The 47,473-nt window shown below is 54.0% G+C and carries 43 protein-coding genes and 1 other RNA gene (1 of these 44 only partly in view); 23 read left to right on the top strand and 21 right to left on the bottom strand.

Features of this window, described 5'->3' with window-relative positions; all coding sequences use genetic code 11:
• Window positions 1–124 precede the first annotated feature (124 nt).
• Complete coding sequence (locus HALTITAN_RS04530) at window positions 125–1,150, top strand: aspartate carbamoyltransferase (RefSeq protein WP_027958465.1); 1,026 nt, start codon at window positions 125–127, stop codon at window positions 1,148–1,150.
• 38 nt (window positions 1,151–1,188) lie between these two features.
• Here the strand turns inward: HALTITAN_RS04530 and ruvX are convergent, their stop codons facing one another.
• The 4 genes from ruvX to HALTITAN_RS04510 all read right to left on the bottom strand — a co-directional run bounded on the left by ruvX (window position 1,189) and on the right by HALTITAN_RS04510 (window position 4,000).
• The gene (gene ruvX / locus HALTITAN_RS04525; RefSeq protein ID WP_022520995.1) at window positions 1,189–1,644 is read right to left on the bottom strand and encodes a Holliday junction resolvase RuvX; all 456 of its coding nucleotides are present in this window, start codon (window positions 1,642–1,644) and stop codon (window positions 1,189–1,191) included.
• The gene (locus tag HALTITAN_RS04520; RefSeq protein ID WP_027958466.1) at window positions 1,644–2,201 is read right to left on the bottom strand and encodes a YqgE/AlgH family protein; all 558 of its coding nucleotides are present in this window, start codon (window positions 2,199–2,201) and stop codon (window positions 1,644–1,646) included. Before HALTITAN_RS04520 ends, ruvX begins: the two co-directional genes overlap by 1 nt.
• Before the next feature lie 72 nt (window positions 2,202–2,273).
• The gene (gene gshB, locus HALTITAN_RS04515; RefSeq protein ID WP_039857879.1) at window positions 2,274–3,230 is read right to left on the bottom strand and encodes a glutathione synthase; all 957 of its coding nucleotides are present in this window, start codon (window positions 3,228–3,230) and stop codon (window positions 2,274–2,276) included.
• A 77-nt stretch (window positions 3,231–3,307) separates the two neighbouring features.
• On the bottom strand, window positions 3,308–4,000 hold the full coding sequence (locus HALTITAN_RS04510; RefSeq protein ID WP_027958468.1) for a CvfB family protein: 693 nt from the start codon (window positions 3,998–4,000) through the stop codon (window positions 3,308–3,310).
• 172 nt (window positions 4,001–4,172) lie between these two features.
• On the opposite strand from HALTITAN_RS04510, the gene HALTITAN_RS04505 reads away from it, so the two are divergent.
• Both HALTITAN_RS04505 and HALTITAN_RS04500 read left to right on the top strand, forming a co-directional pair.
• Window positions 4,173–5,801 carry a sodium:solute symporter family protein gene (locus HALTITAN_RS04505; protein ID WP_009286380.1) on the top strand — a complete coding sequence of 543 codons (1,629 nt, stop codon included), beginning with the start codon at window positions 4,173–4,175 and terminating at the stop codon, window positions 5,799–5,801.
• The gene (locus tag HALTITAN_RS04500; RefSeq protein ID WP_039857878.1) at window positions 5,794–6,342 is read left to right on the top strand and encodes a hypothetical protein; all 549 of its coding nucleotides are present in this window, start codon (window positions 5,794–5,796) and stop codon (window positions 6,340–6,342) included. The genes HALTITAN_RS04505 and HALTITAN_RS04500 overlap by 8 nt, the downstream gene beginning before the upstream one ends.
• Before the next feature lie 25 nt (window positions 6,343–6,367).
• On the opposite strand, the gene HALTITAN_RS04495 is transcribed toward HALTITAN_RS04500, so the two are convergent.
• Genes HALTITAN_RS04495 through HALTITAN_RS04485 form a run of 3 tightly spaced genes read right to left on the bottom strand, consistent with a single transcriptional unit; the run spans window position 6,368 to window position 8,112 of the window.
• Complete coding sequence (locus tag HALTITAN_RS04495) at window positions 6,368–7,132, bottom strand: 16S rRNA (uracil(1498)-N(3))-methyltransferase (RefSeq protein ID WP_051051833.1); 765 nt, start codon at window positions 7,130–7,132, stop codon at window positions 6,368–6,370.
• A 15-nt stretch (window positions 7,133–7,147) separates the two neighbouring features.
• The gene (secB, locus tag HALTITAN_RS04490; protein ID WP_027958471.1) at window positions 7,148–7,648 is read right to left on the bottom strand and encodes a protein-export chaperone SecB; all 501 of its coding nucleotides are present in this window, start codon (window positions 7,646–7,648) and stop codon (window positions 7,148–7,150) included.
• Between the two features lie 41 nt (window positions 7,649–7,689).
• Window positions 7,690–8,112, bottom strand: a complete 423-nt coding sequence (locus HALTITAN_RS04485; RefSeq protein ID WP_027958472.1) for a rhodanese-like domain-containing protein — start codon at window positions 8,110–8,112, stop codon at window positions 7,690–7,692.
• A 204-nt stretch (window positions 8,113–8,316) separates the two neighbouring features.
• On the opposite strand from HALTITAN_RS04485, the gene gpmI reads away from it, so the two are divergent.
• From gpmI to HALTITAN_RS04470, 3 genes are all read left to right on the top strand, one after another.
• A complete protein-coding gene (gene gpmI, locus HALTITAN_RS04480; RefSeq protein WP_039857877.1) occupies window positions 8,317–9,894 on the top strand; it encodes a 2,3-bisphosphoglycerate-independent phosphoglycerate mutase in 1,578 nt (525 codons plus the stop codon).
• A gap of 23 nt (window positions 9,895–9,917) precedes the next feature.
• Entirely contained in the window at window positions 9,918–11,036 is a 1,119-nt protein-coding gene (locus HALTITAN_RS04475; RefSeq protein WP_236614921.1) for a murein hydrolase activator EnvC family protein, read from the top strand.
• A gap of 106 nt (window positions 11,037–11,142) precedes the next feature.
• A complete protein-coding gene (locus HALTITAN_RS04470; protein ID WP_009286378.1) occupies window positions 11,143–12,459 on the top strand; it encodes a S41 family peptidase in 1,317 nt (438 codons plus the stop codon).
• A gap of 28 nt (window positions 12,460–12,487) precedes the next feature.
• On the opposite strand, the gene HALTITAN_RS04465 is transcribed toward HALTITAN_RS04470, so the two are convergent.
• The 4 genes from HALTITAN_RS04465 to HALTITAN_RS04450 form a co-directional block, all read right to left on the bottom strand.
• Window positions 12,488–13,768 (bottom strand): UbiH/UbiF/VisC/COQ6 family ubiquinone biosynthesis hydroxylase, encoded by a 1,281-nt coding sequence (locus HALTITAN_RS04465; RefSeq protein ID WP_009286377.1) that lies wholly within the window; start codon window positions 13,766–13,768, stop codon window positions 12,488–12,490.
• A gap of 41 nt (window positions 13,769–13,809) precedes the next feature.
• Window positions 13,810–15,039: a 2-octaprenyl-6-methoxyphenyl hydroxylase gene (ubiH, locus tag HALTITAN_RS04460; protein ID WP_039857874.1), complete on the bottom strand. Its 1,230-nt coding sequence runs from the start codon at window positions 15,037–15,039 to the stop codon at window positions 13,810–13,812.
• A 94-nt stretch (window positions 15,040–15,133) separates the two neighbouring features.
• The gene (gene pepP, locus HALTITAN_RS04455) at window positions 15,134–16,474 is read right to left on the bottom strand and encodes a Xaa-Pro aminopeptidase (RefSeq protein WP_039858095.1); all 1,341 of its coding nucleotides are present in this window, start codon (window positions 16,472–16,474) and stop codon (window positions 15,134–15,136) included.
• A 40-nt stretch (window positions 16,475–16,514) separates the two neighbouring features.
• A complete protein-coding gene (locus HALTITAN_RS04450; RefSeq protein ID WP_039857873.1) occupies window positions 16,515–17,093 on the bottom strand; it encodes a UPF0149 family protein in 579 nt (192 codons plus the stop codon).
• 181 nt (window positions 17,094–17,274) lie between these two features.
• Here HALTITAN_RS04450 and HALTITAN_RS04445 point away from each other — a divergent pair, with 181 nt between their 5' ends.
• The 3 genes from HALTITAN_RS04445 (at window position 17,275) to HALTITAN_RS04440 (ending at window position 18,553) form a co-directional block, all read left to right on the top strand.
• Entirely contained in the window at window positions 17,275–17,574 is a 300-nt protein-coding gene (locus HALTITAN_RS04445; protein WP_022521011.1) for a cell division protein ZapA, read from the top strand.
• 92 nt (window positions 17,575–17,666) lie between these two features.
• Window positions 17,667–17,849, top strand: a non-coding RNA gene (ssrS, locus tag HALTITAN_RS24675) — 6S RNA.
• A gap of 47 nt (window positions 17,850–17,896) precedes the next feature.
• Window positions 17,897–18,553: a 5-formyltetrahydrofolate cyclo-ligase gene (locus HALTITAN_RS04440; RefSeq protein WP_009286373.1), complete on the top strand. Its 657-nt coding sequence runs from the start codon at window positions 17,897–17,899 to the stop codon at window positions 18,551–18,553.
• Window positions 18,554–18,956: 403 nt separating this feature from the next.
• Here HALTITAN_RS04440 and ilvA read toward each other — a convergent pair whose 3' ends face one another.
• A complete protein-coding gene (gene ilvA, locus HALTITAN_RS04435; protein ID WP_009286372.1) occupies window positions 18,957–20,471 on the bottom strand; it encodes a threonine ammonia-lyase, biosynthetic in 1,515 nt (504 codons plus the stop codon).
• Between the two features lie 175 nt (window positions 20,472–20,646).
• Here ilvA and rpiA point away from each other — a divergent pair, with 175 nt between their 5' ends.
• A complete protein-coding gene (gene rpiA, locus HALTITAN_RS04430) occupies window positions 20,647–21,321 on the top strand; it encodes a ribose-5-phosphate isomerase RpiA (protein WP_027958479.1) in 675 nt (224 codons plus the stop codon).
• Between the two features lie 23 nt (window positions 21,322–21,344).
• Here rpiA and waaA read toward each other — a convergent pair whose 3' ends face one another.
• From waaA to HALTITAN_RS04415, 3 genes are read right to left on the bottom strand one after another with little or no spacing between them, the layout of a single operon-like run.
• Window positions 21,345–22,637, bottom strand: a complete 1,293-nt coding sequence (waaA, locus tag HALTITAN_RS04425) for a lipid IV(A) 3-deoxy-D-manno-octulosonic acid transferase (RefSeq protein WP_039857871.1) — start codon at window positions 22,635–22,637, stop codon at window positions 21,345–21,347.
• A 10-nt stretch (window positions 22,638–22,647) separates the two neighbouring features.
• Window positions 22,648–24,078 (bottom strand): bifunctional D-glycero-beta-D-manno-heptose-7-phosphate kinase/D-glycero-beta-D-manno-heptose 1-phosphate adenylyltransferase HldE, encoded by a 1,431-nt coding sequence (gene hldE / locus HALTITAN_RS04420; protein ID WP_039857870.1) that lies wholly within the window; start codon window positions 24,076–24,078, stop codon window positions 22,648–22,650.
• Window positions 24,068–25,165, bottom strand: coding sequence for a glycosyltransferase family 9 protein (locus HALTITAN_RS04415; RefSeq protein WP_039857868.1), 1,098 nt, complete (start codon window positions 25,163–25,165; stop codon window positions 24,068–24,070). Before HALTITAN_RS04415 ends, hldE begins: the two co-directional genes overlap by 11 nt.
• Here HALTITAN_RS04415 and HALTITAN_RS04410 point away from each other — a divergent pair.
• From HALTITAN_RS04410 to HALTITAN_RS04375, 8 genes are all read left to right on the top strand, one after another.
• Window positions 25,164–25,883, top strand: coding sequence for a 3-deoxy-D-manno-octulosonic acid kinase (locus HALTITAN_RS04410; RefSeq protein ID WP_039857866.1), 720 nt, complete (start codon window positions 25,164–25,166; stop codon window positions 25,881–25,883). The genes HALTITAN_RS04415 and HALTITAN_RS04410 overlap by 2 nt on opposite strands.
• Before the next feature lie 102 nt (window positions 25,884–25,985).
• Window positions 25,986–27,359: an O-antigen ligase family protein gene (locus HALTITAN_RS04405; RefSeq protein WP_009286370.1), complete on the top strand. Its 1,374-nt coding sequence runs from the start codon at window positions 25,986–25,988 to the stop codon at window positions 27,357–27,359.
• Entirely contained in the window at window positions 27,356–28,300 is a 945-nt protein-coding gene (locus HALTITAN_RS04400) for a glycosyltransferase family 8 protein (RefSeq protein WP_027958485.1), read from the top strand. The genes HALTITAN_RS04405 and HALTITAN_RS04400 overlap by 4 nt, the downstream gene beginning before the upstream one ends.
• Entirely contained in the window at window positions 28,297–29,451 is a 1,155-nt protein-coding gene (locus HALTITAN_RS04395) for a glycosyltransferase (RefSeq protein ID WP_027958486.1), read from the top strand. Before HALTITAN_RS04400 ends, HALTITAN_RS04395 begins: the two co-directional genes overlap by 4 nt.
• Window positions 29,448–30,230 carry a glycosyltransferase family 2 protein gene (locus HALTITAN_RS04390; RefSeq protein ID WP_022521019.1) on the top strand — a complete coding sequence of 261 codons (783 nt, stop codon included), beginning with the start codon at window positions 29,448–29,450 and terminating at the stop codon, window positions 30,228–30,230. The genes HALTITAN_RS04395 and HALTITAN_RS04390 overlap by 4 nt, the downstream gene beginning before the upstream one ends.
• 3 nt (window positions 30,231–30,233) lie before the next feature.
• Window positions 30,234–31,271 carry a glycosyltransferase family 4 protein gene (locus tag HALTITAN_RS04385; RefSeq protein ID WP_035538012.1) on the top strand — a complete coding sequence of 346 codons (1,038 nt, stop codon included), beginning with the start codon at window positions 30,234–30,236 and terminating at the stop codon, window positions 31,269–31,271.
• Window positions 31,272–31,276: 5 nt separating this feature from the next.
• Complete coding sequence (locus HALTITAN_RS04380; RefSeq protein WP_027958487.1) at window positions 31,277–32,248, top strand: glycosyl transferase family 90; 972 nt, start codon at window positions 31,277–31,279, stop codon at window positions 32,246–32,248.
• A 170-nt stretch (window positions 32,249–32,418) separates the two neighbouring features.
• Window positions 32,419–33,999 (top strand): sulfatase-like hydrolase/transferase, encoded by a 1,581-nt coding sequence (locus HALTITAN_RS04375; protein ID WP_101148389.1) that lies wholly within the window; start codon window positions 32,419–32,421, stop codon window positions 33,997–33,999.
• Here the strand turns inward: HALTITAN_RS04375 and waaF are convergent.
• On the bottom strand, window positions 33,989–35,032 hold the full coding sequence (waaF, locus tag HALTITAN_RS04370; RefSeq protein ID WP_009286366.1) for a lipopolysaccharide heptosyltransferase II: 1,044 nt from the start codon (window positions 35,030–35,032) through the stop codon (window positions 33,989–33,991). The genes HALTITAN_RS04375 and waaF overlap by 11 nt on opposite strands.
• Entirely contained in the window at window positions 35,025–35,981 is a 957-nt protein-coding gene (gene rfaD / locus HALTITAN_RS04365) for an ADP-glyceromanno-heptose 6-epimerase (RefSeq protein ID WP_039857862.1), read from the bottom strand. The genes waaF and rfaD overlap by 8 nt, the downstream gene beginning before the upstream one ends.
• Before the next feature lie 109 nt (window positions 35,982–36,090).
• Between rfaD and glyQ the strand changes: the two genes are divergently transcribed.
• The 3 genes from glyQ (at window position 36,091) to gmhB (ending at window position 39,832) form a co-directional block, all read left to right on the top strand.
• Window positions 36,091–37,050, top strand: coding sequence for a glycine--tRNA ligase subunit alpha (gene glyQ / locus HALTITAN_RS04360; RefSeq protein ID WP_039857861.1), 960 nt, complete (start codon window positions 36,091–36,093; stop codon window positions 37,048–37,050).
• Window positions 37,050–39,116 (top strand): glycine--tRNA ligase subunit beta, encoded by a 2,067-nt coding sequence (gene glyS / locus HALTITAN_RS04355; RefSeq protein ID WP_009286363.1) that lies wholly within the window; start codon window positions 37,050–37,052, stop codon window positions 39,114–39,116. The genes glyQ and glyS overlap by 1 nt, the downstream gene beginning before the upstream one ends.
• A gap of 167 nt (window positions 39,117–39,283) precedes the next feature.
• Window positions 39,284–39,832 carry a D-glycero-beta-D-manno-heptose 1,7-bisphosphate 7-phosphatase gene (gmhB, locus tag HALTITAN_RS04350; protein ID WP_039857858.1) on the top strand — a complete coding sequence of 183 codons (549 nt, stop codon included), beginning with the start codon at window positions 39,284–39,286 and terminating at the stop codon, window positions 39,830–39,832.
• Window positions 39,833–40,088: 256 nt separating this feature from the next.
• Here the strand turns inward: gmhB and gyrB are convergent, their stop codons facing one another.
• The 4 genes from gyrB to dnaA form a co-directional block, all read right to left on the bottom strand.
• Window positions 40,089–42,509 carry a DNA topoisomerase (ATP-hydrolyzing) subunit B gene (gene gyrB / locus HALTITAN_RS04345; protein WP_009286362.1) on the bottom strand — a complete coding sequence of 807 codons (2,421 nt, stop codon included), beginning with the start codon at window positions 42,507–42,509 and terminating at the stop codon, window positions 40,089–40,091.
• Between the two features lie 57 nt (window positions 42,510–42,566).
• On the bottom strand, window positions 42,567–43,670 hold the full coding sequence (gene recF / locus HALTITAN_RS04340; RefSeq protein WP_009286361.1) for a DNA replication/repair protein RecF: 1,104 nt from the start codon (window positions 43,668–43,670) through the stop codon (window positions 42,567–42,569).
• Window positions 43,671–43,795: 125 nt separating this feature from the next.
• Window positions 43,796–44,899: a DNA polymerase III subunit beta gene (gene dnaN, locus HALTITAN_RS04335; protein ID WP_022521028.1), complete on the bottom strand. Its 1,104-nt coding sequence runs from the start codon at window positions 44,897–44,899 to the stop codon at window positions 43,796–43,798.
• A gap of 60 nt (window positions 44,900–44,959) precedes the next feature.
• On the bottom strand, window positions 44,960–46,426 hold the full coding sequence (gene dnaA / locus HALTITAN_RS04330; protein ID WP_009286359.1) for a chromosomal replication initiator protein DnaA: 1,467 nt from the start codon (window positions 46,424–46,426) through the stop codon (window positions 44,960–44,962).
• A gap of 533 nt (window positions 46,427–46,959) precedes the next feature.
• On the opposite strand from dnaA, the gene rpmH reads away from it, so the two are divergent.
• Both rpmH and rnpA read left to right on the top strand, forming a co-directional pair.
• Window positions 46,960–47,094, top strand: a complete 135-nt coding sequence (rpmH, locus tag HALTITAN_RS04325) for a 50S ribosomal protein L34 (RefSeq protein ID WP_008959105.1) — start codon at window positions 46,960–46,962, stop codon at window positions 47,092–47,094.
• A gap of 7 nt (window positions 47,095–47,101) precedes the next feature.
• On the top strand, window positions 47,102–47,473 hold the 5' portion of the coding sequence (rnpA, locus tag HALTITAN_RS04320; protein ID WP_027958493.1) for a ribonuclease P protein component. The gene runs 27 nt beyond the window's last position; the window shows 372 of its 399 coding nt (coding positions 1–372); it begins with the start codon at window positions 47,102–47,104; the stop codon falls past the right edge of the window.

Genomic DNA, 47,473 nt, shown 5'->3' with positions numbered 1-47,473 from the left:
CCGGGTTGGCAAGCGGTTTTGTAGAAAAATTACAGATTGTCCGCCATGCGTGAATGAAAGCCCTTCGGCACTACCCTCATTGGCGGTTACACTAGCGCTATCTACCACCTTACTGAGGTCCGCCATGAGCCACCACCTGCTAACTGTCGACTCATTAAACCGCGAAAGCGTTGATCATTTACTGCGTGTGGCTGCACGCATGGAGCCGATTGCTCAGCGGCGCCAAGTGACACGAGTGTTGGAAGGGGCGGTACTCGGCAACCTGTTTTTTGAAGCCAGCACCCGTACGCGGGTAAGCTTCAATGCTGCCTTTTGTCGTTTAGGTGGCAGCGTATGTGACACCACGGGCTTCACTTTCTCCTCTATGGCGAAGGGAGAGTCACTATATGACACCAGCCGTGTAATGAGTGGCTACTGCGACGCCATTGTAATGCGCCACCCCGACCAGGGCTCGGTGGCTGAGTTTGCCGCGGCGACGAATGTACCGGTTATTAATGGTGGCGACGGCCCCGGGGAGCACCCCAGCCAAGCACTACTTGACCTTTATACGATTGATAAAGAGTTTCAGCGCCTAGGTAAATCACTGACCGGTGCGCATATTTTACTCACCGGCGACTTGAAGTACGGCCGTACCGTACATTCACTGATTAAGCTTTTATCCCTCTATGACCCGCTGCGCATTACCCTGGTGTCGCCGCCGGGCCTTGAGATGCCTTCCAAGCTGATTGACTTAGTAGCCTCTCGCGGCCACCGCATTGAGCAGCGCGATTCTCTCGCTAGTGATTTTGCCGATTTAGATGTGGTGTACACCACACGGATACAGAAGGAACGCTTTACCGACGAGATGAATGAGAGCTTTCAGGGGCTCTCTGACGACTTTATGGTTAACCGCGATTTTCTCGATCACCGCTGCAGCCAAAGCACCATTGTGATGCACCCGCTACCCAGGGATAGCCGCCCCGGCGCGAATGATTTAAACGTCGACCTTAACGGCGATCCGCGTCTGGCGATTTTCCGCCAAACCGATAACGGTATCCCCATGCGAATGGCGATTTTCGCGACACTGCTCAATGTCGATGAGCTAATCGAAAAAGAGCTACGCCCCGTGCGCTGGTACGTACCCACCCAAACGGGCACGCTGGATCGTTAAAGCGCAAAAGTTTAAGGGTAGGAATTTCAAGGTAGAACTTATAGAGAAAGGCGCCCGCCAGGCAAGCCTTCCTGGTGGGCGAACCAGCCTTCAAGAATAAGAATAGCCGCAATGCCATCGACACTGTCTTGACGATAATTGCCTTTATGGCCCGCCTCGCGAGCGATTAGCTTAGCTTCTCGCGTGGTGCCACGCTCATCGACCATTTCACACGGTTTACCAAAACGGCCATGCAAACGATTACCGAACTTGCGAGCGCGAGTGCTCATATCTGACTCGCTACCGTCCATATTCAACGGTAATCCCACCACTAACAGATCCGGCTGCCACTCGTTAAGTAGCCGTGACACGACATTCCAATCGGGAATCCCATCCCTTGCCGTCAGCGGAGTGAGCTCGCGCGCACTGCGCAGCAGCTCGTTGCCCACCGCCACACCAATACGCCGAGTGCCGTAGTCAAAGGCCAGGATTAAGCGCTGCCCCGCTTCGGCCATCAGGCGTGCCCCGCGTCTCGGGTCATTAGGTTAAGATCAATACCGAGTAAACCAGCCGCCGCGGTTAAGCGCTCAACGGGCGGGGTATTGAAGAGCACGTTGCTCTCGGCTTCTACCGTTAGCCAGCTGTTCTCCTTCAACTCCTCTTCCAATTGCCCGACTTCCCAGCCCGCGCAGCCTAAGCAGACTAAAAAGTGCTCTGGCCCCTCGCCAGCGGCAAAGGCCTGAAGAATATCCAGCGAGGTGGTCAGCGCAATACCGTCCTCCACCTGGATACTCGAGTCCCACTGCTGGCTATCGCCGACATGCAGAATGAAGCCACGGTCTTTATGCATCGGCCCGCCGTAATAAACCGGCGCATTACGGTGTGGGCTTGTTTCACCGCCTAATTCCAGCTGATCAAACAGCGCCTCAAGCGTGATCTCTAACGGTCGGTTAGTAATTACCCCCATGCAGCCGTTGTTATCGTGATCGCAAAGATAGATCAAACTACCGGCAAAATTAGGATCTTCTAAATGCGGCATAGCCATTAGAAAGTGATGTTTCAAACTTTGCATGCGTCTCCCACTGCCTGCAGGCATCCCAGCAGGCATAGCGTAATAAGTATCATTATAAGAGTGAAGCCGTGCTTAGGCTAAGCGGCGCTCAATGGCATCCAGCAGTAAACCGGCAATATTAGTGCCCCGCTGATCATCAATTTCACGCACACAGGTGGGGCTGGTAACGTTGATTTCAGTAATATAGTCACCGATGACATCGAGGCCGACAAACATTAAGCCCTTATCACGAATCATGGGCTGTACCTGTTGAATTAGCCAGCGATCACGATCGGTGAGTTCGCGACTCACACCCCGCCCACCGGCAGCTAGATTGCCACGAGTCTCGCCCGCCGAGGGTATACGCGCCAACCCAAAGGGAACGGGCTCTCCATCGACCAACAGAATACGCGTATCGCCATTCTTAATTTCCGGCAGGTAGCGTTGGGCCATAATTTGCCGCTGGCCGCGCAAGGTAAGCTGCTCAATGACCGCGCCGATATTACGGCCTTCCGGGCCAATATGAAAAATGCCGGTACCGCCCATGCCATCCAGAGGCTTGAAGATGACATCGCCGTGCTCCGCATGGAAGGCGCGCAGAACATCATCACGGCTAGCCACGAGCGTCGGCGCACAGCACTGTGGGAACTGTTGCGCAAACAGCTTCTCATTACACTGCAACAGCGCTGCCGTGGGGTTAACCACCAGCACACCCTCGCGCTCAGCAAAACCTAATAAATGCACGGCGTTAGTAAAATCGGCATCGACGGGCGGGTCTTTACGCATCAACACCACATCCAGCTCAACCAGCGGTCGCGCTGAGGGCTCGCCTAAATCGTACCAGTGGTTCGGATCACGATGCACCGTTAACGGCCGCATACGTGCGTAGGCTTGCCCTGCATTCAAGAAAAGATCCTCCTGCTCCATATAGTGCAGGGTGTAACCACGCTCCTGGGCGGCCCATAGCATGGCCATGGTGGTGTCTTTCTTGTAAGCGATGTCGCTGATGGGATCCATCACAACGCCGAGATGCAGATTTGATTGGCTCATCGGGGGCACTATCCAAACATGAACAATAGAGGCCCAGTATGCCGCACTGCCCGCCCGGCTCCAACTGCCCTAGCTCACTACTCGCTAAGCGCGCCGGGCACTAAGCGGATAGCTCCAGGTTCTAGGGTAATCAGCTGCTGCTTATAAAGCCGCCCAATGGCCTGTTTATAGGCGCTTTTACTCACCCCTAAACGGGCTTTAACTTCATGAGCAGGGCTTTTATCCCCCAGCGCCAAATAGCCGCCGCTTTCACGCAATACCTGCAGTATCTTATCGCCCACCACATCCAAACGAGCCGCACCTGGCGGTAGCAGCGAGATATTTAGGCGACCATCTTCACGACGCTGCTTTACGTAGCCCTTGACTGATTGACCACGGCGCAATGGCTGGGTGACGTCGTCCTGGTAAATAAGCCCCCAGTAGCGGTGATTCACCACCACCTTCATACCCAGATCAGTACGCTCCGCCACTATGACGGCGACTTCGTCACCCTTTTCCATGGCCCAGGCGTCATCGGTCAAAAAACGATCCAGCTTCATCGACGCCACTGGCCGCCCCTGGTCGTCGCTATACAGCATGACCAGTACACGTTTGCCGGGATCAGGGCGGAACTGCTGCTCACTAAACGGCAGCAACACATCCTTCGGCTGCCCCCATTGCAAAAACGCCCCGATGTTATTGACGGCCGTGACCGTTAGGTACGCCACTTCTCCCAACTGGGCGGCTGCATCGCTGGCGGATCGGGGGGATGAGTGTGACTCACGCACCATGGGTAACGTCCTTCAAGAAAATAGACCAACATTATGGTGCCTGACACCCACAGGGCAAAGCGAGATAGCATTTTTTAGTGGTTGAAAGCATGCCTGACGCCTGAAAAAGCAAACACTCCACAACCTGCTACTCTCAAAAACACTAGACAAAATTAGGCGTAAGGGGGCGAACATGGAAGGGTTCACGCTTTTTGACACGATCGTTTTGATTGGTTACATCAGCTTAATAGCCTGGATTGGTTCACGCTTCGGCAAAGATCAGCATAACCCCGAAGACTATTTTCTAGGCGGACGCAAAATTCCCGGCTGGGCCATCGGTCTTTCGGTCATGGCGACCCAAGCCAGCGCGATCACCTTTATCGGGGCGCCGGGCTGGGGCTTCGAGGGAGGCCTTGAACGCCTGGTGACGTTTATCAATGTGCCCTTGGCCATGATTGTGTTGATTTTGGTGCTGGTACCTATTTTCCACCGCGCGGGCATCTACAGTATTTACGAACTGCTGGAGCGCCGTTTCGGCCCAGCGACGCGAACCCTCACAGCCCTGCTGTTTCTGATTGCCCGCGGCCTAGCCACTGGCGTGGTGCTCTATGCGCCAGCGCTCGTGCTTGCAGTGGTGACCGGCTGGAGCGTTAACCTCACCATTATCATTATGGCGGTACTGGCCATCACCTATACCGTGATGGGCGGTATCAGCGCGGTAATTTGGACCGATGTGGTGCAAATGTTCGTACTCTGGCTTGGTGCACTGTTAAGCATCTTCTTTTTAGTGACCAGCCTGCCTGGCGGTTGGGGCGATGTCTTCGACTTCGGCGCGGCCAGCGGCATGTTCAACGCCATCGATTTATCCTTCGACCCCAGCGTAACCTACTCGCTATGGGCAGGCTTACTCGGCGGTTTTTTCCTCCATGTGGCCTACTTCGGCACTGACCAGAGCCAAATCCAGCGAGTGCTCTCAAGCCCATCAGTGCTCGATGCTCAGCGCTCGCTGCTGATTGGCGGTTACCTGCTGATTCCGCAGATGCTGCTGTTTCTATTTATTGGCATCATCTTGGCCGCCTATTACCAGCAGCATGGGCTAACGCCCCCCGAGGATCTCAATGAACTGCTACCCCGCTATGTCGTCAGCGCCTTTCCCTCAGGCATGGCGGGACTAGTCATTGCCGGGGTGTTTGCCGCGGCGATGTCGAGTCTCGACTCGGCGCTCAACTCGCTTTCGGCGGTAACCGTGCGGGATTTTTATAGTCGCTATATCAACCCCAATGCCAGCGATGCTCATTATCTGAAAGCATCACGCACGGCCACCATTTTCTGGGGGCTTTATGCCACCCTGTTTGCTTTCTTCGCCGGTAATCTTGGCCCTGTGATCGAGGCGGTCAACCAAATCGGCTCGTGGTTTTACGGGGCGCTACTAGGTACCTTCCTATTGGCTATTTTTAGCCACCGCTCCAACGCACGGGGAGCGATGGCCGGACTGATTGCCGGCATGCTCTCCGTATGGGCCGTGTCTGCGCTCCTCGATATCTCGTGGCTGTATAACAACACGGTGGGGGTAGCGGTTTCGATGAGCGTTGGCTATCTCGTTAGCCTAACAGCAACCGCACCCAGCCAAGATCAGCTAAGCGATGTGATGATGACCGAAGCCGCGCCGGATATGCAGGCCGTATTGGCCGCAAGAGCCGATAACGCCCAGGTGATTGGTCAAGAGGCACGGTTGACGCGCCGTCGCTGTATCGGCCTATTCGCTTGGTTTTGTCTCATACTGGGCATGCTAGCGCTGCTGCAGGGGTGGGCAAATGGCTGAACGCTTAACACTTGCGCGGCGGATTGAAGAAGATGCTGCTAAACGGTGCTTACAGCGCCTTGGCGCGACGGCTTGCGAACCTGCCTGGGTTGGCCTCTGGACGGCACCGCTAGGCCTATCGAATGGTGCAGCGGGTGCTTGGTTACTGTGTGCTAAGGAAATGCGCCGTGCACTACTACTAGTGGGCACCGAACTACCCACCCAGGCCGAAGAACCCAGCTCAGCACTTAACATTGATAGCGGCTTACCGCCAACGCCAGAAGCACTGGACCAGCTGTGGCTATGGGAGCGCATGGCGACACCACGCCACTGGCGAATTCAAGTGCTGGATAGCGCCCCAACGCCGATATGGCTGCCCTGCTATCTGGGCTATGCGCAAGGCCGACAACACCGCTTGCTGGTGATCAGTGGGCTATCAGGTGAACCGCTGCCGATGCTTAAACCCATCGTGCTTAAGGGCCTTCAGCAGGCATATCGAAATGGGCCGGAATCAGAGACAAAGAGCTCAGGGGCAAGCGAGCGAAGGGGCAAAGCAGTTTGACAAGGCTTCGATTGATAGTAAGTACTTACAAATCACCAAAGTAGTGCTGCAGCAACGAAAGCGCCACCACCGGTGCCGTCTCCGTACGCAAAACCCGTGGGCCAAGAGTCAGCGGCGTAAAGTCAGCGGTTTGGGCAGCGGCGATATCACTCTCGCTTAAACCGCCTTCAGGGCCGATAAGCAGCGCTACCGAAGCCGGTCGGTCTTGGCGATCAAACGCATTGCCGGTCGCTAGATGCAGCATCAAGCGCAGCGGCTCCTGGCGCTCTTCAAGCCATGCTGATAACGGCATCGGTGAATGCACTTGGGGCACCACCGCACGGCCACTCTGCTCGCAGGCACTGGCCGCCACTGCCTGCCAGTGGGCGAGCTTTTTATCTTCACGGTCGCCCTTTAAGCGCACATCACCGCGCTCGGTATACAGTGGAGTAATTGCCGCAACGCCCAACTCGACGGCCTTCTGAATGGCATAATCCATTCGGTCGCCTTTAGAGATGGCCTGGCCTAAATGGACAGACAGCGGCGATTCACCACTGCCCGACCATACCGCTTCGACCCGCACGAGCGTCTGCTTGCGGCTAACGTCCGCCAAGCGCACCCCCGCCTCGATACCTTGGCCGTCAAATAGCACCAACGGTGCACCTTCGCCCATGCGCAACACACGGGTGATGTGGCGCGCCGGGCCATCAGGCAATGCAAGTTCTCTGCCTGCTACGAAAGCAGCAGGCACATAGAGACGTGGCATTTTGCCATGCAGGGCGTACCAATCAGCGGCGTGCGTTTCTGACATGGCTTTTGGCATCGCTTAGTGAGTGTTTTCGGCGGCTTGCTTAGCTTCGCGCTGCTTACGCTGAGCGTACATCGCTTCGAAGTTAACCGGTGCCAGCATCAGTGGCGGGAAACCACCACGGTTGACCAGGTTATCCACGCACTCGCGGGCGTAGGGGAACAGCAGGTTAGGGCAGAAGGCACCTAGGGTTTGATCCAACTGCGCACCTTCAATACCGGCAATACGGAAAAGGCCCGCCTGTTCTACTTCCGCCAGGAAAGAGGTGGTACCGGTTTCGTTGTCGTTCACCTGGGCAGTGACTTTGACCACCACTTCATACTGGTCATCAGCAATTTTAGTGCTGGTGGTATTAAGATCCAGGTTCACCTTAGGTTTGAACGCCTGCTTAAACACCGAGGGCGAATTGGGCGCTTCAAACGAAATATCTTTTACATAAATACGCTGCAGCGAGAATTTGAGCTGCGGTTTTTCGTCCGCCGCGGCACCAGCCTGCGGGGTGTTGTTATCTTCCGCCATGAGAAAACTCCTGATTGTTCATTAAATAAAGGTAGCGTTGCTTACTTTTTAACCACCGGAAGGCCGTCGCCTTGCCACTGCGCCATACCGCCTCTCAACTTGTAAGCACGCTCAAAGCCTGCTTTGGTGAGCTTGGCCTGTGCGGCGCCAGAACTCTGACCGTGCTTGCAAACCACGATGACCGGCTGGGCTTTTACTTTATCCAGTTCGCTCATGCGGCTATCGAGGTTGCTCTGCGGAATGTTGCGCGCCCCCGCGATATGCCCGGCTTTGAAGTCTTTGTTTTCACGGATATCCAGCACCACCGCGTCTTCGCGGTTGATAAGCTGAGTGGCCTGCGAGGCAGTCAGTGCATTCGTGGCGGCGCTGCGCGTTTCATAAATAATCCACGCTATCAGCACCAGCAAAAATGCCCCAACTAGCAGGGGGTGGTTCTGTACGAATTCGAACACCTGATCGATCATCGCGAACACAATCTCTTGGTCTATGCAGAAAAAAGCGGCCTAACCGCTGCCAAAACGCGACAAGTATACACGTCAGATAGCTTCCCGCGCAGGCCTAACTCATGACGCCTGGCAGTTGCCTGCGTTATGATGCCCCAAGCGTGCGCCTGTCGCGACCCCGAATTTTCGAGTCGTTCGGCTTGCCAATCTTAACGAGGTTTTTTTATGGATACTTCTCGCACCCCGCGCCCCGTGGCGCTGATTATTCTCGACGGCTACGGCCACAACCCCGAGAGCGACCATAATGCGGTGGCCGCTGCCCATACGCCGACAATGGATAAACTGTGGGAAAGCCGCCCTCACGCCTTCGTTCACACCGATGGCCTTAACGTGGGGCTTCCCGATGGCCAGATGGGCAACTCTGAAGTTGGCCATATGAATATTGGTGCCGGACGTATCGTTTATCAGGACTTTACCCGTATCAGCAAGGCGATTGAAGACGGCGACCTGGATGTTAATGACAACCTCACCCAGCCGATTGACGAGGCTGTCGCCAATGGCCGGCCGGTACACTTGATTGGCCTGCTCTCCCCCGGCGGCGTCCACAGCCATGAAGACCACTTTATTGCCGTGGCCGAACTTGCGGCACGCCGTGGGGCCCAGCGTATTTTTATTCATGCCTTTCTCGATGGTCGTGATATGCCACCGCAAAGTGCGCTGGCCTCGATAGAGCGCGCCAATGCTCGCCTAGCCGAGCTGGTGGGCGCTGACAATGGCTTTGTCGCCTCGATTATTGGCCGTTTCTACGCCATGGATCGCGACAACCGCTGGGAGCGCGTCGAGCAGGCCTACCGTCTGCTTACCGATGGCCAAGCAGAGTACTACGCCACCAGCGCTGAAACCGCACTGCGTGACGCCTATCAGCGTGGTGAAACCGATGAATTTGTGGCGGCTAGCAGCATACCGCTCAAAGACGGTTCCAAAGAAAAAGCAGTTACTTTGCAGGATGGCGATGCAGCGATTTTCCTTAACTTCCGCTCCGACCGCGCCCGTGAGTTAACTCGTGCCTTTGCCGAGCCGGATTTCAACGGTTTCGAGCGGCGGGCATGCCCTAAGCTTGCCGGTAAAGGGCTGGTAATGATGACCCAGTACGCCGCTGACATTCCTGCGCCTGCCGCCTTCCCGCCATCTGATCTTAATGACACTCTGGGGGAGGTCGTCGCCAAGCGTGGCTTGAAGCAGCTGCGTATTGCCGAAACCGAAAAGTACCCCCACGTGACGTTCTTCTTTTCAGGCGGCAATGAAGCCGAGTACGAAGGCGAGAAGCGCATCCTGGTGCCCTCACCCCGTGATGTACGCACCTACGACGAAAAGCCTGAAATGAGCGCTTTTGAAATTACCGATAAGCTTGTCGACGCCATCGATGGCGGCAGCTTTGATCTCATCGTTTGCAACTACGCTAACGGCGATATGGTCGGCCACACCGGCGACTTCAATGCGGCGGTAAAAGCCATTGAGACCGTCGATACCTGCGTGGGTCGTGTCGTTGAAGCCATCGAGCGTGCAGGCGGCGCCTGCTTAATTACCGCCGACCACGGTAATGCCGAACAGATGGTTCATCCCGAAACCGGCGCACCGCAAACCGCCCACACCACCTTTGTGGTGCCGCTTATTTACGTCGGCGAACGTGCGGCCTCGCTTGAAGAGGGCAAACTATGCGACCTGGCCCCCACGCTGTTGACCATGATGGATCAGAAACAGCCCGAGGCGATGACGGGTAAACCACTGATCCATTATAAGTAATGTCTAATCGGCGCTATTTGGCAATGACCCTCCTGCTGGCGATAAGTTATGCGCCAGCAGGCTTCGCCCAGCAGGATGAAAGTGCGGCGCGCCGGCAGTTGGATGCGATTGGCCAAGAGATCGAGTCCGTTGCCCAACGCCTCAGCGCCACTGGCGAGGCCCGCGATAGCGCCGAACGCGAGCTCAAGGAAGTCGAAACCAAGCTTGCCGAGACTCATCAGCGCTTAGACACGCTACAAGCTGAGCGCCGCCAGTTGAATGATGAAACGACCCAGCTCCGTCAACATCGTGACCGACTGGAGAGCGAGCGTGCCGATCAATATGCAGCCTTGGGCCAGCAGCTCTCAGCGCTTTACCGCCTTGGCCCAACGCCGCAGCTCAAACTGCTGCTTAACCAGGGCGACCCGTCCGAGCTTGATCGTATGCAGGCGTATATGAATCGGCTGACCGAAGCACGCAATCGCCGCTTAAATGCTATCGCCCGCCTCGATACGGCGCTCGCCGATACTCAGGAGGAACTAAGCGAGCGGCAGGCCCGCCTCGATACGCTGGCCGACGAGTTAGAAGAGCAAAGCGCGCTGTTAGCCCAACGCACCACCGAACGGCGAGGCGTTGTTTCCAATCTGGATGACCGCTACGGAAGCGAAGAGGAGCGGCTGGCCGACCTCAATCAGAGCCGCGAAGAGGCCGAAAGGGTACTCCGTAATATCCAGGCGGAGATGGCAAAACTTGCTGAACCCACGCCTACTACGCATATTGTAAGCACCCAAGGTGATTTGCCTTGGCCGGTACAGGGTTCAATCAGCAGCAGTTTTCACCATCGCGACGGCGTGCACTATAACGGTATTGTGATTCAGGCCAGCGCGGGCACCCCGGTCACTGCCGTACACACTGGCCGGGTGGTATTCGCTGACTGGATGCGGGGGTTTGGTAACTTGTTGATTATCGACCACGGTGACCAGATCATGACGCTGCATGCTCACCTGCAACAGTTTAGCGTCAGGCCTGGTCAGCAGGTCAGTCGCGGTGATGAAATTGGTCGCGTAGGTGATAGCGGTGGTCAAACCCGCGCGGCGCTCTACTTCGAAGTTCGCCGCGGGGGTGAACCAATTAATCCACAGCGTTGGATTGCGCGTCGCTGACGGGATAAGCTGCATGACTATTGATGTCTCAATGTTCATTTTCAACTAAACACTTTCCACGACAGGGTGCGCGCTATGGCGCCACCTATCGCCCTGCGGAGTCTGCATGACGCTATCAGTTACCGGGGTATCAGCCCCCGCCAAGCGCTTCTTGGCTACCCTGCTCCCGATTGCTTTACTGGCGGCCCCGCTACCGTTGCTCGCCCAGCCAGCCGGTAGCGGTGCAGTGGATGAGCCATCCTACGACCAACTACCCCTGGAAGATATTCAGACCTTCGCCGAGGTGTTTGAACGCATTAAGCGTGCCTACGTTGAGGAGGTCGATGACAGTACGCTGCTGCGCAACGCTATGCGCGGCATGCTGAGCGAGCTAGATCCCCACTCCGCCTACTTGGATGAGGAGGAGTACCAGAGCCTGCGCGAGTCGACTCAGGGCGAATTTGGCGGCATCGGTATCGAGGTGGGCACCGAGAATGGTCAGCTCATGGTGATTACGCCTATCGACGACACCCCCGCTTCCCGCGCGGGGCTACTTTCTCGCGATATTATCGTCGCCATTGATGGCACCCCCACCGACAGCATGTCGCTGCAAGAGGCCGTCACCCTGATGCGCGGTGAGCCGGGCACCGATCTACGCATTAGCGTGCTGCGTTCAGGCGAAGATTCGCCGCGGGAATTTATTCTGACCCGCGAGGTTATTCGCAGCGAAAGCGTTAAACATGAGCTGCTCGAGCCCGGTTATGGCTACCTGCGCGTTAGTCAGTTTCAGTCGCGCACACCGGAACAGGCGCGCGATGCGCTTGAGCTTATGGCTCGCGAACAGCCTTTAGAAGGGTTGATACTCGATTTACGTAATAACCCCGGTGGGGTGCTACAGGCCGCCGTCGGCATTGCCGACCTGTTCCTGGATGAGGGCTTGATCGTGTATACCGAGGGGCGCCTCTCAGATACCGAAATGTCGTTCTCTGCCTCACCCACCACGCCCGCTGCCGATGTGCCGCTGGTCGTGTTGATCAATGGTGGCAGTGCGTCAGCGGCGGAAATCGTCGCCGGGGCGCTGCAGGATCAGCGGCGTGGTGTGATTATGGGCACCGATAGTTTTGGTAAAGGTTCAGTGCAGCAGATTATGCCACTCGGTAATGGCGAAGGACTCAAACTTACCACGGCGCTCTACTACACTCCCAACGGACGCTCCATTCAGGCCCAAGGCATTGAGCCCGATGTAGACGTTGTCCGTGGTCGCTTGGAAGTCGCCGAGAGCCGCCGGGAGATTCGCGAAGCCGACCTCGAGGGCCACCTAAGCGCTCAGCAGGCGCCACGGGATCGCCAGGAAATGGCCGAGCGACTACTCAATGATTACCAACTCAGCGAGGCGCTTAATCTGCTTAAAGCACTCAACGTAGTCGACCGTCAACGGCGTTGACGGCAACCTGATTTAACGACAGCCCGGTTTAACGACAGCTAAGCGGCAGGCGGCCGCGCTCCCCGGTCGCCTGCCGCATTAATACCCGCTTTAGTGGCACCAACTGGTTCATGCCACTCATCCCCAGGTTACGCGCCAGCGTCAACGCCGGATCGTGGCTGCCGAACAGTACTTTAAAGCCCTTCATCAGCCCCAGCATGGCACTGTTATCAAAGCGCCGCCGGCGCTCATAGCGCTTCAAGGTGCTTAACTCTCCCCAGGGCGCGCCGCGCTGCCAGGCATGCACCACCTCTTCTGCCAAGACCGCCGCATCCATAAGGCCTAAATTGACGCCCTGACCCGCCAGCGGGTGAATGTTGTGGGCAGCGTCGCCCACCAGAGCAAAATGCGGCTGCACATAGTGGCGGGCATGACGCTGCACTAACGGAAAACGGTGGGCTTTATCGCAGGCTGTTACCTCTCCTAAGCGGAGACCAAACGCCTCACCTAGCGTCTCTCCCAGGGCTTGCTGGGAAAGTTCACTAAGCTCAGCGGCGTGCTCCGGCGTGGTTGACCATACGATTGAGCAGTAATGGTCATTCCCTTCCACGGTTAACGGCAGAAACGCCAGTGGGCGACCGTCAATAAACGCTTGCCGAGCAGCGCCACCATGGGACTTGGCGCACGTAACGGTGGTTACCACTGCCTCCTGCTGCATATCGTCGCTGGCCACCTCAATACCGGCCATTTCGCGCAGCACCGAGTGGGCACCATCTGCGGCGATGATTAACGGCGCATGTAGCTGTCGCCCATCGTCAAGTATCAGCCAGTCGCCACTTGAGGCTTGCTTTGAAGGAGGTGAGCTTGCGCGCTGCAGCGCCTGTAGGCGAGCGCCAAAAAATGGGGTGACATTGGGATGGCCAACAACCTGATGATTGAGCGCGGCCAGCGTCACCGCATTCTCAACAATATGGCCCAGCACCGCGACTCCCGCCTCGTCGGCGGAAAAGGTAATTTCACCACTCCCTTCGGCATCCCATACCTGCATGCCTTGGTAGGGGGTTACCCGGGTTTTCTGCATCGCAGGCCAAGCGCCCAAATGGGTTAGCAAACGTTGAGAGACCGGCGTTAACGCGCTAACCCGCGGGGCTGGCAGCTGGCTAGTGGCATTCTCAAGGCTTAACGGCGCGGGCTTTGCCTCAACAAGTGCTACCTGCATGCCCGCCTGGGCTAACAGCGCACAGAGCGCGGTGCCGACCATACCACCGCCAACAATAATCGCTTCAAAGCTTTCCACCGACGGCTTCGCAATGGATGAGTCCGTATGCATAGCGTTCCCTTGTTCATATTCATAGCCTAGGATGTATAAGCTTAACGTTCTAAGCCCATGGCGCGGCGAGCCAGCCCTCGCCGCAGGGGCCCAATTAGATTCAAGCCGATTAACCCCGCGGCCCGGGCATGGGGCAACAGCGGGAAGGAGAGCCCGAATAGCCGCACTAGGCCGTCGCTAAAGCGAATCACATTGGCGCGGTCTCGGGAGCGCTGCTTCTCAAAGGCTTGCAGCGTACTCATATCGCCCAACGGCCGCTTGGCCTGCTCACCCTGCTCCAGCGCTTCGACCAGATCCATTACCCCACGCAGGGCCAAGTTGAACCCCTGCCCCGCGACCGGGTGCAAAGCGTGGGCAGCGTTACCCAATACCGCCAGCCCTGGACGCACCGGTTCTTCAGCGGTGACCAGTGAAAGCGGATAAGCGTGCCGGGTGCCGACCCGGGTAAAGCGACCCACTCGGTCGCCAAAGGCACACTGAAGTTGCAGCAGGAATTCACGCTCGGGAAGCGCCATACGAGCTTGTTCGCTACCACTGGGGTGCGTCCAGATGAGCTCCATGGCCTGGCCGGGGAGCGGCAACAGCGCCATTGGTCCTTGGGAGGTAAAGCGCTCATAAGCGACGCCCATGTGGGGCTGGCTTACCCCCACGTGAGCGATCAGCGCCGTCTGCTGGTAAGATTCATGGCGGCTGCCAATACCTAACTGCTCTTTAAGACCAGAGCGTCCCCCATCTGCCAATACCGTTAGTCCTGCCGTCAACTGGCTACCGTCTGAGAGCTGCAGATCATGCCCATTAGCCACGGGAGTAAGTTGCTCAACCTTCGCAGGGCAGTGCCACTCCAGCGGCAGTTGGGCAAGCCGTTGGTGCAGCACACGGCCCATCCACGCATTGGGGATTACATGCCCCAGCGCGGCGACGCCCAGCTCGTCAGCACTCAGCCGTGTCGCTCCTAAGCGGCCGCGCTCACTGATGTGAATGCGCTTGATAGGCGTGGCCTCATCACGCATCGCTTCCCACACACCCAACTGCTGGAAGCGCTGGGCTGAACCTTCTGCAATCGCACTGGCCCGGGAATCAAAACTGGGCTGCCAGGTCGTTTCCTGTGGCTGAACAGCCATAGGCGCCGACTCAATGATCGCCACACGCCAGCCATAGCGTTCAATCAGCGGCGCCAGGGCGCAGCCTAAACTGGCGCCTACCAGCCCCCCACCCACAATCACAATGTCATGCGTCAGCGCTCCCTTAACCGCCTGATTAGACTGCTGCATTGGCTTCTCCCGGCCACGACGCCGACTCATAAAGAGGTAATAATAATTTCGTAACGTAATTTACATAAAGACTTTTATAGACATTGATGACTGGTTACTTTTTAGCCATCAATGCTTCGATTTCAACGACCTGTTTAGGCACGTCTGCGGTCAGTACTTCATGGCCTTCGTTAGTGACGACCACATTGTCCTCAATACGAATACCAATCCCCTGATAGGCATCAGGAATATCGTCTTCACTAGGAATATACAGGCCAGGCTCCACGGTGAGCACCATACCTGCAACCAGTGGCCGAGGTGTTTGCTCATCCAACCGGTAAGTGCCGACATCGTGCACATCCAGCCCCAACCAGTGTGACGTTGAGTGCAGGTAAAAACGTCGATAACTCTCATCATCGATGCGCGCCTGAACGTCGCCTTCCAGCAGGCCAAGCTCAATCAGCCCGGCAGTTAAGTCATGCACCACGCCCTGGTGGATATCAGCAAGGGTGGCACCCGGCTGGACGGCACTCACAGCGCGCTGCTGGGCGTTGAGCACCACTTGGTAGAGCGCCCGCTGGGCATCATTGAACTGCCCGGACACCGGGAATGTGCGGGTGATATCACCAGCATATAACTCAAACTCGGCACCTGCATCGATCAGCACCAAGCCGTCTTCACACAGCGGTGCGCTGTTTTCAATATAGTGCAGTACGCAGGCGTTGGCACCGCTCCCCACAATCGTACTGTAGGCAGGGCCACTGGCCCCATGCCAGACAAACTCATGCTCTAACTCTGCCTGGAGCTGAAATTCGCTCAGCCCTGGGCGCGCCACCTGCATGGCGCGCCGGTGAGCATGGGCAGATATCAGCGCCGCATGTCTGAGCAGGGCAATTTCAGCATCGCTTTTGATTAGCCGCATGGCGTGAACCAACGGGTTGATATCCAGCCAACCTTTTAGCGGTGGCCGACCGCGTCTAAGCCCGACCAGGGCTTCATGTAAAGCATCTTCAGCCATGCTGACAGCTTCAGCATTGTCTAGCGGCAGATAAAGTAGCTCACGACCTACCAACAATTCAGGCAGCCGTTCATCACGTACTGCGTTTTCAAACGCCTGATCGATGCCGTATTCAGCGACCACGCCTTCGGCACCCAAACGGCGCCCTGTCCAGGCTTCCATGGTGGGGTCTCGATCCTGACAGAACACCACGCTTTCACCTTCAGCGCGCCCTGGTAGCAGCAACAGCAGCGCATCCGGTTCACGTATGCCTGTCAGGTAGTAAAAATCGCTGTTCTGACGGAAGGCAAATTCGCTGTCCCGGGAGCGGGTCATCAGTCCGGCACCGGGGAGCACCACCGCTGCGTTATCCGGCAGCTGGGCCATTAAGGCGTCACGGCGGTGGCGGTACTCGCCCATACTGATCGCAGGGGGGCGAGGTAACAACGTAGGCAACACAGGGTCGGACAGCATAGCGGCTCCTATCTAGGCAACGGGATTAGTGAACGGGTGCGTCAGTTTGCTCGACTTGCGGCATACCGGGGTGCTGCTCGGTATACAGCAGCATAGCGGCCATGCGGGCATGCTCGGTAAGCGCAAACAGATCGTTTTCGTTTTCGGGGCTGTCGTCGATATCGGTATCTATCCGACCCAGCGCCTGCAAGTCATCAATCGCCTCACGGAGCGCCTGAGACCAACGCTCGCGCAGCTCGTTGTCGGCCACTTCATCGATCACCTCAATAAAGCCCAGCGTCCACTCTTTAAGACCCTGCGCCTGCTCGCCCAGGGAGAACAGCTCGTCGGGTAGCAGTGGGGTATAGTCCAGGTCGCTGGCGCTAAGCGCCTCCACGGTTTGCCGCCGCCAGCCTAATAGCCGCTCGGCACTTGCCTGATCGCGGGGCTGCTCAACACCAAGGCTCTGGCAGACTTCGTCCAACCAAGCCTCTGCATTCACATCGCGTAACGCCAGCAGCGCACATAAGCGGCCATCCAAAAAAGCCGGCGACTGCATGCTGCCATGGAGAAGAAAGACATCTGCGACATCGGAGAAGTCCTGACGCTCATCAATCAATGACATAGTATTTAATAACCTCGTATTTACTGGGCGTGTGGGGGATAGGGTGGCGGCAATGGTACGAGATGCACTCGCCCGCGCGTTGACCGCGCACAAGTGCCTCTCTTATAGTGAGTGACACCTATCTTCCTATGCTGTGATGTTAACGCATTGGGCCCCTTGCTGGCCCGTGCTGGAGTCTTTGATGAGCAACGCCAAGCGGCCAACCAAAGAAATAACCCTATTAGGGCGCGGCTATATCATTGCCTGCGACACGGGCGAAGAAGCCAAACTTGATCGCGCCGCGCGCTACTTAGACCGCGCCATGCAGGGTATCAATGCCCAAAGCAGCGTGCTGGGGAGTGAGCGTGTGGCGATCATGGCGGCCCTCAATATCACCCACGAACTTCTTGAAGCCATGGATGAGCACCGTGCCGGTGAAGAGAGCCTGAACCGTTTAAATGAGCGTCTTGAGCGGGCATTATCCAAAACGCGCCAGTCTTAGGCTTTACCTGAAAGCGCTGTCAACGATCTAAAGACTCGGCGAACGTTTAACCCAGACCTTTGGCATTAGCCGTCGCTCTGTTAGGATGGCGGGGTTCTCTGGGGTGTACGCCAGTCGTTATAGTCCCTCGAGCCTATGCGTAATACCCAGGGGGCCAAATGCTAGCCAGGCCCGTGTGCATGTCCGTGCGTCGGAAAGCCTGACGGTCTGGCTGCGGCCACCCACCTGAACCAGTAGGTTCAGGGCCAGAATGACAGCGGCACTCTGGAGAACACCCAAAGTCTAGGCTATGCGAAAATATAGAGGATAAAAGAATATCTGCATGGAAAGCCTCTATCTGGACGACGATAAGCGCGCGCTCCGCCGCTCTTTACGTCACCAACGCCGAGCCCTTTCTGAGCATGAGCAACGCCTTGCGGCACAGCGCTTGTGCCAACGATTGAAAACCCTGCCTGAAATACGCCGCGCACGGCGCTTAAGTCTTTATCTGCCTGTCAACGGCGAAATCGATCCTACCCCGCTTATTCCCTGGCTACGTCAGCGTAACGTCAATATTTATCTCCCGGTTTTACGTCCGTTTAGCGCTAACCGCCTGTGGTTTGTTGCCTACCGTCCTGACACCCCAATGATAAAAAACCGTTTTGGTATTTGGGAGCCTGACGTAAGATTCAGTGCCCAGCGGCGTAATCGGCTGCCCACTTGGGCGCTAGATACGCTGATTGTGCCGCTAGTCGGATTTGATGCTAATGCAAACCGCATGGGTATGGGGGGTGGATTTTACGACCGCAGCTTAGCGTTCATGCACCGCCCCGGCCCATCGCCTACTTTGATTGGCGTCGCCCATGCCTGCCAACAGGTGGCTTCTCTGCCTGTGGAGCCATGGGATGTGCCTTTACAGGTGGTGGTCAGTGACCAAGGCTACGTTCGCCGGCAATCGCTGTCCTTAAAAACTGGCCATAAAAAAGGGCTGACCCCATAAAGGATCAGCCCCTCTCGTCTGCTATCTGTCACCTTGCGGGGAATTAGCTTCCCGACAACGCCTGCGCATAGCCGGTAGCCAGCACTCCTAATGCAAATACCACCATCAACGCCATTACCATATCAGGCTTCTTCCGCCGCATGCCGCTTCTCCAACACCTTTACCGTTGCCGAATGTGCTAAATCCACCACACTTTACGGTTTCAAAAGGGTGGCAGATTTGCTTAATTTCGTTCACGACTATAGGGCTATTAGGCCATCGTTGACAACTAGTTTAGCGACCTTTTTTAGCCTCATTTCTGAGGATTAAGTTACGTTATGTTACTAGCAGCTCTGACGTTAAAGGTAAGCAACCACTTACACACAACTATTTACGCACGTCTTATGCTTACCGCAGGGCAGCGCTAAGCCATAAATAATCGGTAGGCCGGATTATCGCTTTCACGCCAGTAACGGTAGCCGATGGCATCTAAGTACTCTGCCACATGAGTACGGTCACCGTTTGGGACTTGCATTCCCACCAACACTCGGCCGTAGGCAGCGCCATGGTTGCGATAATGAAATAGCGAGATGTTCCAGTCGTGTGGCAACTGCGTCAAAAAGTTCATCAGCGCACCGGGGCGCTCGGGGAACTCAAAACGGTATACCTCTTCTTCGAAACGTTCGCTGGGGCGGCCACCACTTAGGTGACGAATATGCAGTTTCGCCAGCTCATTGTCAGTCAAGTCTTCTACTTGATAGCCACTCTCACGCAGCTTGTCGATCACTGCCTGTCGATCTTCACCGCCGGGCTTAACCTGCACGCCTACATAGATATGCGCTTCACTGCTGTCAGCGTAGCGATAGCTAAACTCGGTCACCATACGCTTGCCTAGCGTGCGGCAAAACTTCTTAAAGCTACCGGGTTTCTCGGCAATGGTCACCGCCAGGATCGCTTCACGCTGCTCGCCTAGTTCCGTGCGCTCGGCAATGTGCTGTAGGCGATCAAAATTGGTATTGGCGCCTGAGTTAATGCACAGCAGCGTCTCGCCTTCGGCACCGGTCTGCTGCACGTATTTTTTTAGCCCTGCCAGCGAGAGCGCGCCAGAGGTTTCCGCCACGGCACGGGTATCTTCAAAAATATCTTTCACCGCTGCACACATTTCATCGGTATTGACGGTGATAACGCCGTCAATCAGATCTTTGATCAACGAAAACGGCACCTCGCCAATTTGTGCCACCGCGACGCCTTCGGCAAATACACCCACTTGCTCGAGCACCACACGCTCACCCGCCTCTAAGGCGGCTTTGAGGCAGGCGCTGTCTTCGGCTTCGACACCGATTACTTTGATATCCGGGCGGAGGTACTTCACATAGGCCGCGACACCGGCGATCAAACCACCGCCGCCAACCGGCACAAAGATGGCGTCTAAGCGCCCAGCGTGTTGGCGCAGAATTTCCACGCCGATGGTGCCTTGACCGGCCACCACATCAATATCGTCAAACGGCGGAATATAGGTGTAACCGTGCTCTTTGATCAGCTCTTGAGCATGCTCGGCTGCAGCAGCGAAGGCATCCCCTTTGAGGATGACCTTGGCGCCCCGGGCGCGCACCGCCTGCACTTTGATATCGGGGGTAATACGCGGCATCACAATGACGGCTTTGACACCCATCAGCTTCGCGGCCATGGCCAGCCCTTGAGCATGGTTACCGGCGGAAGCGGCAATCACGCCTTTATCTTTTTGATCCTGGGTGAGCTGCGCCATTTTGTTATAAGCGCCACGGATTTTGAACGAAAACACCGGCTGTAGATCTTCGCGCTTAATCAAAATCTGGTTGTTGAAACGACGCGACAAAAAGGGTGCAGGGGAAATCGGGGTCTCACAAGCGGCTTCATAAACGCGGGCTTGGAGGATCTTTTTGACGGTTGCTTCGAGCATGCGGGTATCCCAAGGGAAGAACGTGAACGGACAAAGCTTTTATTGGTAGCAGATTACGTATAGCGGCGTCTAGCCGCGTTTCCATCGGCAGGCAACGTTTAGGCCGTTATACTAACGCCACTACCTCTTTTCTCTAACTCTCCTCTGACTCACAAGGCTATTTATGAACCAAGCTATGAACCAGGATGAATTAAAGGCCGCCGTGGCGGACGCCGCCATTGCAGAAATTAAATCTCAGTTGGAAAAGGATACCATCTTAGGCATTGGCACCGGCTCCACGGCTAACCTGTTTATTGATCGCCTGGGGCCCCTGCGCCATCATTTTAAAGGCGCGGTGGCGAGCTCTAAGGCAAGTGCCGAGCGCCTTGAGAAACTGGGCATTGAAGTTTTTGAGCTCAATAGCGTTGGCACAGTTCCTTTTTACATCGACGGTGCGGACGAAGTAAATGCTAACTTACATATGATTAAAGGCGGCGGTGCTGCGCTTACCCGCGAGAAAATCGTGGCTGCCTGTGCCGAACGCTTTATCTGCATTGCTGATGGCTCAAAGTACGTGCCTCAGTTAGGTCATTTTCCGCTGCCGGTAGAAGTCATCCCCATGGCTCGCTCCTATGTCGCCCGCGAGCTGGTAGCGCTTGGTGCCGAGCCGGTTTATCGCCAGGGGGTAGTCACCGATAATGGCAACCAAATCATCGACTGCTTTGAATTTATGATCGAAGACCCGGTAGCCATGGAGGCGCGTATCAACGCTATCGTCGGAGTGGTGACCAATGGCTTGTTTGCCGCCCGCGGCGCCGATGTTCTGCTGCTGGGCAAAGAAGATGGTGTGGAACGCATAGCGCTTAAATAAGGATTCTTCGTTACAGGCACTGGCTAACGAGACAGTAACGACGCCAATCCTGCCAGGGTGCGATCAAGTGCGCCTTTTTGCGTCTCAATCACCGCGCGGCCAGCGCGCCCAGCCTGTTGGGCGCGCTCAGGGTTAGCAAAATAGCCTGCCACAGTGTCTGCCAGGAACTCCGGACTATCGACTAAAGTTAGCGCACCTGCCGCTTGAAGCGGCTCAGCCACATCAGCGAAGTTCTCAATTGAGGAGCCGCTAAGCACCGGCCTGCCGAGCGCCGCGGGTTCAAGCACATTGTGCCCGCCCAATGGCACTAGGCTGCCCCCCACAAAGGCCACACGGCCCGCCGCATACAGCATAGCCAGTTCACCAAGCGTATCCCCAAGGTAAACCTGCGTTTGCTTTGTGGCAGGCTGCTGTAGGCTGCGACGGCTTAGTGTCCAGCTTTCTGTTTGGCAAAGCTTAGCCACCTCATCAAAGCGCTGGGGGTGACGGGGCACCAGCACCAGCAATGCACTCGGATAGCGCCTAAGTAGCTGGCGATGAGCTTGAAGTATCAGTGTTTCTTCGCCATCTCGGGTTGAGCCCGCCACCCAAATCGGACGCTCTCCCCACTCTTGAAGTAAGTGCTCACCCTCTTCCCGTGCTCTGTTCTGACTAGCCATCTCAAATTTCAGCGAGCCAACTATAAGGGTGATATCCGTGCTGCAGCCAAGGGCATTAAAGCGTTCGGCATCTGCCGGTGATTTTGCGGCTAGCCAGCTAATCTCGGCGAGCGTGCTGGCCATGAGCGGGCGCAGGCGCTGGTAGCGCTTAAAGGCCCGGGGCGATAGGCGACCATTCACAACTGCCACCGGCACACCCTGCTGGCGGCAGGCGTGAATCAGGTTGGGCCACAGCTCGGTTTCAAATAGGATCGCGAGTTCGGGCTGAACGCTGCGTACAAAGCGTCTGGCAGCACCGGGAAAATCCAACGGTAGGAAGCGATGGGTAAGCCTTGCTTGATCGCTTGGGGCTTGCTCGCTAATAAGCGCTTGGGACTGCTGAGCACCCGTCGCGGTCATGGTAGTGAGCAGCAGGCTATGCGTTGGATAACCCGCTAGTAGCCTCTCAACCAGCGGTCGAGCAGCGCGTACTTCTCCCACCGAGGCACAGTGCAGCCAAATACGTGGCGCTGGAGGAAGCGGCTGAAGGCGTAACCCTAGCCTTTGAAGGCGAGAGTAAGTGGGCACTTGCTCACGCCAAATGTGCCAGCCAATCAGCGGTGAGAGCGCATACAGTGCCGCTGAGTAGGCAAGCCGAGGCCAGACAGGTGAAGACATCAGAGGTTTCTTAACGCTCACGATCTAGAATCGAACTAATCATCGCCGAGGTCGATACGCCATCTTCAAAGCCCAGTACTTTAACTTCGCCACCATTGGCCATAACCGCCGCGCCCCCGGCGATATCTTCTGGCCGGTAGTCGCCACCTTTGACCAAAATATCGGGTAGCAACGCTTCGATCAGCGCCTGGGGGGTGTCGTCACCAAACGGCACTACCCAATCGACAGCGCCTAACCCCGCCAACACCTGCATGCGCCGGTTAAGTGGATTAATCGGCCGCTTGGGCCCTTTGAGGCGACCAATAGAAGCATCGTCGTTAACCGCGACGATTAAACGGTCGCCCAGGCGTTTAGCCTGCTCCAGGTAGGCAACGTGGCCCGCATGCAAAATATCAAAGCAGCCGTTGGTCATGACCACCCGCTCACCGCGTAGCTGGGCAGCACGCACCGCCTCGATCAATACATTCGGTTCAATCACCCCAAACTCGGCCAGCTTATCGCCGTGTAAGGCAGTGTAGAGCTCGGCGATAGAGAGCGTGGCCGTGCCCGGTTTGGCCACTACCAACCCTGCCCCCAAATTAGCCAGCATCATTGCTTCGGGAAAGGCGTGGCCTGCCGCTAGCGCTAGCCCCATTAAGCCAATAACGGTATCGCCTGCCCCTGTTACATCGAAAACTTCCTGAGCGCGGGTGGGTAGGTGTAGCGGCGCATGCCCTTCACGAATCAGCGTCATGCCTTTTTCGCTGCGAGTAATCAGCAACGCTTCCAGCTCCAACTCAGCACGTAGCGCTTCACCCCGTCGGGATAACTCGGCATCGGACGCACAATGGCCAACCACGGCTTCAAATTCGGTGAGATTGGGGGTGATTAAACTCGCCCCACGATATTTGCTGAAATCCTGCCCTTTCGGGTCGATTAGCACCCGCTTGCCCTGGGCTCTTGCGTTGGCTATCAAGTTCTCTACTTGGTTCAGAGTGCCTTTACCGTAGTCGGAAAGGATTACTATGTCGCAATCGGGGAGCGACTTTTCTACCTGAGTCACTAGCTCAGTGGTATCGACACTGTCCAAGCGCTGCTCGAAATCCAGGCGCAGCAGCTGCTGGTTACGACTCATCACACGCAGCTTGGTAATCGTGGGTATCTCTGCACTACGTTGAAAGTGAGTACTTACACCTGAAGCGGTCAGACTGGCTTGTAGAATCTGCGCGTTATCATCGTCTCCGATCACACCCGCCAGCACCGCGTGACCGCCTAGGGAAGTAATATTCAATGCCACATTGGCCGCTCCGCCTGGGCGGTCTTCGACATCTTCCACACGCACCACCGGCACCGGCGCTTCGGGGGAAATACGCGAGGTACCGCCATGCCAATAGCGATCTAGCATGACATCGCCAACCACTAGCACGTGGGCATGTTCTAAGGCGGTTAAATCAATCTTCATCAGTGCTCCCTGCACTGGCGACAGAGACGTTATGCGCCAGCAGTGTATCCAGTTTAGCGATAACATCGTCTGCTTTAATCAGCATCATGGCGCTTGGGTGACGCACCCGCTGGCCCCAGCTCACCTCGTCTACCGACTTATGCAGATAAGTACGTACCGCGTCAGGGTATGCGTTGACAGCAAAATCGCGCCACAGATAGGGTGCGGCACGCTGGGGATTGGTCGATGCATAAAGACCCAATGCCGGCGTTCCCATGGCATTGGCCATATGGATAGGGCCGGTATCCGGCGCTATCACCGCTTGGGCTTGATCGATCAGCGCTAAAACCCCTTTTAATGAGGTGCCGCCGATGGCGTTAATGACACTGGCTGGCTGACAGAGTGCTTCAATTTGCTCGCCTATTTCACGCTCCAGAGCACTGCCGCCACCGGTCAATACGCTTTTAAGACCATGCTGCACCCAAGCGTGTTCAATCACGCTCGCGTAGCCCTCTACCGACCAGTTGCGAAAATTACGCAGGCGAACGTTGCTACACGGGTTAATGACGAGGTAAGAGGTCTCACCGCTGATCACCTGAGCCTCATTACGTGCCGTATCGGGCACAGGTAAATCCCACGCTAAGCGGTCATCCTCTACCCCGAGCACCCGGGCGAAGTCCATAAAGGACTCCAACACATGGGCATTGGGGTGCGGCGCAAGCTGATGCTGGGTGAACCAGTGCTGAGCATCTTTGGCACGCGCCTTGTCATAGCCCACGCGTACGTCGGCCTTTAGCCCAAGCGACAGCACGCTGGCCCGAATGGCCTGCTGCATATGTAGCAAAACATCGAAGCGCGTATCGGCAAGCTGCCGCCATAACGCGCGCATTCCGGCAATGCCTGTCGACTTGTCGTAAACAACGAACTCGACCCCGGAAAGCCCCGCCAGTAGACTGTGCTCCCCCTTACCGATAATCCAGGTAATGCGCGCATCGGGCCACTGGCGCTGCAACGCCCGCACCGTGGGCACGAGATTGCACACATCTCCTAGGGCGGAGAGGCGCAAAATGGCAATGTGGTTAGGCTGAACAGGCAGAGAGGGCTTCATGCGCTTAGCGGCACTCCGGCAGAGAAATTGGCTGATTTTACATGATGTAGACAGTTTATGTGACGGGCCGGGAACACACCAAATTGATCCAGACTTATTCACGCGCGATTACTGGCGTGAGCGCGGATTAATTGTGGGCGAAGCACCAGGCCGGGGCAGCAGTCTGTTTTTACAGGCAACGCCGACCGAGCAGTGGGTATTAAGGCCCTATTGCCGGGGGGGCATGGCGGCCAAACTCAGTGAGAAACGCTACCTATGGACTGGCGCTGAGCGCACCCGGGCATTTCGTGAACTGCGCTTAACCGCCACGCTTTTTGGGCAAGGGCTGCCGGTACCTCGCCCCGTAGCAAGCTGTGTTACTCGCTATGGGCTTACGTATGAAGCCGCGTTGATTACCGTGCGCATTGCTGGTGCCAAAGCATTCGCTGAGCTACTCGCCGACGATCTGGCGGATGAAGCGTTGTTAAAGCGTGTAGGTGCTATGATTTACCGCTTTCATCAAGCGGGGCTTGATCATGTTGACCTGAACGCCCGCAATATTTTGATCGACCCCAGTGGCGCACCTTGGTTGATTGACCTTGATCGCTGCCGCCTCCGTGCGGCGGGAAAGTGGCAGGAAAAGAATTTAGCTCGCTTAGAGCGCTCGCTAGGAAAGTTTTCTGCCATCTCCCACAGCTCAGAATTAATGGGCAGCATTCGACAAGGCTACTGTAGTTAAATTTTTATCGCGACTCGTTAAAACAGCTTTTAAAATACCGGTCAGTTCACCAATGAACATTAATTTTTCATAGATGCAGAAAACAACTGAGAAACTGAGTATATGTTAAGAAAGATCCCTTCAGGCTTATGGGAAACACATTATTTTGGAAAAACGCCCCTACCCTTAATAGCGATAGGCGTATTAACTACGTTGTTTTATGTTTTTTCAAAGCCTCACTTTGATGATTTTAGCGACTTCAATAAATTAGTACTATCTGTCTCTGGTTTAATTAGCATTAAAATTTATGCCGCACCAGTATGGAAACACCCTGTTTTTCATATGTTTTGGTGGGCCTTACTATTAGCAGTGTGTCATTGGTTTTTTTTAACACTAGCACTTCCTGATCTGGCAGGTGACTACCCTAAACTGGATCACATTGCCCGACTGTTTGTATTTATTATATTTGCATGGTGGCTTGCTGGCAGCACACAGAACACGCTACTTTTCTGGAGTATTGCTAGCGCAGCTGTCGTATTGGCGCCATGGATCGCTGGCGATGGCCTCGCTGATTTTCAGCGTGGTTTTCTCGGCGAACGCATTGGGTTTGGTATTCGTAACGTTCAGCATTCAGCGATGTTTTTCGGCACAGTACTGCTTGGATTGCTTATTTTTTTACCACGGCTGTTAAGGGCTCCTCTACAACACTATGGCAAACTAAGTTTATGGGTACTCGCTTTTATTATCATTATAGCTGGCGTTATCATTTCACAAACTCGCGCCACTTGGCTGGGTGTGATAGCAGGCTTATTAACGGCACTTTTCTTAATCTTTATTGAGCATCGGAAAAGTTTTTCAAAAAAATATCTACTCATATTTTTTATTTTATCAGCATGCCTGGCGATTCTTATTATTACCAATAGCTCTTTAGTCATTGAAAGAGCTACTGCAGAATTGGATACCATTCAGGCACTACTGAGAGGTGACTGGAGTTCTGTTCCCCTATCAACCAGTGAAGTACGCTCTAGTGTAGGGGAGCGACTATATAGTTGGCGCGCCGCGATCGATATGATTGCCCAACGCCCCTTGCTAGGCTGGGGTGAGCAAGGAATTGATTATCTATTTGATAACATCCAATATAATCAAGCACACTATCAAGCTTTAAATTTTGGTCATCTACATAACCTCTATCTTGAAATCACACTACAGTATGGCTTGTTAGGTCTAGCTGCTTACTTTTATCTACTAGGGTGGTTTATAGCAAACGCATGGTTTGCTTGGAAGCGGGGGGATATGCCAGGTGATGTCCTGCTATTTCTCTATGCTTTTCTATGTTTTTGGAGTGTGATTAATCTTTTTGAATCATATTTGATATTTTGGACAGGTGTATTTCTGTTTAATGTTGTTATGGCGGGCGGCCTCGTCCATATATGGAAACCCACATTGCGCACTAACAGTTCAACACCTTCTGTTATATCAGAAAAGGATCGCAAATGATTAATATTGTCCTGTGCTCCGATGAGGTTTATATAGATAAAGCCGCTGCCGTGATAGCGTCAACCGTTTGTCACAGCGAGACACCTGAGGCGCTGCATTTCTATATATTAGGATACAAACTATCTGCAAATACTCATCAAAAGCTGCACAACTGGTTTACGACACTGCCTGCTGAGCTAACAATCATTGAAGCTGAGAATAGTCGCTGGCCCGAGTTAACATTGGGCCGTTTTGGGCCTGCCGCCATGCTGCGCCTAGGCATGCACAATTGGCTGCCACCAAGCTGCCAGAAAGTTATTTATTTAGACTGTGACCTTGTAGTGCTAGACGATATCGCCAATTTGTTGGCATTCGACATACAGGGCGCTCCCATCGCTAGTGTGGCTAATCTACAAGGAACCGAGCAGAGTAGAATGGGCCTTGGTTATCAACACTATTTTAATTCCGGCGTCCTTCTGGTGGATCTAGAAGGATGGAAAGCTCGCAATGTGCTAGATCAAGTAGAGCAAATATTAAAGCAGCACGATTACACCTTAAGTTATCCCGATCAGGACGCATTAAATCTCATTTTCCAAGACTGGTATCGACTACCCATGCGCTGGAATATGCAGCCATACGCTTATCCGGCCGTAGAAAAAAAAGCAGCTCACTATGCTGATTGGCAGAAGGAACTTGAACACGCTATCCGTGAACCCGCGATCATACATTTTATTGGCGCACGTAAACCATGGCACGCCGACAGCCGCCACCCGCTTGCCTATTTGTATCGGCACTATCTTTCGTTAACACCGTGGCAGACATCTGTACAAGCTACTCATCCTTCCCTGCAACGACGTCTGAAGCAAATGCTGGCGTGGTTTAAGAATCGGCGGCGTCGCCAGCGGTTGCAGTGCAGTCCTGTGATGCAACTTCCGCCCCACCAAAAGGACTCGCCCACATGAAGGTATTGATTGTCGTGCGTACGTTAAAAATTGGTGGCATGGAACGGGTAGCGGTGAACCTTGCGGACGCCTTTGCGGAACACGGCCATGAGAGCCATTTGATGTACTTTAAACCGCGCCCCCCCCAGCTAGAACCGAGCAATGAGCAAGTCAAAGTTCACCATTTCGCACTGTCTCGTGCCATGTGGAGATCGGGTGTAGGCGGCATTATTGAGGTGGTAGCACGCCTGCTCAATAGCGTGTTAAGGAAAAGCTATTTTTTATTATCAGGCTGGTGGGGTGGAAAACTTTTTCGTCGCGAAGTACGTCGCCTTGAGCGCCAATATGGCGCTTTTGATCGGATCATTTTCCGCGGCATTGGTACCTTTGAAACGGTATGGTCCTTCCAAGACCCCCGCGCCTGTTATGTTCTGGAAAATATCGTCAAAACTACCGGAAGTCATGCCCCTTGGCTAGAGCGACTAAAAGCACGCTGTCTTTTTCATAACAAACACTTAGTAACCGTATCCCACGGCGTCGAAAAGCAAATCGCCACTGCCATGCAGACGCTACAAGTCAAGCCGTCCTCGCTGAGAACCATCACCAATCCATGCCCTTTAGAGTCTATCCGAAAGGCCATGTGCGAAGACTTTCCGGAGCGGCCCAATTCTCCATATCTACTCAATGTAGCCCGCTTGGTACCGCAGAAAAACCATCACCTTCTACTGCGGGCGTACGCCAAGATGCGCACAACGCTTCCGCTGGTGATTGTCGGCGAGGGGCCACTGCGCAAAGAACTGGAAGCACTAGCCGTTGAGCTGGGTATTGCGGCACGGGTTACGTTTACCGGTCGCCAACTAAACCCTTACCCTTGGATGCATCATGCACGCCTATTCATCTTGAGCTCTGCCCACGAAGGTCTTGGCATCGTATTACTTGAAGCGCTGGCCTGCCAAACACCGATTGTCTCGGTCGATTGCCCAGGCGGGGTACGTGATATTATGGCCGATGAGCTGGAAGCTTACCTTTGTGAAATGACACCGGAGGCGTTAGCAGCCCGTGTCGATGCCATTCTTGATGCTGACGGCTATGCTATTGATGAACGTTGGCTGGAACGTTTTTCTCCAGCGCACATTACTACTGCCTTTTTGCAAGAGATGCCTGCTTCATGATATCGGCTAATATTATTACCTTTAACGAAGAAGCCAATATTGCGGACTGTATTGCTTCCGCTCGCCAAGTATGTGAAGACATCGTTGTGGTGGATTCAGGCAGCCAAGACCGCACCACCGCTATCGCGCGTGAGTTAGGTGCCAAGGTGGTTCAACAAGCCTATTTAGGTGACGGCGTTCAAAAAAATATCGCGCTAGCGCACGTAAAGTACGACTGGGTGCTCAGCTTAGACGCCGATGAACGCCTAACGCCAGAGATGGTCGAAGCGATTGGACAACTAGACCTAGCTGCAACCGAGCATGACGCCTTTGCCTTTCGTCGCCGCAATATGATTGGCTCACGCTGGATTAGAGTCTGTGGCTGGTATCCCGATTACTGTATTCGGCTCTACAACCGGCACCATGCTCGCTTTGCTGATGTAAAACAGCATGCCAGCATAGGGGCTGCCAACCCCAAGCGACTTAACGCAGATATAGTGCATTACTCCTTTGCTAACTTAGGTCAGTTATTTGCCAAGCCAGGGCGAAACTTCAGCGGTCGTGCGGCCAAAATCATGTTTCAAAAGGGGAAGCGGGCCAACTCCTTTTCACCGTTTGCGCATGGCCTGAATGCCTTTGTACGCAAATACATATTCCAGCGAGGCTTCATGGGCGGAGTAGACGGCATGACCGTTGCGATCAGCGCAGGTCTCAATAGCTACTTGAAGTATGCCAAGCTACTCGAATATCAACGCGATCCCAAAGTGCTTGAAGCGGAAGACTTTAATAAGGTTTGGTGATTGATGCATATTACTCATGTAAATTTGGCGCGTGGTTTTCGCGGTGGAGAGCGTCAAACTGAGTTATTAATTAAAACGTTAGCAGAGCATGCACCAAACGATATTGCACAAACGCTGGTTTGCCGTCGAGACTCGCCCATGCGCCAGCACCTGCAGAGTGTAGCGCGACTCAACTTTCAAGCAGCCAATCACCAGTTAGCGGGGCATTTTGATCTCGGCGGGACACAGCTGGTACATGCCCACGATGCAAAAGGCGTTCATTGGGCTTACTTACACTACCGTTTAAAAGGCACGCCCTATTTAATTACACGCCGTGTCGACTCGCCCGTCAAACGTAAGTGGTTTAATCAGCAGTGTTACTCTCAAGCATCCGCCAGGGTTGCCCTCTCCCACGTCATAAAGCGTCTGCTGGAAGACAATCAGTGTGGCGACGTTACCTTGATACCCAGTGCCTATGCGCGCTTAACGCCCTCGCCTGAGGCGACCAAAAGTTTTCGCAATGATTTTGCCGATAAATTTTTGGTCGGCCATGCAGGCGCCATGGTTGACCGTCATAAAGGTCAGCGAGTGCTATTGCAGGCTGCGCAGAAGCTTGAGCATCAAGCGCCTGATATACAGTTTATTTTTCTAGGTGACGGTGAAGATGCAGAAACGCTAAAAGCAGAATCCTCGTCACTTAGCAATGTTTCCTGGCTGGGATTTAAAAGCAATATTGCCGACTATCTAGCTGGCCTGGATGTGTTTGCATTTCCTTCACGCAATGAAGGCCTGGGCTCTGTGCTGCTGGATGTCATGCAGCTAGGCGTTCCTGTCATTGCTACCAAGGTTGGCGGCATACCCGATATCGTCAAGCACGAACAAACGGGGTTGCTGATACCGTCCGGCGACGCCGATGCACTGGCTAACGACATTATGCGATTAAGGCAGGATCCCGCTCTTCGGCAACGATTGGCCCAAGGAGCCACTGAACGTTTAGATTATTATAGCCCTCAGTCAATGACTGCAGCGTACTGGCACCTCTATCAAACAATAGTGAGTTAATGATTATGCTTGCAGCTTCTGCAAAAGCGCATAAAAATCTTCATAAACTAGGCTTTTATGCGCAACATACCGTTCACCGCCTAATTCCCAGTACGTTTCTGCAACGGCAAAGATTAAATTTACTTCGCTCATTAAAGCAATTGTCAAAAGAGGAGCAGCAGCAGTTACTTCTCCGAGTTAACTACTGTAATCAACTGGAAAACAACGTTGAACTGCCTAAGGAGGCTATAAGTTTATCTATTTTCAAACGCGAGAAAAGCGGCACTTATTACTTGGATTTGCTCAGTGTGCTGCGCTATTTTCCGCCTGAACTACGCTTCTGCCATCGCTTTGGTGATGTAACCACCGTGCCGGATGCACCTACCTTAGTGAAAAGCCGGCCCATTAATGACCACAATCAAAACTCAGTTTTACTTAAGTTAAACCGTGTTCGTCATTACTACACGGTGAAAGACCCTCACCGCTATGATGACAAGCTTGACCTTGTGGTATGGCGTGGTTCTTGTCATCAAGAACATCGGCGACAATTCATTCGAGACTTTTATGATCACCCGCTATGTAATGTGGGCGATATTCACAAAAATGCGCAAGGTCAGCCCTGGCATAGCCAATTTATGTCGGTACTGGAGCAACTGAAATATAAATTCGTACTCAGTATCGAAGGCAAAGATGTTGCAACGAATCTCAAATGGATAATGGCCTCTAATTCACTCTGTTTTATGCGACAACCGCGCTTTGAAACATGGTTTATGGAAGGCACTTTGTTACCTGACTATCACTATGTGCAGCTCAAAGATGATTACTCAGACCTTGAGGAGAAAGTCACCTATTACCTTGAAAACCCCGTGGCGGCAAAAAAAATTATCGGTAATGCTAACCGCTACTTCGCTCAATTTATGAATGCTGATAAAGAACGCTTGATGGGTCTTTTGGTTATGCAGAAATATTTCGAGCGCACCCATCAACTTCTCCCGTAGTAGCCGTTATCATCAGAGCTATCAATTTTCTGTAGTGTCCCCTTTTTCACTGTTTATATTAGGTAAATGTCATCATACGTTATCGCTCTTTCATTGCATGGGATACCGCTAGGCTAGCCACCATTGCATTGACACTAATTGGCCTCAGCCTGGGTTACACGGTCACGGTAATGACCCGTCTGCCCTGGTGGACGCTATTTTTAGTAGCGGCCGCATGGATTGGTGTGGGGCTTAAGCTGCGCTGGGGCCAGCCTGCCAATGCTCGCTATCGTAAAATGTGGCCCTGGTCGCTTGTACCGTTAAGTCTTTGGGGTGTGTACGTTTACTTGGCGGACAGCTTTGGCATTGTCGATTTGGGTGCGGTGTTTTTTCACCTCCAGGCAGGCATAGCCAAGCATGGTGGCGCAGGCAAAATGATTTCCGCGGTGCTCTATACGTTAATAATGATTGGCGTACTGGCGGCCGTGACGTGGCTATCACGCCACGACCAGCGCTGGCGGTTAGCCGAGCGCTTTTTCGCTATTATATTATTGGCTAGCAACCCGCTACTTTATGGCATAAGCCAACGCAGCGCGGCCATTGTCACTGATGACGGCGCCTGGCTGGATCGACGCTACAAGCCGCCCCCTGCCGAGGAACTTAGGGACGCCCCTAACTTACTCATTCTGTATTTGGAAAGCATAGAGCGTACCTACTCTAATGACATATTTGGGGATGCCTACGCCAGTCTCAACGCCCTAGGGGAACGAGGTGCCGTTTTTGAGGGCGTGCGCCAGATGGATAATACGGGCTGGACAATGGCGGGCATGATTGCCAGCCAGTGCGGCGTGCCATTGATGCCTGCTGGACTCCTTCACGACAGCCAGTTCGAGCCTCTTTCCAAGGTTGTTCCCGGGGTCGATTGTCTCGGCGACATTCTTGCTGCACAGGGCTACCAACTAAGCTATCTAGGCGGTGCTAGCACACAATTCGCGGGTAAAGGACTATTCTATCGCGGCCACCAATTCGATACGGTGAAAGGACGTGAAGATTTAGAGCCCCTGCTAGAGAATCCTGAGTATGTAAATAGCTGGGGCCTGTATGACGACACGCTGTATGACATCACCGCCGATGAGATCCGGCATTTAGATAGCCAGAATAGCGGCCCCTGGGGTGTAATTAGCCTCAATCTGGCGGGTCATGCGCCTAATGGTTATCCCTCCCAGTCGTGCGTGGAACGTCAAGGAGAGTTTGACGGCCAGGATATTCTTTATTCGGTGGAATGCGCGACTTGGCTGGCTCAAGATTTGGTTGAACGGTTGGATTCTGAGGGTCTTCTCGATAATACCTTGGTGGTCATACTGAGCGACCATCTGACGATGCGCGTTTCTGTGTGGGATCAATTGACCGCGCTAGACCGCGACAACACGCTGATAATGCTCGGCAACGATATCGAGCCACAGCGTATTCGCCGAGACGCTACCATGCTGGATGTTTTCCCCACGATACTCGATGCGCTGGGCTTTAGTTTAGAGCGCGACCGCGCTGGATTGGGCACTTCGCTTTTCAGTAATAATCGTACGCTGGTAGAGGCCCACGGTATCGAAGTGCTTAATGAGCGTTTACGGGAAGAGACGGCGCTTCAGCACCGCCTTTGGGAGGGCATATCCCCTCAGCGGCGTGAGTCCGACGAGCCTTCTCAAGAAGTTACTCAAGAGCAAACCCTAGAGACGCCTGCTGACGCGGCAGACGAAGTCGAGCTCATCCATTAACGATCACGCTCTCCCACTGATGAGCCGCGTGAATCTGTTGGTAGACTTGCTCAACGCTGAGCAGATTCAAGCAATTGGTATGCCCCAATGGGCAGGTACGCTGAAAGCAAGGAGAGCAAGAGAGCGCTAGGTAGTGAATGACGGCGTTATCAGTCAGCGGCGGCGTGTAGGCGGGCGATGAGGAGCCATACAGCGCATGGACACGAACACCTACCGCTGCAGCCACATGCATTAACCCCGAGTCGTTGGTGACTACCTGCCGGCAATCCGCCAACAGATCGACCGCATCAGCCAGCTGCGTCTTACCACACAGGTTATGGGCATGGGAAAGCCCCTGTGTGATCTCCTCGCCCGCCGGGTGATCCTTTGCCCCCCCGAGTACGCGTACTTCAAAACCCTCTTCCACCAGCCGTTTGGCTAAGCTGTGAAAGTAGCTGACCGGCCACTGCTTGGCGGGACCGTATTCAGCGCCCGGCATCATACCAATCGCCGTGCGCGAAGAAAGCGAGTGAGTTAGCCGCAAATTGACCAAGTTATCACGGTCAATCTGCAGTCTCGGTTTGGGCAGCGCAAAGGCGCCGCTAGCCGCTTCTTCCAGAGGCAGGCCGAGCGATACAAAGCGCTTTACCGTTTGATCCAGCACCTGTTTATCGAGTTTGCGGCGCTCCTTGAGAAGCCCATAGCGGTGTTCGCCTAAAAAGCCTATGCGTTCAGGAATGCGCGCCATAAAGGGCACCAGCGCTGCCTTCCAAGAGCGTGGCAAGACAATGGCTCGGTCAAAACGGCCACGCAAACGGTTGGCCAGTTCACGGCGGCTGGCCAAGCCAAATTCACCGTGCCCCACTGCCAGCGGCAGCACTTCATCCACTTCGGGCATACGCTCTAAAATAGGCTGTGACCACTTTGGTGCAACCACCCCTATCGTCGCGCCTGGCTGGCGGGCTTTTAAGGTCATAAACAGGCTTTGTGCCATGACCATGTCACCGACCCACGAAGGGCCAATCACCAGCAAGCGCTGAGCTGAATTAGCCATTTAACCACCCCAAGTAGGCCTTCACCCCTTGAGCAACGGTTTTAAACTCAACATCGCAGCCGCTCTCACGTAGCTGACCAATGTCAGCTCGGGTATAGCTCTGATAGCGTCCTTTGAGTTCTTCGGGGAAGGCAATGTAGTCGATCTCACCTTTACCGTAAAAGTCGATAACCGCCTCGCCAATGGCTTTAAAAGGTTCAGCCCGACCAGTGCCAAGATTGAAGATTCCTGACTTGTCAGGATGATCCAAAAACCAAAGATTCACATCGACTACATCGCCCACATAAACAAAGTCACGACTCTGCATGCCTGCCTCGTAGCCGTCATAGCCGCCAAACAGCTTGAGCGTTTCACCATTACGAATTTGCAAGTGGTTGTGATAGGCCACACTGGCCATTTTGCCCTTGTGCTGTTCACGGGGGCCATAGACATTAAAGTAACGAAAGCCCACTACTTGAGTGGTTAACTCGCTCCAGCGCGAACGCACGTGCTGATCAAACAGCAGCTTGGAATAGCCGTAAACGTTAAGCGGCTTTTCGCATTCGGGTACCTCTTTAAATACCTCGCTGCCGCCATAGGTGGCGGCTGACGAGGCGTATAAAAAAGGAATACTCTGCTGCTCGCAGTAATTAAGCAGCACTTTGGAGTACTCGAAGTTATTCTCCATCATGTAGTGGCCATCCCATTCGGTAGTATCCGAGCAGGCGCCTTCATGGAAAATAGCATCGATTTTAGGTAGCTCGACGCTTTCACCGCGCAGGGCAGCTTTTACCCTGGCGAGGAAATCATCTTTATCGAGATAATCAGCCAGCGTGCAGTCGGCTAAATTGACGAATTTGGTACCATCGCGTAGATCGTCAACGACCATCACATCGTTTCGACCGCGGGCGTTCAATGCTTTAACTATGTTGGCCCCGATAAAACCGGCACCGCCTGTTACCACAATCATACTGTTCTCCTTACCTAAAGCAGCTTGTTGGCATACGTGCCTATAACCCATCTGCCTAGGATTGTATACTTGACGCCTTATGAATTCATGGCCAACGGTGCTTTCCGCGATGAGTGTCTCGACAAACCAATCGACACCCGATGTGTCGACCTTTCAAGGCTTGATCCTTGCTCTGCAGCAGTACTGGGCAGAACAGGGTTGTGTCATCCTTCAGCCGCTCGATATGGAAGTCGGCGCGGGCACCTTCCACCCCGCTACCTTCCTGCGGGCGATTGGTCCCGAAACCTGGAATGCTGCCTATGTACAGCCTTCCCGCCGCCCTACTGACGGCCGCTATGGCGAGAACCCTAACCGCCTTCAGCACTACTACCAATTCCAGGTGGTGATGAAGCCATCGCCAAGCAACTTGCAGGATCTCTACCTGGGCTCACTCAAACGCCTGGGTCTTGATCCGCTGGTTCACGATGTGCGCTTTGTCGAAGATAACTGGGAATCTCCTACTTTGGGCGCCTGGGGCCTGGGCTGGGAAATCTGGTTAAACGGCATGGAAGTGACCCAGTTTACCTACTTTCAGCAGGCCGGTGGCATCGAATGCTATCCGGTCACCGGCGAACTGACCTATGGGCTTGAGCGCATCGCCATGTACCTGCAGGACGTCGACAGTGTGTATGACCTCGTCTGGGCCATTGCCCCCGATGGCAGCAAAGTGACTTATGGCGATGTCTATCTGCAAAACGAGCGCGAACAGTCCGCCTACAATTTCGAACATGCCGATGTCGATCAGCTATTTGCTAACTTTGACCATCAGGAAAAAGAGTGCAGCAAGCTGCTCGCTGCCAGCCTGCCGCTGCCGGCCTACGAACAAGTCCTGAAGGCATCACACACGTTCAACCTATTAGATGCCCGTCACGCTATCTCGGTCACCGAGCGTCAGCGCTTTATCCTGCGCGTTCGCACTATGGCCCGGGATGTCGCCACTGCTTACTTTGAGTCGCGTAAGGCCGAAGGTTTCCCCATGGCGCCAGAAATACTTCGCCGCGAACTACTCGCCGATCAGGGAGACGACTAATGGCTGTTAATACGCTTTTACTAGAACTAGGTGCAGAAGAGCTGCCGCCCACGGCCCTGGACGCTCTTTCCGATGCGTTCGCCGCGAGCATCGAGAAAGGCCTGCAAGAAGCCGATGTTCCCTTCACCAACGTTACCGCTTTTGCGACACCACGGCGTTTAGCGGTACAGGTGCATGAACTGGCCGACAAACAGCCTGATCGTGACGTTGAGCGCCGTGGCCCAGCGCTGGCGGCTGCCTTTAAGGATGGCGTTGCCACTAAAGCCGCGGAAGGCTTTGCCCGCTCTTGCGGTGTAAGCGTCGACGAGCTGATTCATTTAGAAACCGATAAAGGTACTTGGTTAGGTTTTCGTGAGCAGCAGCAGGGAGAATCTATTCAAGCGCTGCTGCCTGAGATTATCCGCAAATCAATCAGCACCCTCCCTGTGCCTAAAAACATGCGCTGGGGCGCTTCACGGGTTGAGTTTTCCCGTCCCGTTCATTGGCTGGTAGCCATTTACGGTAGCGACGTAGTGGCCGCCGAGGCACTTGGCCTAGAGGCTAGCTGCACGACCTACGGTCACCGCTTCCACGCCCCTGATGCCATTCAGTTGGCGCACGCTGATGAGTATGTGGCTACGCTGGAAAATGCCTATGTACTGGTGGATCGTGAGCAACGCCGCGAGCGCATCCGCGAACAGGTATTAGCAGAGGCCGAAGTGCAGGAGGCCAATGCGGTTATCGACGAAGAGCTTCTGGTAGAAGTGAGCGGCTTGGTGGAATGGCCAGTCGCCCTTACCGGGAGCTTTGATGAGCGCTTTCTGGAAGTGCCCGCCGAGTGCTTGATCTCTTCGATGAAGGCTAACCAGAAATATTTTCACCTGTTGGACGACGCTGGCAAGCTGAAACCGCTATTTATCACCATTGCCAATATCGACAGCGCTGACCCCGACCAGGTCATTGCCGGTAACGAGAAAGTCATTCGTCCGCGCTTAGCCGATGCAGCGTTTTTCTACGACACCGATCGCAAGTACACATTAGCGTCACGCATCCCACAGTTAGAGAGCGTGGTATTCCAGCAGCAGCTAGGCACCCTGGCGGATAAAGCTCGCCGCAGTTCGGTTATTGCGACATTTATTGCCGAACGTATCAATGGCGACGTGGCTCACGCTCAGCGCGCCGTGGCATTCGCCAAGTGCGACCTTGTGACGGAGATGGTGCTCGAATTCCCTGAACTTCAGGGCATTATGGGACGCTACTATGCGCAGCAAGATGGCGAACCCGCGGAGGTTGCCCAAGCCCTTGAAGAGCAGTACCTGCCCCGCTTTGCTACTGATGCGATTCCCCAAAGTGCTACAGGCAAGGCATTAGCCCTGGCGGATCGACTGGATACCCTGGTAGGCATCTTCGGGATAGGCCAACGCCCAACCGGTGCGAAAGATCCTTTCGCTTTACGTCGTGCTTCGATTGGCGTGCTTAACATTCTGGTCAAAGGCGAGCTGGATCTTGACCTGCGCGAGCTGCTTACGGTTGCCTCTGAGCAGCACCCGGGCCTCCCCAAAGCTGACGGGCTGGTTGAGGACGTGCTGACGTACATGTTGGATCGCTTCCGCGCCTGGGGCCAGGATGAAGGCATCAGCGCAGAAATGTACCTTGCTGTTCGTGCGCGCCCAGTCACAAACCCGCTCGACTTCGCTCGCCGCCTGCGCGCTGTGAAGGCCTTTGCCCAGCGTGACGAAGCCACAGCGCTGGCGGCGGCTAACAAGCGCGTTTCGAATATTTTAAGCAAGCAGGAGCATGACGGCAGCACACAGGTCGATCAACACTTGCTGCAGGAAGATGCCGAGCGGGCACTGTTCGACGCTGTGACAGGTAGCCAAGCACAGGTGGCACCCCTATTTGCTGCGGGTGACTACCAGCGTGCACTCGACGCACTTGCCACACTGCGAGATCCAGTGGATGCCTTCTTTGACCAAGTAATGGTGATGGCGGATGACCCGGCTATTCAGCGTAATCGGTTAGCGCTTCTTGCAAGCCTTCAAGCGCTGTTTTTAGAAGTCGCCGATATTTCGCTGCTCCCTCAGTAGTCGTCGACTAATGGATCGCAAATCCAAGCCCAGCCCTAACGGCTGGGCTTTTTTTATTGTTTGGGGAGTACGTGTTTCACGTGAAACATCTTTGTTAGATCGGGGTAAAATAGTCTTAAATCTCGCGGGCAGAAAGTATCGCCGACAACCGTACCAATAGGATCACTATGCTAAGTGCCGATAACCTTGTCATCCTGGATCGAGACGGCGTCATCAACCATGACTCTGATAACTACATCAAATCTCTCGAGGAGTGGGTACCCTACCCCTCTTCAATCACTGCCATTGCCCGCCTCACCCGCGCGGGATACACCGTTGCCGTCGCAACGAATCAATCCGGGATTGCCCGAGGCTATTATGATGAAGCAACCCTCCATACGATGCATGAACACTTAATTTCGTTAGTAGAAGCGGAAGGCGGGCATATTGCTCATATTGCTTACTGCCCCCATGGGCCAAATGATAATTGCCAATGCCGTAAACCATTGCCAGGAATGCTAATACAGATCCAGCAGATCCTGGGGCTAGAAAGTTTAACGGGAAGCTGGATGGTCGGTGATAGCCTTCGCGATCTCCAGGCGGGCGAAGCCGTAGGTTGCGAAACAACGCTGGTCAGAACTGGAAAGGGAAGTAAAACGGAGCAAGCAGGCGCTGGTCTTGAAAAGAGCGATATCTTCGATGATTTAGCGCAATTTGTTGAATGGCTCATTAAATAACTAAGCGACACCGAGCTGGTAGTCATGATCGCTCTGCGTTGCATGAGTAACTGTTGCATGAGAAATTTGGCTGAAACTAACTACCCTCTTCTGCTTCTGCTACACGTATCCTGATCCTGTCAATCTATCTATGAATAAAAAAAGCGTCGCTATGAAATTCATAGCGACGCCTATCATAGTGGCATTAAACCATATTGAGGCTAAGGATCGTTAAAGCAGTGTTTCACGTGAAACATCTTAACGAATGCAATCCACCTTACACGTCTAAATTTGCCACCAACGCGTTGGTCTCAATAAAGTCACGGCGCGGTTCTACATCGTCACCCATCAAGGTGTTGAACATCATATCGGCACCAACGGCATCTTCGATCGTCACCCGCAGCATGCGGCGGCTATCGGGATCCATGGTGGTGTCCCAGAGCTGATCCGGGTTCATTTCACCCAAGCCTTTATAGCGCTGTACAGACAACCCGCGCTGGCCCTCTTGCATTAGCCACGCCAGTACTTCCGAGAAGTGCGATACCGGCTTCTGCCGCTCGCCACGGGCAATAAAGGCGCCCTCTTCCAGGAAGCCATCCAGGGTTTCGCCCAGCTCAGCGATACCGCGATAGTCGGCGCTTTCAAAGAAGTCGAGGCCCCACCTATACTCAGTCGTCACACCGTGAGCAACCAGCGAGACGGTAGGTAGGAAAAGCCCGCGCTCAGAATCTTCGTGGAGATGGAAGTGGTAACGGGGCCCGCCTTCATAGGCAACCATGTCATCCATGATCTTCTGGAGTTCATCAATCCAGTTCTGCATGGTCACACGATCTTTCAGGCTCTCCTCACCTTTCAGTGCCGAAGCATGAACGATTTGCTTAAGTACTTCATTAGGATAAACCCGCGACAAGCGATCAATTCGCTTCATCACGTTGCGGTACTGGTTCACTAACGCTTCAAGCTGTGAGCCGGAAATACCCGGTGCATTAGCGTTAACATGCAGGCCGGCCCCATCCAAGGCCGTGGTGGTTAAATAATCCACCATCGCCTGTTCATCTTTCAGGTAAAGCTCTTGCTTGCCGCGCTTAATTTTATAAAGTGGTGGTTGAGCGATGAAGATATGACCACGCTCAATCAACTCCGGCATCTGACGGAAGAAGAACGTCAACAGCAGCGTACGAATGTGCGATCCATCGACATCGGCATCGGTCATGATAATAACCGAGTGGTAACGCAACTTATCGGGGTTAAACTCTTCACGGCCAATGCCGCAACCCAGGGCAGTGATAAGCGTGCCCACTTCTGCAGAGGAGAGCATTTTGTCGAAACGTGCTTTTTCCACGTTCAGAATTTTACCTTTGAGCGGCAAGATAGCCTGTGTACGGCGGTCACGGCCCTGTTTGGCACTGCCACCTGCCGAGTCACCCTCCACCAAGTAAAGCTCTGACTGGCTGGGGTCTTTTTCTTGGCAATCCGCCAACTTGCCAGGTAAACCGGCAATATCCAGCGCGCCTTTGCGGCGGGTCATATCCCGCGCTTTGCGTGCCGCCTCACGTGCACGCGCGGCATCCAGCATCTTATTAACGATCGCCTTGGCTTCGTTAGGCTTTTCAACAAGATACTCGGAAAAGAGACGGCTCATTTCCTGCTCAACCGCTGTCTTCACTTCGCTGGAGACTAGCTTATCTTTTGTTTGAGACGAAAACTTAGGATCCGGGACTTTAACTGAAATAATAGCTGTTAGCCCCTCACGAGCATCATCGCCCGTGGTATTCACCTTGGCTTTTTTCAGCAGGTTTTCAGCTTCAATATAGTTATTGAGCGTACGGGTAAGCCCTGCCCGGAACCCCGCCAAGTGCGCCCCGCCGTCTCGCTGCGGAATATTATTGGTGTAGCAGAAAATATTTTCAGTGAAGGCTTCGCTCCACTGCATGGCTACCTCTACTTCAACGCCGTCATCACGAACAGCGTTAAAGTGGAATACCGGATTAATCACACTCTTATTGGTATTGAGGTGATCAACAAAGGCTCTCAAGCCACCTTCGTAGTGAAACAGCTCCTCTTTGCCGCTGCGCTCATCCAGTAAACGGATAGCCACACCAGAGTTCAAGAAGGATAGTTCGCGAAGCCGTTTGGCTAAAATATCAAAATGGAACTCGATATTGCCAAAGGTTTCTGGCGATGGGCGGAAGTGAACCCGGGTACCGCTTTTTTCGGTTTTGCCCACAACGCCCAATGGTGCTTGAGGAACACCGTGACGGTACATTTGTTCGAACACTTCACCCTGACGCCAAATCGTTAAGCGCAGCTCAGCGGAAAGCGCATTGACAACAGAAACACCGACGCCGTGCAACCCACCGGAAACCTTGTAGGAGTTATCATCGAATTTACCGCCTGCGTGCAGAACCGTCATAATAACTTCTGCAGCGGAAACACCTTCCCCTTCATGAAGCTCGGTAGGTACGCCACGGCCGTTATCACTCACGGTGACCGACTCATCCGGGTGGATGACAACGCGAATTTCACTGCAATGCCCAGCCAACGCCTCGTCGATGGAGTTATCCACCAATTCGAAGACCATGTGGTGGAGCCCAGTACCGTCGTCGGTGTCACCTATATACATACCTGGCCGCTTACGCACTGCGTCCAGCCCCTTGAGCACCTTGATGCTTGATGAATCGTAAGCCTGCTCGCTCATTGACCACTCCGTTGTGAAGTCTGTCTCATCCTGTATCGTCCTACCCTTCTTCCTGCGCTAGCTGACTTTCTCTAAACCACTAAACCCCTCCTTGCAATGTTTCACGTGAAACATATTTACGGGGGTATCAGTTCGCCAGGCATTCTTCAATGCAGAAGGTTCGACACTGGTAATAAATGCTTGGCACTGCATATCTTCGAGTAAACCACAAAACTGGTAACGGTTTTGCTCGTCAAGTTCTGCGGGCAAATCATCGATAAGATAAATACAGTGCCGCTGTGCTGTTCTTTCCAGAAACCGCCCTTGGGCAAGCTTTAATGCACTCACCACTAACTTTTGCTGGCCTCTGGAAAGCACTTCTACAGCAGGCTGTTTGTTTATCCTGATACGTAAGTCAGCGCGCTGCGGACCTTGCTGAGTAAACCCCATCTGCTGATCAGTTGGCCGACTATCGTGTAACACAGTCGCAAGAGTTCGCTCTTTATCCCAACCTCTGGCGTAGTGAAGCGATAATCCCGGCAAGGGAAGCAACACCTTAAGTGTCTCTTCAAAGACAGGCAAAAAGTCACTAAACCAAGCACGGCGTAACGAGTCCATCTGTTCACCCCAAAGGGCTAGTTCATGCTCCCACACCGCCATTTCCTGAGGTAGTATTCTACCACGCCTGAGCAGTGCATTCCGATGTTTCAACGCACGCCGGGTGCGCTTCCAGATTGCTAAAAAGTCATGTTTCACGTGAAACACGCCCCAGTCGAGAAACTCACGACGTCCGGCTGGAGAACCTTCAAGCAATCGAAAAGCATCTGGGTTAATTAATTGAAGCGGCATAGCCTCTACCAGTTCCGCCAACCGAGCGTTTTTATCTCCCTTTAAACGAAGCTCCAGCTCCCGCTGAGCTCTTAAACGACGCACACCAAGGGTAACCTCAGGCTCACCACTTAAACGCCCGTACAGCGTCATATACGGCTCATCTGTTTGGATCGCGTTTTTTAACTGGCGAGTACGAAAAGAGCGGCCCATGCCAAGAATATGTACCCCCTCCAACAGACTGGTTTTACCGCTGCCATTAGCACCGCTAATGACGTTGATATGCGAAGAGGGCGTCATCTCAACCGGTCTGAGATTGCGCAAAGCGTGGAAATTAAGCAGTGTCAGGCTCATCCTATTATCACCACTTAAAATATCCTCGAAAAAAGGGAGTATTCCAACGCGTTAGCGGCGCTTCTGCTACCAGAAGCGCCGCTAACGTAGCTTGCTTACGTATTGCTGTTACCCGCCCAAAGCGTTTACAGGCGCATCGGCATAACGACATAAAGCGCATCACCGCCGCCGGGCTCTTCCAGCAGCGCGCTACTATTGGGATCGGCCAGGGTAATCTGCACGCGATCTTCATTTAGCACTGTTAGTACATCAACTAAATAGCCGACGTTAAAACCAACTTCCATTGCCCCGCCGTTATACTCAACGGCGATATTCTCCTCCGCTTCCTCCTGCTCGGGGTTGTTGGCCATTACCTTAAGGTTGTTCTCTTCAAGATAAAGGCGCACTCCACGGTACTTCTCATTAGAGAGGATAGCAGTACGTGAAAGTACTTGGCGAAGCTCCGCACGCTCGGCAATCAATACTTTATCGCCATTGCGCGGCACGACACGCTCATAGTCAGGAAATTTACCGTCGATTAACTTGGAGGTGAAGGTAAAGTCGCCTGTATGAGCACGCACATGGCTGGAGCCAAGCGTTAAGCTGACAGGCTCATCGCTATCGTCTAGCAAGCGCGACAGCTCTAAAATCCCCTTCCGGGGCACAATCAACTTTTGAGACTGGCTCACAGAGACCTCGATTGGCCGCGAGCACATCGCCAAACGGTGCCCGTCAGTAGCGACCGTGCGAAGCAAATTGCTTTGAATTTCCAGCAGCATACCGTTGAGGTAGTACCGCACATCCTGCTGCGCCATGGCAAACGAGGTCGCTTCTATCAGGTGCTTTAGGGTACCGCGGGGTACGCTAATCTCCTGGCTGCCGTCCGCATCTTCGATATTGGGGAATTCAGCGACCGGGAGCGTCGACAACGTAAAACGTGAACGGCCACTGCGTAGTACCGCGCGGCCCTCTTCAACGGCGAGCTGAATGTCGGACTGATCGGGCAATGATTTACAGATATCCATCAGCTTACGCGCTGGCACTGTCGCGGAGCCCGCCTGATCGACCTGGCTTGCCACCGTGCGGCCCACGAGCTCGACTTCTAAGTCAGTACCGGTGAGCGACACCTGGTCACCCTCTACCTGAATCAGCACATTAGACAGTACTGGCAGCGTTTGACGGCGCTCAACAACACCAGCGACCAGAGTCAGCGGACGTAGCAGCGCCTCTCGGGAAATCGAAAATTTCATCAATACTCCGGTTCTATATCCTGAAAGACCTGCGTATAACAGGCCCGTCCCATGGAATGATTAACTGGTCAACAGGCGCAGTAAATTCTTGTAATCCTCACGAATATCCGCGCTCTCTTCCTGCAATGATTTCACTTTTCGGCAAGCGTGCAACACCGTTGTGTGGTCACGCCCGCCAAAGGCATCGCCAATCTCAGGTAAGCTGTGATTGGTGAGCTCTTTAGCAAGCGCCATCGCCACCTGACGAGGGCGGGCAACTGAGCGTGAACGGCGCTTCGAAAGCAGATCCGCCACCTTAATCTTGTAATATTCGGCGACCGTACGCTGAATATTATCTACCCCTACCTGCTTATCCTGAAGCGCTAACAGATCTTTCAGAGACTCACGAATAAAGTCTTGGGTAATCGTTTTACCCATAAAGTGCGAATCAGCAATGACTTTTTTCAGCGCACCTTCCAATTCGCGCACGTTGGAACGAATTTTTTGCGCAATGAAGAAAGCCGCATCGTGAGGCAAATCGACCTTAGCCTGGTCGGCCTTTTTCATCAAGATGGCCACACGGGTTTCAAGCTCAGGCGGCTCTATCGCGACCGTAAGCCCCCAACCAAAGCGTGATTTAAGGCGCTCCTCTACCCCACTGATCTCTTTAGGATAGCGATCAGAGGTCAGGATCATTTGCTGACCACCTTCTAATAACGCATTGAAGGTATGAAAAAACTCTTCTTGAGAGCGCTCTTTTCCAGCAAAAAACTGAATGTCATCAATAAGTAACGCATCAACACTGCGATAAAAACGCTTAAAATCATTAATCGCATTAAGCTGGAGCGCTTTAACCATATCGGCGACAAACCGCTCTGAGTGCAGGTATACCACCCGGGCGTTTTCACGCCGGGTTGCCAATGCGTTCCCCACTGCATGCATTAAGTGGGTTTTACCCAAGCCTACGCCGCCGTATAAAAACAAGGGGTTATAAGCGCCACCAGGGTTTTCAGACACCTGGCGGGAGGCAGCACGAGCCAACTGGTTAGACTTACCTTCCACGAACGTATCGAAAGTAAAATTCGGATTGAGCCCGCTGCCATGTTTCAGACTGCCTTCTACCTGTACCTGACGTTCATTATTACGCCGACTCGGCGCTTCATCGCACAGCCTATCGATTTCACGCTCATCAGCAATATCGCCGCGTGGCGGCGTATGTACCGCTGGCGATGCTGGCCGCGACGGCGAAGCCGATACAGGATTACCTAAATCACGATGCTGAGGGGCCTGGGCTGCCAAACGGCGACTACCCACCGTCAGGCTGACCTTTGGCGGCTTGGCCGGTGCGAGTTCACGCATCAGCTCACTAATCCGCTTGGCATACTTATCGCTCACCCAATCGCGCACAAAACGATTCGGCGCCAATAAGCGCAGCTCGTTGGACTCTCCTTCTTCTGCCTGCAGCGGGCGTATCCAGGTATTGAACTGCTGTGAATTCAGCTCATCCTGCAGGTTGTCCAGGCACTGTTGCCAAAGCGTCAGTGACACTCATCTCACCATCGGTTGAAAACGGCCGACCATTGTAGCGCCCAAAGCCTCGGTTATCCACACGGGTTTAGCCCTCAATATTGGCCTGTGGACAACTAGCGATGAGCCCATGGGAAAACCTTGTGGAGGGACGGGGATAATCGTTAAATACGTGTCTTACACACGGGTTAATCACATCTCGCCAACACCTTGTAGACGGCTTATACGGGACTTACACACAGATTTTTTATTGTTATAGGCAATTGAAAAATATCGTTTAAAACCACTTATCCACAAATAGTATCCCCACTATTAATAACAACAGTTTTAGAACTACCTATTAGTAATAATAGTGACTTTATTAATGGCTACTCTTTCCGTATCAAGCACGCTGGTTGAGGCGTGATAACGCTTTTATGCAAGGAAAAATTGCACCCAGCAGAGGAAGTCTCTACAATTTCCGGTCTTGAATTGAATCTCCCCGGCTAGTTCCTCACTGGACCGGGCTTTTTGGAATTCACTTTCCGTCCTAAACCACGTGGGAATAACGAGTTATGAAACGCACTTTTCAACCTAGCGTTCTCAAGCGCAAGCGCGCGCATGGCTTCCGTGCTCGTATGGCAACCAAAAACGGTCGCGCCGTCCTCGCACGTCGCCGTGCCAAGGGCCGCAAGCGTCTGAGCGCCTGATCTCAGATTGCGTGTACCGCAGCAAGGCTTTCCCCGGCAATTACGGTTACTAAATGCTGGGGACTTTAGTCACGTGTTTGAGCAAGCCGACCTGAAAGTGCATGGCAAAGGTATGATGGCGTTAGTTCGCTTTAGTACTCGGGGACACCCCCGCCTTGGACTGGTGGTCAGCAAAAAAAATGTTAAGCGCGCCGTAGATCGCAACCGTTTCAAGCGTCTGGTTCGAGAATCCGTTCGCCTTCGTCAAGATCACCTACCCTCTGTGGATATAGTGGTACTTGCGCGACGTGGCGTTCAGGATCTCGATAACGACACCTTGCATCGCCAGTTACACGGCATGTGGAAACGACTACAGCGTGACGCACAGGCGGTGATCGCA

Origin of the sequence: Vreelandella titanicae BH1 (genome assembly GCF_000336575.1) — a bacterium.
Lineage (GTDB): Bacteria > Pseudomonadota > Gammaproteobacteria > Pseudomonadales > Halomonadaceae > Vreelandella > Vreelandella titanicae.
The sequence above is the reverse complement of the archived record's forward strand: the minus strand, read 5'-3'. Positions and strand labels throughout refer to the sequence as shown.

What these genes read in the sequence shown, in the direction of transcription:
- HALTITAN_RS04510 (WP_027958468.1), bottom strand. Translation starts at nt 4,000, where the DNA reads ATGGTGCGTGAGTCACACTCATCCCCCCGATCCGCCAGCGATGCAGCC.
- rpiA (WP_027958479.1), top strand. Translation starts at nt 20,647, where the DNA reads ATGAACCAGGATGAATTAAAGGCCGCCGTGGCGGACGCCGCCATTGCA.
- HALTITAN_RS04380 (WP_027958487.1), top strand. Translation starts at nt 31,277, where the DNA reads ATGCTTGCAGCTTCTGCAAAAGCGCATAAAAATCTTCATAAACTAGGC.
- HALTITAN_RS04440 (WP_009286373.1), top strand. Translation starts at nt 17,897, where the DNA reads ATGGAAAGCCTCTATCTGGACGACGATAAGCGCGCGCTCCGCCGCTCT.
- rfaD (WP_039857862.1), bottom strand. Translation starts at nt 35,981, where the DNA reads ATGATTGTGGTAACAGGCGGTGCCGGTTTTATCGGGGCCAACATAGTT.
- HALTITAN_RS04450 (WP_039857873.1), bottom strand. Translation starts at nt 17,093, where the DNA reads ATGTCATTGATTGATGAGCGTCAGGACTTCTCCGATGTCGCAGATGTC.
- waaA (WP_039857871.1), bottom strand. Translation starts at nt 22,637, where the DNA reads ATGTCTTCACCTGTCTGGCCTCGGCTTGCCTACTCAGCGGCACTGTAT.
- HALTITAN_RS04405 (WP_009286370.1), top strand. Translation starts at nt 25,986, where the DNA reads ATGTTAAGAAAGATCCCTTCAGGCTTATGGGAAACACATTATTTTGGA.
- gshB (WP_039857879.1), bottom strand. Translation starts at nt 3,230, where the DNA reads ATGAGCCAATCAAATCTGCATCTCGGCGTTGTGATGGATCCCATCAGC.
- gmhB (WP_039857858.1), top strand. Translation starts at nt 39,284, where the DNA reads ATGCTAAGTGCCGATAACCTTGTCATCCTGGATCGAGACGGCGTCATC.
- glyQ (WP_039857861.1), top strand. Translation starts at nt 36,091, where the DNA reads ATGAGTGTCTCGACAAACCAATCGACACCCGATGTGTCGACCTTTCAA.
- HALTITAN_RS04375 (WP_101148389.1), top strand. Translation starts at nt 32,419, where the DNA reads ATGACCCGTCTGCCCTGGTGGACGCTATTTTTAGTAGCGGCCGCATGG.
- HALTITAN_RS04520 (WP_027958466.1), bottom strand. Translation starts at nt 2,201, where the DNA reads ATGCAAAGTTTGAAACATCACTTTCTAATGGCTATGCCGCATTTAGAA.
- ruvX (WP_022520995.1), bottom strand. Translation starts at nt 1,644, where the DNA reads ATGGCCGAAGCGGGGCAGCGCTTAATCCTGGCCTTTGACTACGGCACT.
- HALTITAN_RS04485 (WP_027958472.1), bottom strand. Translation starts at nt 8,112, where the DNA reads ATGATCGATCAGGTGTTCGAATTCGTACAGAACCACCCCCTGCTAGTT.
- HALTITAN_RS04505 (WP_009286380.1), top strand. Translation starts at nt 4,173, where the DNA reads ATGGAAGGGTTCACGCTTTTTGACACGATCGTTTTGATTGGTTACATC.
- glyS (WP_009286363.1), top strand. Translation starts at nt 37,050, where the DNA reads ATGGCTGTTAATACGCTTTTACTAGAACTAGGTGCAGAAGAGCTGCCG.
- dnaN (WP_022521028.1), bottom strand. Translation starts at nt 44,899, where the DNA reads ATGAAATTTTCGATTTCCCGAGAGGCGCTGCTACGTCCGCTGACTCTG.
- recF (WP_009286361.1), bottom strand. Translation starts at nt 43,670, where the DNA reads ATGAGCCTGACACTGCTTAATTTCCACGCTTTGCGCAATCTCAGACCG.
- HALTITAN_RS04415 (WP_039857868.1), bottom strand. Translation starts at nt 25,165, where the DNA reads ATGAAGCCCTCTCTGCCTGTTCAGCCTAACCACATTGCCATTTTGCGC.
- HALTITAN_RS04530 (WP_027958465.1), top strand. Translation starts at nt 125, where the DNA reads ATGAGCCACCACCTGCTAACTGTCGACTCATTAAACCGCGAAAGCGTT.
- ubiH (WP_039857874.1), bottom strand. Translation starts at nt 15,039, where the DNA reads ATGCAGCAGTCTAATCAGGCGGTTAAGGGAGCGCTGACGCATGACATT.
- HALTITAN_RS04470 (WP_009286378.1), top strand. Translation starts at nt 11,143, where the DNA reads ATGACGCTATCAGTTACCGGGGTATCAGCCCCCGCCAAGCGCTTCTTG.
- HALTITAN_RS04400 (WP_027958485.1), top strand. Translation starts at nt 27,356, where the DNA reads ATGATTAATATTGTCCTGTGCTCCGATGAGGTTTATATAGATAAAGCC.
- HALTITAN_RS04500 (WP_039857878.1), top strand. Translation starts at nt 5,794, where the DNA reads ATGGCTGAACGCTTAACACTTGCGCGGCGGATTGAAGAAGATGCTGCT.
- waaF (WP_009286366.1), bottom strand. Translation starts at nt 35,032, where the DNA reads ATGGCTAATTCAGCTCAGCGCTTGCTGGTGATTGGCCCTTCGTGGGTC.
- HALTITAN_RS04465 (WP_009286377.1), bottom strand. Translation starts at nt 13,768, where the DNA reads ATGCATACGGACTCATCCATTGCGAAGCCGTCGGTGGAAAGCTTTGAA.
- HALTITAN_RS04410 (WP_039857866.1), top strand. Translation starts at nt 25,164, where the DNA reads ATGCGCTTAGCGGCACTCCGGCAGAGAAATTGGCTGATTTTACATGAT.
- HALTITAN_RS04385 (WP_035538012.1), top strand. Translation starts at nt 30,234, where the DNA reads ATGCATATTACTCATGTAAATTTGGCGCGTGGTTTTCGCGGTGGAGAG.
- rpmH (WP_008959105.1), top strand. Translation starts at nt 46,960, where the DNA reads ATGAAACGCACTTTTCAACCTAGCGTTCTCAAGCGCAAGCGCGCGCAT.
- ilvA (WP_009286372.1), bottom strand. Translation starts at nt 20,471, where the DNA reads ATGCTCGAAGCAACCGTCAAAAAGATCCTCCAAGCCCGCGTTTATGAA.
- HALTITAN_RS04445 (WP_022521011.1), top strand. Translation starts at nt 17,275, where the DNA reads ATGAGCAACGCCAAGCGGCCAACCAAAGAAATAACCCTATTAGGGCGC.
- HALTITAN_RS04495 (WP_051051833.1), bottom strand. Translation starts at nt 7,132, where the DNA reads ATGTCAGAAACGCACGCCGCTGATTGGTACGCCCTGCATGGCAAAATG.
- hldE (WP_039857870.1), bottom strand. Translation starts at nt 24,078, where the DNA reads ATGAAGATTGATTTAACCGCCTTAGAACATGCCCACGTGCTAGTGGTT.
- gpmI (WP_039857877.1), top strand. Translation starts at nt 8,317, where the DNA reads ATGGATACTTCTCGCACCCCGCGCCCCGTGGCGCTGATTATTCTCGAC.
- HALTITAN_RS04395 (WP_027958486.1), top strand. Translation starts at nt 28,297, where the DNA reads ATGAAGGTATTGATTGTCGTGCGTACGTTAAAAATTGGTGGCATGGAA.
- gyrB (WP_009286362.1), bottom strand. Translation starts at nt 42,509, where the DNA reads ATGAGCGAGCAGGCTTACGATTCATCAAGCATCAAGGTGCTCAAGGGG.
- secB (WP_027958471.1), bottom strand. Translation starts at nt 7,648, where the DNA reads ATGGCGGAAGATAACAACACCCCGCAGGCTGGTGCCGCGGCGGACGAA.
- HALTITAN_RS04390 (WP_022521019.1), top strand. Translation starts at nt 29,448, where the DNA reads ATGATATCGGCTAATATTATTACCTTTAACGAAGAAGCCAATATTGCG.
- HALTITAN_RS04475 (WP_236614921.1), top strand. Translation starts at nt 9,918, where the DNA reads ATGACCCTCCTGCTGGCGATAAGTTATGCGCCAGCAGGCTTCGCCCAG.